53 protein-coding genes and 1 pseudogene (1 of these 54 only partly in view) are annotated in these 55,275 nt (G+C 74.1%); 23 read left to right on the top strand and 31 right to left on the bottom strand.

From position 1 onward, the window contains the following. The 3 genes in view from ACFHW0_RS26510 to ACFHW0_RS26500 are tightly spaced (each overlapping or abutting the next) and all read left to right on the top strand, a layout consistent with a single transcriptional unit that may run on beyond the window. Window positions 1–776, top strand: the 3' portion of a protein-coding gene (locus ACFHW0_RS26510; RefSeq protein ID WP_416611851.1) for a hypothetical protein. Its footprint begins 595 nt before the window's first position; 776 of the gene's 1,371 nt are visible here — the last part of the coding sequence; its start codon lies off the left edge, out of view; it ends in the stop codon at window positions 774–776. Further along, entirely contained in the window at window positions 769–3,441 is a 2,673-nt protein-coding gene (locus ACFHW0_RS26505; protein ID WP_416611850.1) for an FtsK/SpoIIIE domain-containing protein, read from the top strand. Before ACFHW0_RS26510 ends, ACFHW0_RS26505 begins: the two co-directional genes overlap by 8 nt. Beyond that, window positions 3,438–4,103, top strand: a complete 666-nt coding sequence (locus tag ACFHW0_RS26500) for a hypothetical protein (protein ID WP_416611848.1) — start codon at window positions 3,438–3,440, stop codon at window positions 4,101–4,103. The genes ACFHW0_RS26505 and ACFHW0_RS26500 overlap by 4 nt, the downstream gene beginning before the upstream one ends. Before the next feature lie 69 nt (window positions 4,104–4,172). Here the strand turns inward: ACFHW0_RS26500 and ACFHW0_RS26495 are convergent, their stop codons facing one another. Next, complete coding sequence (locus ACFHW0_RS26495) at window positions 4,173–5,441, bottom strand: cupin domain-containing protein (protein ID WP_416611847.1); 1,269 nt, start codon at window positions 5,439–5,441, stop codon at window positions 4,173–4,175. 9 nt (window positions 5,442–5,450) lie between these two features. Continuing rightward, window positions 5,451–5,738 (bottom strand): hypothetical protein, encoded by a 288-nt coding sequence (locus tag ACFHW0_RS26490; RefSeq protein ID WP_416611845.1) that lies wholly within the window; start codon window positions 5,736–5,738, stop codon window positions 5,451–5,453. 287 nt (window positions 5,739–6,025) lie between these two features. Between ACFHW0_RS26490 and ACFHW0_RS26485 the strand changes: the two genes are divergently transcribed. Together ACFHW0_RS26485 and ACFHW0_RS26480 are read left to right on the top strand one after the other, a co-directional pair. Further along, entirely contained in the window at window positions 6,026–6,778 is a 753-nt protein-coding gene (locus tag ACFHW0_RS26485) for a PIG-L deacetylase family protein (protein ID WP_416611843.1), read from the top strand. A 9-nt stretch (window positions 6,779–6,787) separates the two neighbouring features. Beyond that, window positions 6,788–7,594 (top strand): DUF72 domain-containing protein, encoded by an 807-nt coding sequence (locus tag ACFHW0_RS26480; RefSeq protein ID WP_416611841.1) that lies wholly within the window; start codon window positions 6,788–6,790, stop codon window positions 7,592–7,594. 57 nt (window positions 7,595–7,651) lie between these two features. Here ACFHW0_RS26480 and ACFHW0_RS26475 read toward each other — a convergent pair whose 3' ends face one another. The 9 genes from ACFHW0_RS26475 to ACFHW0_RS26435 form a co-directional block, all read right to left on the bottom strand. After that, entirely contained in the window at window positions 7,652–8,080 is a 429-nt protein-coding gene (locus ACFHW0_RS26475; RefSeq protein ID WP_416611839.1) for a DUF2267 domain-containing protein, read from the bottom strand. 301 nt (window positions 8,081–8,381) lie between these two features. After that, window positions 8,382–9,254 carry a DUF72 domain-containing protein gene (locus ACFHW0_RS26470; protein WP_416611837.1) on the bottom strand — a complete coding sequence of 291 codons (873 nt, stop codon included), beginning with the start codon at window positions 9,252–9,254 and terminating at the stop codon, window positions 8,382–8,384. Between the two features lie 48 nt (window positions 9,255–9,302). Next, on the bottom strand, window positions 9,303–9,701 hold the full coding sequence (locus tag ACFHW0_RS26465) for a TraR/DksA family transcriptional regulator (RefSeq protein ID WP_089000644.1): 399 nt from the start codon (window positions 9,699–9,701) through the stop codon (window positions 9,303–9,305). 160 nt (window positions 9,702–9,861) lie between these two features. Beyond that, window positions 9,862–10,500 carry a uridine kinase gene (locus ACFHW0_RS26460; RefSeq protein WP_416611835.1) on the bottom strand — a complete coding sequence of 213 codons (639 nt, stop codon included), beginning with the start codon at window positions 10,498–10,500 and terminating at the stop codon, window positions 9,862–9,864. Between the two features lie 265 nt (window positions 10,501–10,765). Beyond that, entirely contained in the window at window positions 10,766–11,368 is a 603-nt protein-coding gene (locus ACFHW0_RS26455; RefSeq protein WP_416611833.1) for a winged helix-turn-helix domain-containing protein, read from the bottom strand. 388 nt (window positions 11,369–11,756) lie between these two features. Continuing rightward, complete coding sequence (locus tag ACFHW0_RS26450) at window positions 11,757–12,311, bottom strand: winged helix-turn-helix domain-containing protein (protein WP_416611831.1); 555 nt, start codon at window positions 12,309–12,311, stop codon at window positions 11,757–11,759. Window positions 12,312–12,359: 48 nt separating this feature from the next. Beyond that, a complete protein-coding gene (locus ACFHW0_RS26445; RefSeq protein WP_416611829.1) occupies window positions 12,360–12,854 on the bottom strand; it encodes a rhodanese-like domain-containing protein in 495 nt (164 codons plus the stop codon). Between the two features lie 103 nt (window positions 12,855–12,957). Beyond that, the gene (locus tag ACFHW0_RS26440; protein ID WP_416611827.1) at window positions 12,958–13,413 is read right to left on the bottom strand and encodes a cysteine dioxygenase; all 456 of its coding nucleotides are present in this window, start codon (window positions 13,411–13,413) and stop codon (window positions 12,958–12,960) included. A gap of 89 nt (window positions 13,414–13,502) precedes the next feature. Next, window positions 13,503–13,919: a signal peptidase I gene (locus tag ACFHW0_RS26435; protein WP_416611825.1), complete on the bottom strand. Its 417-nt coding sequence runs from the start codon at window positions 13,917–13,919 to the stop codon at window positions 13,503–13,505. Between the two features lie 109 nt (window positions 13,920–14,028). Here ACFHW0_RS26435 and ACFHW0_RS26430 point away from each other — a divergent pair, with 109 nt between their 5' ends. Together ACFHW0_RS26430 and ACFHW0_RS26425 are read left to right on the top strand one after the other, a co-directional pair. Continuing rightward, a complete protein-coding gene (locus tag ACFHW0_RS26430) occupies window positions 14,029–14,382 on the top strand; it encodes an ankyrin repeat domain-containing protein (protein WP_416611890.1) in 354 nt (117 codons plus the stop codon). 45 nt (window positions 14,383–14,427) lie between these two features. Continuing rightward, complete coding sequence (locus tag ACFHW0_RS26425) at window positions 14,428–15,387, top strand: DUF3500 domain-containing protein (RefSeq protein ID WP_416611823.1); 960 nt, start codon at window positions 14,428–14,430, stop codon at window positions 15,385–15,387. 167 nt (window positions 15,388–15,554) lie between these two features. Here the strand turns inward: ACFHW0_RS26425 and ACFHW0_RS26420 are convergent, their stop codons facing one another. The 6 genes from ACFHW0_RS26420 to ACFHW0_RS26395 form a co-directional block, all read right to left on the bottom strand. After that, the gene (locus ACFHW0_RS26420; RefSeq protein ID WP_416611822.1) at window positions 15,555–16,058 is read right to left on the bottom strand and encodes a DUF2231 domain-containing protein; all 504 of its coding nucleotides are present in this window, start codon (window positions 16,056–16,058) and stop codon (window positions 15,555–15,557) included. 276 nt (window positions 16,059–16,334) lie between these two features. Further along, window positions 16,335–17,075, bottom strand: coding sequence for a GAF and ANTAR domain-containing protein (locus tag ACFHW0_RS26415; RefSeq protein ID WP_416611820.1), 741 nt, complete (start codon window positions 17,073–17,075; stop codon window positions 16,335–16,337). Window positions 17,076–17,260: 185 nt separating this feature from the next. Then, window positions 17,261–19,552: an accessory Sec system translocase SecA2 gene (secA2, locus tag ACFHW0_RS26410; protein WP_416611818.1), complete on the bottom strand. Its 2,292-nt coding sequence runs from the start codon at window positions 19,550–19,552 to the stop codon at window positions 17,261–17,263. 97 nt (window positions 19,553–19,649) lie between these two features. Beyond that, window positions 19,650–21,464, bottom strand: a complete 1,815-nt coding sequence (locus tag ACFHW0_RS26405) for an ABC transporter ATP-binding protein (protein WP_416611816.1) — start codon at window positions 21,462–21,464, stop codon at window positions 19,650–19,652. Between the two features lie 49 nt (window positions 21,465–21,513). Next, on the bottom strand, window positions 21,514–22,602 hold the full coding sequence (locus ACFHW0_RS26400; protein ID WP_416611815.1) for a zinc-dependent alcohol dehydrogenase: 1,089 nt from the start codon (window positions 22,600–22,602) through the stop codon (window positions 21,514–21,516). Beyond that, window positions 22,595–23,602, bottom strand: a complete 1,008-nt coding sequence (locus tag ACFHW0_RS26395) for a Gfo/Idh/MocA family protein (RefSeq protein ID WP_416611813.1) — start codon at window positions 23,600–23,602, stop codon at window positions 22,595–22,597. Before ACFHW0_RS26395 ends, ACFHW0_RS26400 begins: the two co-directional genes overlap by 8 nt. Before the next feature lie 209 nt (window positions 23,603–23,811). Here ACFHW0_RS26395 and ACFHW0_RS26390 point away from each other — a divergent pair, with 209 nt between their 5' ends. From ACFHW0_RS26390 to ctaD, 5 genes are all read left to right on the top strand, one after another. Further along, window positions 23,812–24,810 (top strand): glucosyl-3-phosphoglycerate synthase, encoded by a 999-nt coding sequence (locus ACFHW0_RS26390; RefSeq protein ID WP_416611888.1) that lies wholly within the window; start codon window positions 23,812–23,814, stop codon window positions 24,808–24,810. A gap of 73 nt (window positions 24,811–24,883) precedes the next feature. Continuing rightward, window positions 24,884–26,041, top strand: coding sequence for a glycosyltransferase (locus tag ACFHW0_RS26385; RefSeq protein ID WP_416611811.1), 1,158 nt, complete (start codon window positions 24,884–24,886; stop codon window positions 26,039–26,041). Window positions 26,042–26,241: 200 nt separating this feature from the next. Next, window positions 26,242–26,694, top strand: coding sequence for a DUF4383 domain-containing protein (locus ACFHW0_RS26380; protein ID WP_366642658.1), 453 nt, complete (start codon window positions 26,242–26,244; stop codon window positions 26,692–26,694). A 105-nt stretch (window positions 26,695–26,799) separates the two neighbouring features. Further along, window positions 26,800–27,528: an STAS domain-containing protein gene (locus ACFHW0_RS26375; RefSeq protein WP_416611809.1), complete on the top strand. Its 729-nt coding sequence runs from the start codon at window positions 26,800–26,802 to the stop codon at window positions 27,526–27,528. A gap of 105 nt (window positions 27,529–27,633) precedes the next feature. Further along, window positions 27,634–29,634, top strand: a complete 2,001-nt coding sequence (gene ctaD / locus ACFHW0_RS26370; protein ID WP_416611808.1) for a cytochrome c oxidase subunit I — start codon at window positions 27,634–27,636, stop codon at window positions 29,632–29,634. A gap of 58 nt (window positions 29,635–29,692) precedes the next feature. Here the strand turns inward: ctaD and ACFHW0_RS26365 are convergent, their stop codons facing one another. Next, complete coding sequence (locus tag ACFHW0_RS26365; protein ID WP_416611806.1) at window positions 29,693–30,832, bottom strand: SigB/SigF/SigG family RNA polymerase sigma factor; 1,140 nt, start codon at window positions 30,830–30,832, stop codon at window positions 29,693–29,695. A gap of 228 nt (window positions 30,833–31,060) precedes the next feature. Then, window positions 31,061–32,473 carry a hypothetical protein gene (locus ACFHW0_RS26360; RefSeq protein WP_416611886.1) on the bottom strand — a complete coding sequence of 471 codons (1,413 nt, stop codon included), beginning with the start codon at window positions 32,471–32,473 and terminating at the stop codon, window positions 31,061–31,063. A gap of 223 nt (window positions 32,474–32,696) precedes the next feature. On the opposite strand from ACFHW0_RS26360, the gene ACFHW0_RS26355 reads away from it, so the two are divergent. Continuing rightward, complete coding sequence (locus tag ACFHW0_RS26355) at window positions 32,697–32,927, top strand: CDGSH iron-sulfur domain-containing protein (RefSeq protein ID WP_416611805.1); 231 nt, start codon at window positions 32,697–32,699, stop codon at window positions 32,925–32,927. A 137-nt stretch (window positions 32,928–33,064) separates the two neighbouring features. Here the strand turns inward: ACFHW0_RS26355 and ACFHW0_RS26350 are convergent, their stop codons facing one another. The 3 genes from ACFHW0_RS26350 to ACFHW0_RS26340 form a co-directional block, all read right to left on the bottom strand. Then, window positions 33,065–34,093, bottom strand: a complete 1,029-nt coding sequence (locus ACFHW0_RS26350; protein ID WP_416611804.1) for an iron-containing redox enzyme family protein — start codon at window positions 34,091–34,093, stop codon at window positions 33,065–33,067. A gap of 110 nt (window positions 34,094–34,203) precedes the next feature. Then, window positions 34,204–35,964, bottom strand: a complete 1,761-nt coding sequence (locus tag ACFHW0_RS26345) for a thiamine pyrophosphate-binding protein (protein ID WP_416611802.1) — start codon at window positions 35,962–35,964, stop codon at window positions 34,204–34,206. Further along, window positions 35,957–37,081, bottom strand: a complete 1,125-nt coding sequence (locus ACFHW0_RS26340; protein WP_416611800.1) for a Vms1/Ankzf1 family peptidyl-tRNA hydrolase — start codon at window positions 37,079–37,081, stop codon at window positions 35,957–35,959. The genes ACFHW0_RS26345 and ACFHW0_RS26340 overlap by 8 nt, the downstream gene beginning before the upstream one ends. Before the next feature lie 142 nt (window positions 37,082–37,223). On the opposite strand from ACFHW0_RS26340, the gene ACFHW0_RS26335 reads away from it, so the two are divergent. Then, window positions 37,224–37,772 (top strand): hypothetical protein, encoded by a 549-nt coding sequence (locus ACFHW0_RS26335; protein ID WP_416611884.1) that lies wholly within the window; start codon window positions 37,224–37,226, stop codon window positions 37,770–37,772. 47 nt (window positions 37,773–37,819) lie between these two features. Next, window positions 37,820–38,680 (top strand): alpha/beta fold hydrolase, encoded by an 861-nt coding sequence (locus ACFHW0_RS26330; protein ID WP_416611798.1) that lies wholly within the window; start codon window positions 37,820–37,822, stop codon window positions 38,678–38,680. Window positions 38,681–38,724: 44 nt separating this feature from the next. Here ACFHW0_RS26330 and ACFHW0_RS26325 read toward each other — a convergent pair whose 3' ends face one another. Next, window positions 38,725–39,063 carry a DUF3817 domain-containing protein gene (locus ACFHW0_RS26325; RefSeq protein ID WP_416611796.1) on the bottom strand — a complete coding sequence of 113 codons (339 nt, stop codon included), beginning with the start codon at window positions 39,061–39,063 and terminating at the stop codon, window positions 38,725–38,727. 183 nt (window positions 39,064–39,246) lie between these two features. Between ACFHW0_RS26325 and ACFHW0_RS26320 the strand changes: the two genes are divergently transcribed. Then, window positions 39,247–40,725: a glutamate--cysteine ligase gene (locus ACFHW0_RS26320; RefSeq protein ID WP_416611882.1), complete on the top strand. Its 1,479-nt coding sequence runs from the start codon at window positions 39,247–39,249 to the stop codon at window positions 40,723–40,725. 63 nt (window positions 40,726–40,788) lie between these two features. Here ACFHW0_RS26320 and ACFHW0_RS26315 read toward each other — a convergent pair whose 3' ends face one another. Beyond that, entirely contained in the window at window positions 40,789–41,475 is a 687-nt protein-coding gene (locus ACFHW0_RS26315) for a GNAT family N-acetyltransferase (protein ID WP_416611794.1), read from the bottom strand. Window positions 41,476–41,821: 346 nt separating this feature from the next. Here ACFHW0_RS26315 and ACFHW0_RS26310 point away from each other — a divergent pair, with 346 nt between their 5' ends. Next, window positions 41,822–42,820, top strand: coding sequence for a hypothetical protein (locus tag ACFHW0_RS26310; RefSeq protein ID WP_416611792.1), 999 nt, complete (start codon window positions 41,822–41,824; stop codon window positions 42,818–42,820). Window positions 42,821–42,875: 55 nt separating this feature from the next. Here ACFHW0_RS26310 and ACFHW0_RS26305 read toward each other — a convergent pair whose 3' ends face one another. Both ACFHW0_RS26305 and ACFHW0_RS26300 read right to left on the bottom strand, forming a co-directional pair. Further along, the gene (locus ACFHW0_RS26305) at window positions 42,876–44,048 is read right to left on the bottom strand and encodes a zinc-dependent alcohol dehydrogenase (RefSeq protein WP_416611790.1); all 1,173 of its coding nucleotides are present in this window, start codon (window positions 44,046–44,048) and stop codon (window positions 42,876–42,878) included. A gap of 26 nt (window positions 44,049–44,074) precedes the next feature. Further along, a complete protein-coding gene (locus ACFHW0_RS26300; protein ID WP_416611788.1) occupies window positions 44,075–45,028 on the bottom strand; it encodes an SRPBCC family protein in 954 nt (317 codons plus the stop codon). 279 nt (window positions 45,029–45,307) lie between these two features. Here ACFHW0_RS26300 and ACFHW0_RS26295 point away from each other — a divergent pair, with 279 nt between their 5' ends. Continuing rightward, the gene (locus ACFHW0_RS26295) at window positions 45,308–46,153 is read left to right on the top strand and encodes a CHAP domain-containing protein (protein ID WP_416611786.1); all 846 of its coding nucleotides are present in this window, start codon (window positions 45,308–45,310) and stop codon (window positions 46,151–46,153) included. A 93-nt stretch (window positions 46,154–46,246) separates the two neighbouring features. Here the strand turns inward: ACFHW0_RS26295 and ACFHW0_RS26290 are convergent, their stop codons facing one another. Continuing rightward, window positions 46,247–47,260 (bottom strand): trypsin-like serine peptidase, encoded by a 1,014-nt coding sequence (locus tag ACFHW0_RS26290; RefSeq protein WP_416611880.1) that lies wholly within the window; start codon window positions 47,258–47,260, stop codon window positions 46,247–46,249. Between the two features lie 464 nt (window positions 47,261–47,724). Between ACFHW0_RS26290 and ACFHW0_RS26285 the strand changes: the two genes are divergently transcribed. Beyond that, window positions 47,725–48,777 (top strand): alpha/beta fold hydrolase, encoded by a 1,053-nt coding sequence (locus tag ACFHW0_RS26285; protein ID WP_416611784.1) that lies wholly within the window; start codon window positions 47,725–47,727, stop codon window positions 48,775–48,777. Continuing rightward, complete coding sequence (locus ACFHW0_RS26280) at window positions 48,774–49,391, top strand: TetR/AcrR family transcriptional regulator (RefSeq protein ID WP_416611782.1); 618 nt, start codon at window positions 48,774–48,776, stop codon at window positions 49,389–49,391. Before ACFHW0_RS26285 ends, ACFHW0_RS26280 begins: the two co-directional genes overlap by 4 nt. 97 nt (window positions 49,392–49,488) lie before the next feature. Here the strand turns inward: ACFHW0_RS26280 and ACFHW0_RS26275 are convergent, their stop codons facing one another. Continuing rightward, complete coding sequence (locus ACFHW0_RS26275; protein WP_416611780.1) at window positions 49,489–50,601, bottom strand: hypothetical protein; 1,113 nt, start codon at window positions 50,599–50,601, stop codon at window positions 49,489–49,491. Between the two features lie 30 nt (window positions 50,602–50,631). On the opposite strand from ACFHW0_RS26275, the gene ACFHW0_RS26270 reads away from it, so the two are divergent. Both ACFHW0_RS26270 and ACFHW0_RS26265 read left to right on the top strand, forming a co-directional pair. Next, on the top strand, window positions 50,632–52,218 hold the full coding sequence (locus tag ACFHW0_RS26270; protein ID WP_416611778.1) for a class I SAM-dependent methyltransferase: 1,587 nt from the start codon (window positions 50,632–50,634) through the stop codon (window positions 52,216–52,218). A gap of 159 nt (window positions 52,219–52,377) precedes the next feature. Further along, a complete protein-coding gene (locus ACFHW0_RS26265; protein ID WP_416611777.1) occupies window positions 52,378–52,860 on the top strand; it encodes a cation:proton antiporter regulatory subunit in 483 nt (160 codons plus the stop codon). Between the two features lie 57 nt (window positions 52,861–52,917). On the opposite strand, the gene ACFHW0_RS26260 is transcribed toward ACFHW0_RS26265, so the two are convergent. The 3 genes and pseudogenes from ACFHW0_RS26260 to ACFHW0_RS26250 all read right to left on the bottom strand — a co-directional run bounded on the left by ACFHW0_RS26260 (window position 52,918) and on the right by ACFHW0_RS26250 (window position 54,209). Then, entirely contained in the window at window positions 52,918–53,820 is a 903-nt protein-coding gene (locus ACFHW0_RS26260; protein WP_416611775.1) for an XRE family transcriptional regulator, read from the bottom strand. A 109-nt stretch (window positions 53,821–53,929) separates the two neighbouring features. Next, a pseudogene (locus ACFHW0_RS26255) lies at window positions 53,930–53,989 on the bottom strand (hypothetical protein); the annotation flags it as partial. A gap of 58 nt (window positions 53,990–54,047) precedes the next feature. Continuing rightward, window positions 54,048–54,209, bottom strand: a complete 162-nt coding sequence (locus ACFHW0_RS26250) for a hypothetical protein (RefSeq protein ID WP_416611773.1) — start codon at window positions 54,207–54,209, stop codon at window positions 54,048–54,050. Between the two features lie 246 nt (window positions 54,210–54,455). Between ACFHW0_RS26250 and ACFHW0_RS26245 the strand changes: the two genes are divergently transcribed. Next, on the top strand, window positions 54,456–55,169 hold the full coding sequence (locus ACFHW0_RS26245) for a hypothetical protein (protein WP_416611771.1): 714 nt from the start codon (window positions 54,456–54,458) through the stop codon (window positions 55,167–55,169). The last annotated feature ends 106 nt before the right edge of the window (window positions 55,170–55,275 follow it).

The raw sequence follows: 55,275 nt of genomic DNA, 5'->3' as shown, positions 1-55,275 counted from the left end.
GGGAGCTGCTCGGGCACCCGCCGCGCGCCGAGGACCTCAGACGGTTGCACCGCGAGCTGGACGGCCGGGTGCGGGACCTGCTGCCCGGCCTGCCCCCCGCGGTGCTGGACACGCTGCTGACCCGGATCTGCCGGATGCCCCCGCCGCGGCGCGGCGAGGCGGAGCAGCCGCACGCCGCCGACCCGGCCGTCACCGCGGGGGTGCTCACCGGGGTGTTGCTGGCCCGGCTCGGCCGGGACCTGCCCACCGACGACGAGCGGGCCCGGCAGGCCGACACGGACCGGGAGCGACGCGCCGCCGCCGAGCGGGACCGCCGGGCGGAGACCGCCCGCGACCGGGCCGACGACGCCGAGTGGCAGCGACGCGCCGCCGCCGCGAAGGGCCGGGTGGCCGCCGCGCGCGAGCGGGTCGCGGCGGCCCGGGACCGGGCGGAGGCGGCACACGACCAGTCGGCGGCGGCCCGGGAGCGGGCGACGACAGCCGGCCAGGCCGCTGCGAAGCCGGACCGGGCGTCACCGCCCGGCCAGCACGGCCCGACGGCCGACCGGGCGGCGACGCACGGCCGGCCCGGCGGCGCGACGGGCTCCGGCGAACCGACGGGCCCCGGCGGAGGGACCGGCTCCGGCGGCGCGACGGCGCGACGCGGTGGACCGGCCGCCGACGCGAGCGCCCCGGGACGGCCCGGGTCGGCTGGCCGCGTCTGGTCGAGCCCGCCCTCGGGCCGGCGGGCGTCGGACGGCAGCCCGGACCCGCGCGGGCGGGGCGTCGATGGCTGACCGGCGCAGCCAGCTGGTCACCCGGGTCCGGGGCATGCTGGGCGAGGCCCTCGGTGCCACCCGGACCCGGCTGTCCACCGCGCAGGCCGAGCTGACCACGGCCCGGGAGCGGCTGGCGAAGGTCCGGCGGGCCGCGGCGGTCGTGCCGGAGCGGGTGGGCGCGCAGCGCGACCGGCGGCTGGCCGAGATCGACGACCGGCACGCCGCACGGATCGCGGAGCTGGCCCGGCGCGCGGCGGACGCGGCGCAGCGGGAGGCCCCCGGGGCGGCCTCGGCGGACTGGACGCGGTGGCGACCGACCCCCACCCGGCGGGCCGAGCCGCCGGGCGCGCTGCGCATCGGCACGGTACGCATCCCCGGCGCCGAACCGGTGCCGGCGCTGGTGCCGCTGCTCGACGCCGGCCACGTCGAGCTGACCGGGGACGACCGGGAGGGCTGCGACGCGGTGGTGTCGGCGCTGCTGCTGCGCGGCGTCGGGCGCGCCGATCCCGGTGCCGTCCGACTGGTCGGCTACGACCCCGAGCACCTGGGCGGCGGCCTGGCCGGTTTCGCCCCCCTCGGCACCGCCGGGCTGCTCACCTTCGTCGGCCCGGGCGGGCTGGCCCGGCTGCTCGACGACCTGGTCGAGCAGATCCGCCGGATCAACGAGACGGTGCTGGCCGGGGAGTTCGTCTCGCTGCGCGAGCTGGCCGCCGCCACCGGTCGCCGGCCCGAGCCGTGGCGGGTGGCGGTGCTGCTGGGCGGGGACGAGCTGTCGCGGCACGAGCGCGGCCAGCTCGACCGGGTGGTCCGCACCGGGGCGGCCTGCGGCGTGCACCTGGTGGTGCGGGGCGTGTCGCTACCCGAGGATCCCACCGTGACCCGGGTGGGCGCGCACGCCGCCGGCGCCCGGATCGGCGGGCCGGACGGCCTGCCCGTACGCCTCGACCCGCCGCCCCCGCCGGTCCTGGTCACCGAGACCTGCCGGGAGGTGGCGGCGCGGGTCAACGCCGGCCCCGCCCCGACCCCGTTCACCGACCTGCTGCCGCCGGTGGAGCAGATGTGGCGGGAGGATTCCGCCACCGGGCTGACCGCCCCGATCGGCGAGGGCCCGCACGGCCGGCCGGTGCTGCTCACCCTGGGCGACTACCCGCCGCACGCGTTGATCGGCGGCCCGTCCGGCACCGGAAAGACCAACCTGATCTTCGCCTGGATCGGGGCGCTGGCCGCCCGCTACTCCCCCGCCGAGCTGGAGTTCTACCTGCTGGACTTCAAGGAGGGGGTGTCCTTCGCCCGGTTCGCCAAGGGCCGGCGGGACCCGAGCTGGCTGCCGCACATGCGGCTCGTCGGGATCAACGTCAACACCGACCGGGAGTTCGGCCTGGCGTTGCTGCGCTTCCTCGCCGAGGAGCTGCGCCGGCGGGCCGACGCCGCGAAGAAGCACGAGGTCACCAAGCTCGCCGAGCTGCGCGCGGTCGACCCCACGGGGCACTGGCCGCGGATCGTCGCGGTGGTCGACGAGTTCCAGATGCTGCTGGCCGGGCGGGACGTGGTCGCCCGGGAGGCCGCCGACCTGCTGGAGGACCTCGCCCGGCGCGGCCGGTCGCAGGGCATCCACCTGGTGCTCGCCTCGCAGGACGTACGCGGCATCGAGGCGCTGTGGGGCCGGCCGGCCCTGGTCGCGCAGTTCACGTTGCGCATCGCGCTGCCGAAGGCGCTGCGGATCCTCGCCGAGCGCAACGACGCCGCCCAGTCCCTGCCGCGCCACCACGCGGTGGTCAACGCGGAGTCGGGCATGGCGGAGGGCAACCAGGTGGCCCGGATCCCGTCGGCCAGCGACTGGGAGACGTGGAGCGAGTTGCAGCACCGGCTGTGGCGGATGCGCCCGCAGGACGCCGCGCCGGCCCGGCTCTTCGACGGCGACGCGATCCCCCGCCTCGCCGACGCGCCGGACTTCCGGGCGCTGACCGCGCCGGAGACGGGGCATCCGCGTACGCCGGTGGCGCTGCTCGGCGAGATCATCGACGTGCAGTCCCGCTCGGCGGCGTTGCGGCTGCCCCGGGCTCCCGGCCGCAACCTGGCGGTGCTCGGCACCCGGGTGGACGAGGCGTGCGCGGTGCTCGACGCGGCGGCCCGCTCCCTGGCCCGCCAGCACCGCCCCGGTACGGCGCGTTTCTCGATCGCCTGCCTCGACCCGGACGCCGACCCGGCGGCCCGGTCCCTCTACGAGGATCTCGCCGACGACGCCGCCTGGTACGACGAGGAGACGGTCGGCGAGCTGATGGCCGAGACCGCCGAGGGGCTCGGCACGCCGGGCACCCCGCACTACCTGCTGCTGTTCGCCGTCGACGCGGCGGCCGGGGCGTTGGCGGCGCGGATCGGCCGGCGCACCGGGCTGGAGGAGCTGCGCCGGATCCTGCACGACGGGCCGGAGCGGCGCACCCACGTGCTCGCCTGGTGGCGCGGCGTCGCCCGGATGCGGGCGGACCTGGGCGGGCCGGCGGCCCGCACGGACCAGATCGGCGCCTGGGTGGCGCTGGACGCCCACGGCGGCGAGCTGGGTTCGTCGCTGTATCCGGGCACCGGCGGCCCGGACTGGTATCCCCGCCCCTGGCGGGGGCTGTTCTTCGACCGGGCGGTGCACCGCACCGGCCAGGTGATCATCCCCTACGGGCCGGCGCGATGAACGAACCGGTGACCAGTGAGTCGTACGCGGCCCAGATCCGTCGGCTGGCCGAGCTGAGCGCGCGGGTGCGTGTCCAGCGGGCCGAGGCGCACACCTGGCACGCCCAGCAGTGCGCCGCGGCCGAGCGGGCCGTCGCCGAGGCGGAGGCCGAGCTGCGGCGCGCGGAACGGGATCTGGTCGACGCCCGGGAGGAGCAGGAACGGGTGGACGCCGAGGTCGCCGACCTGTGGCAGCTGCTGCGCGGCCGGCTCGGGGGCTCGGGTCGTCGGGCGGGCGGGCCACCCGCCCCGGTGCCCGGCGCGACGGGCGACCCGGCTCCGCTGCTGGCCGGCGTGCGGGACCTGCTCAACCGCACCCGCCAGCCGGGTGACCTACCGGGCTCGGTCAACCCGCTGCTGGCCTTGTGCGGGGTGGCGGGCGCGGTGCTCGCGTACGCCCTCGGCGGCGCGGCCCGGGCTGCCGGCGACCGGTACGGCGGCGAGCTGGCCGTCGGGCTGCCGGTGCTGGCCCTGGTGGTGACGCTGCTGGGCCCGCTGGTCGGTCTGGTGCCGGCGAAGGTCCTCGCCGACCGCCGGCACGCCGTGCTCGGCCCTCGGCCGATGACCGTCGTGCTCGTCGCCGGGCTGGTGACCACCGTCGCGCTGCTGGTCGCCGGCCGCTGAGCCCGCAGCCCCGCCGCCGAAGCGCGGCCCCGCCGCTGGAACCGTGCGCCGCCGAAGCGTGGTCCCCGCTCAGGCGGGGACCAGCACCGCCTCGCGCAGGAGGCGGCGGGCAAGGGTGAGCCGGTCGGCGTCGTCGTCCAGGTTCGGCAGGTCGCCGACCCGGAAGGACCCGGCGCCGAGCAGGGCGCGCACGGCCGGCGCGCACGACGCGGGCAGGGTGATCGTGCGGTCGAACAACACCAGCGCGACCTTGTCACCGCGCGGGGTGAGCCGCCAGCGCAGGCCGGGTCGCGGGGCGAGCCGGGTGTCGGCGTCCAGTGCCGCCAGCGCGGCGGCCTGGGCCAGGGGCCGGATGGGCGCGGGCCGGGCGGCGGGCCAGGCGCGCTGCCGCAGCCGGGCGGCGACGGCCGCCGGGTCGGCCCGCAGCAGCCAGTCCCGCAGCGCCTCCACCGTCTCGGTCAGCTCCGGCTCGATCGCGTCCGGGTCGGCGACGTCGGTGCCGAACGGCAGCGTGGCGCGCAGCCGCTGGTCCTCGGCGGCGAGGGCGAGCAGCTCCTCGACCATGGCGTAGCGGGTCAGCGCCCGGACGCCGACGGTCAGGTGCAGCGAGCTGGACTCCTGGGCCTGCGCGCTGTGCAGCCAGCCGCGGGGCAGGTAGAGCGCGTCACCGGGGGCGAGCACCACGTCCAGCGCGGCGGGCCCGTCGGCGGTGGCGGCGACCTCGTCGGCCCGGCCACCCCACGGCTGCTTCTCCAGCGGGTCCGGCAGCACCGGCGGGTGGATCCGCCAGTGCTTACGGCCGTCGACCTGGAGGACGAAGACGTCGTGGGTGTCGTAGTGGGTGGCGAACCCCTGGCTGCCGGCCGGGGTCAGGTAGGCGTTGACCTGCAACGGCTGCCCGACGGCGGTGCCGAGTTCGCGGGTGAAGTCGGTCAGGGCCGGCCAGGTGCGGTGCAGGCCCTGCAGGACGAGGGTGGCGCCGCCGGCGTACAGCTCCAGCACCCGCTCGTCGAGGACCTGGTCGGCGATCTCGGCGCCGGCGCCGCCGCCGCCGGTGAAGCGGGCCGCCGGCACGAGCTGGCCGTCCTTGGCGATCCGCAGGAACGGGGTACGCAGGCCGCGGCGGCTGAGCAGCTCGTCGGCGTCGGCGGGACTGAGCAGGTCGGTGAAACCGTCCCGGTTGGGCAGCTCGTCGGCGCGGGAGAGCAGCGGCGTGCGTCCCCAGTGGGCGGCGGCGAACTTCGCCGGCTCGACCGACACGCAGCGGGCGAGCGCGGCGGCGGCCTCGGACGGAACCGCCGGGCGGCGGTCGCCGCCCGGCGGGTCGATGTCAGTCATGGCGATCCGTCAGGCGCTGCCGTCGGCGCCACCGTCGTGCTGGCCCGGAGTGGCACCGCCGTCGGCGGGACCCTCCGCGCTGCCGTCGGCGCCACCGTCGTGCTGGCCCGGGGTCGCGCCGCCGTCGGCGGGACCCTCCGCGCCCTGGTCGGCGCCCTGGTCGGCACCGCGCTCGGCGCCGCGGTCGGCACCGCCGTCGGCGCCACCGTCCTGCTGGCCCGGGGTCGCGCCGCCGTCGGCCGGGCCCTCGGGGCCGCCACCGCTGGTGGTCTGCATGTCGTCGTCGTTGAGTGCCATCGGTGCTCCCTAGGGATGTGCCGCCCCGCCGTTACGCCGGGGTCCGTCGTGCAGCGGGTGGTACCCCACACGCGATCTTCTCTAACCACACCGTAGACGCCCGTTCCGGTTCACACCGGCGGTTCGCCGTGCCCGGTCGCGGCCGTCGGGAGGTACGGCGCGGCGCGCCGTGCAGGGCGAACGCCGGTGTCCGCGATCGTGCCGCCCGGTGGCGGCGCCGGGGTCGCGCCGCCCGGCGCGGCGGCGCCGACGGTGACAGGATGGTCCTGCCCGACCAGGAGGTGACGATGACCGAGCCGACCGGGCCGCGCCCGCTTGAACCGGTGACCGAGCAGTGGCAGCGCGCGCTGGCGATCGTGGCGCACCCCGACGACCTGGAGTTCGGCGCCGCCGCCGCGGTCGCCCGCTGGACGGCGCAGGGCAGACAGGTGGGCTACTGCCTCGTCACCAGCGGCGAGGCCGGCATCGACGCGATGCCCCCGCCGCGGGCGAGGGAGGTCCGGGAGCGGGAGCAGCGCGAGTCCGCGGCCCTCGTCGGGGTGGAGACCGTGGAGTTCCTCGGCCTTGCCGACGGCGTCCTGGAGTACGGCGTGCCGCTGCGTCGCGCCCTGGCCGGGGCGGTCCGCCGGCACCGGCCCGAGATCGTGATCACCAACAACTTCCGGGACACCTGGGACGGTGCGTACGCCCTCAACCAGGCCGACCACATCGCCACCGGCCGGGCGGTGCTGGATGCCGTCCGCGACGCCGGCAACCGGTGGGTGTTCCCGGAGCAGCTCGTCGACGGGGTCGAGCCGTGGGACGGGGTGCGCCAGGTCTGGGCCCACTCCTCGCCCCTCGCCGCGCACGGGGTGGACGTCACCGACACCTTCGCGCGGGGCGTGGCGTCGCTGAGGGCGCACGAGGCGTACCTGACCGGGCTGGGCGACGGCGGCTTCGATCCCGAGGAGTTCCTCGAAGGGCTCAGCCGCCCCGTCGGCGCCCGGCTGGGCGTCCGCCACGGCGCCGCCTTCGAGGTCTTCCACCTCGACCTTCAGTAGGGACGGCGGATGATCCTGCTCGGCACCTCGGGGTGGCAGTACCGCGACTGGCGGGGCCCCTTCTATCCGACCGGGCTACCGCAGCGGCTCTGGCTGGAGCACTTCGCCGCCCGGTTCGCCACGGTGGAGGTGAACAACGCCTTCTACCGGCTGCCCGAGCGCGACACCTTCGCCGCCTGGCGCACCCGCACCCCCGACGACTTCTGCGTAACGGTGAAGATGAGCCGCTACCTCACCCACGTCAAGCGCCTGCGCGACCCCGCCGAGCCGGTGGCCCGCTTCCTGGGCCGGGCCACCGCGCTCGGCGACCGGCTCGGCCCGGTGCTGGTGCAGCTGCCGCCGAACCTGCCCGCCGACCCGGCGGCGCTGGACGCGGCGCTGCGGCTCTTCCCCGCCGACGTGCGGGTCGCCGTCGAGCCGCGGCACCCGTCGTGGTGGACCGACGCCACCCGGGCGGTGCTGGAGCGGCGGCGGGCGGCGCTGGTCTGGGCCGACCGGCTCGGCCGGCCCGTTGCGCCCCGCTGGCGCACCGCCGACTTCGGCTACCTGCGCCTGCACGAGGGGCGGGCCAACCCCTGGCCCCGCTACGGCCGCACCTCGCTAGCCTCCTGGGTACGCCGGCTCGCCGACGTGTTCGGCGACGACGAGCCCGCGTACGTCTACTTCAACAACGACCCCGGCGGCGCCGCCATCGTCGACGCGACCGCCTTCGCCGCGCTCGCCCGCCGGGCCGGCCGGTCGGTCAGCCGCGTGCCCGGCACGCCGCAGGCCCCCGACGACCGGGGCGGGGCGGTGGCGCCGAGCGCACCGGCGTGAACGGCACGCGGTCCGCTCCACCAGGGGCGGAGCGGACCGTCGTGGACGAGCGGCGCGTCAGGGAATGATGCTGGCCATGTCCTTGGGCATGGTGGCCTTCACGTCCTCCCACTCGCCCTGGGTCACGTGCCGGCGCAGGGTGTCGAGCACCACCTGCACCACGCGCTCCGGGCCGCCCTCGACGTCGTACGGGAAGCCCTGCCGGACCTCCAGCAGGAAGTCGTTCCGGTTGAGCTTGATCGGCACGTCCGACGGCTTCCAGCCGTCGAAGTAGATCCCGCGCACGAGTACCGGCAGCTGCGCGGCGAACTCCACGCTCTCCTGCACCGGCATCCGGTCGCGCAGCAGGTGCAGCACCGTGCGCAGCGCGCAGTAGGACTGGTTGCGTTGCTCCTTGGGCCAGCCGTAGGCCTGCTCGATGTCCTTGAGGATCAGGTTGGTCTTGTCCATCGAGGACTCGAACGCGGAATGCAGCTGCTCAGCCATCTGTCCACCCCCGTACGTCGGTCTCCCACTGTCGGTCGTCGTCACGTCGCGGCGGCCCCACCGGGCCGCGCGGCTGCCGGGTCGGGCCGACCCGGGCGGGGCGCGGCGCCCACCGGGTGTCGGCGGACGACCCGACGACGTGCAGCACGGCGCCGCGTCGTCGACCCGGTACCACCCGAACCGTCATCTGCACCCACCTCCGTGGTGTCGCCTCCCGCGGCCACGGTCGACCGCACACACCGTCCATGCTGCGCGGCGACGGGGTGAGCGGCCCTCACCCCGACGGGGTGAGACGCCCGGCTCAGTCGGCGTCGAGCAGCCCGGCGAGGGTCGCGGCGTTGGTCTGCGCGTAGTCCCGGTAACAGTTGTTCATCAGGACGTGCGTCTCCTGGGCTGAATCGGCCAGCTCGCGCAGCTTCGGCGCCCAGTCGCGCAGCTCCCGGTCGGCGTAGCGGTAGCCGAACTTCTCGTGGATGTCCTTGCTGGTCCACTTGTCGCTGTGCCCGTGGAAGCGGACCACCGCGAGGTCCGCGGTGGCGGCCAGCACCGGGGGCACCGACGAGCGGTGCCCCTGCGGCATGTCCACGCAGACGTACGCCAGCCGGTGCTCGCGCAGGAAGGCGAGGGTCTCCCCGGCGTTGTCACCGTCGAACCAGGAGGCGTGCCGGAACTCGTAGACCGGGCGCAGCGGGGCGCACCGCTTCGCCACCTCCAGCAGGTACTGCTTGTTGTCTCGCTTGATGGTGAACCAGGGCGGGAACTGGAACAGCAGCGCGCCGAGCTTGCCCGCCTCCATCAGCGGATCCAGCGCGGCGAGGAAGCGCGTCCACACCTCCTCGTACGCCTGCGGCGGCAGGTCGTCCGGGTACAGGTTCTTCTTCCCCGTGTCCGGCCGGAGGTCCTTGTAGAGCGCGCCGACCCGGGTCGGGTGCCCGGTGAGCAGACTGAACGCCTTGACGTTGAAGGTGAAGCCGGCCGGGGTCCGCTCGGCCCACAGCCTCGCCGTCCGCTCGGCGGGCGGCGAGTAGTAGGTGGCGTCGACCTCGACCAGCGGGAACTGGCGGGCGTAGTACGCCAGCCGCTTCTCCGGGGTGTCGGCGGTCTGCGGGTACCAGCCGGAGTCCAGCAACGTCCGGTCGGTCCAGGAGGCGGTGCCGACCTTGATCTCACCCATCAGTCGACCTCGCCGCGTTCCGGACCGACCGGCAACCGCTGGCGGGGATCAGGCCGCCCGACGCTCCCGGTTCTGCTTGCACTGCACGCAGGTGGTGGCGGAGGGAAAGATCTCCAGCCGCTCGACGGGGATAGCCGAGGTGCAGCCCTCACAGAAGCCGTACGTGCCCTCCTCCAGCCGGGTGAGGGCGTGCTCGTACTGGGCGCGGCGGTCGAGGATGGTCCGCAGCAGGGACTGCGCGGTGTCCCGCTCCGCCGTCTTGGTGCCGCTGTCGGCCTGGTCGTCGCCGGCGGTGTCACCCACCTCCACCAGCCGCAGCACCTGGCTCTGGAGCACCGCCTGCTCGTACTCCGCGGACAGCTCGTCGTAGCGGGCCTGCAGGGAGCGCCGGATCTGGTCGATCTCCGCCTGGGATCGGCCCGTACCGATCGTGTCGTGGACGAGCATCGCTGCCTGCCTTTCTGGCCTGAAAATCCGCCGGGGCACCGGTACGTGCGCCCAGCCCCGTGGTGGTCTGCGCGCGGGCGGATCACCCGCGCTCTGTGAGCCGGGCGAATACCCCGGCGGGCCGACGCTCAAACCCACGATTCTTCGCCGCGTCCCGGCGTCAGGGCGACACCGGGGACTCCACCAGGGCCAGGTGCCGGGGATCGTCGGCGCGGACCACGACATCGGCGAACGAGGCCGGGGCGACCTCGTCGGCGTACCGGGCGAAGGCGGGCAACGTCCACCGCTGCGCCGGGTCGGTGCGCCGGGCCAGGGCCCCCGGGGAGAGCACCAGGTGGACCGTGACGTCGAAGGGCAGGCCCCCGCCGAGCAGCAGCGCCCCGCTGACCAGCAGGACGCCCCCGGGCGGCAGGTCGACGTACGCGGCGCGGCTGGCCCGGTCGGCGGTGGCGTCCCACAGCGAGGGCAGCACCCGCCCCGAGCCGCCGGGCCCGGCCGGGTCGAGCACCTCCCGGCGCAGCCCCGGCTCGTCGACCCAGCCCTCGTAGAACGCGTCGGGGTTGGTCCGACCGAACTCCAGGCGCACCGACGCGGGGCGGAGGAAGTCCGCGGCGCGTACGTGCAGGGCGGGCCGGCCGAGCGCGCGCAGCGGGTCGACCAGCGCGGCGGCGAGTTCGTCCGGGCCGGCCGCCGGCGCGCCGTCGACGGCCACCCGCAGCCGGCCGGGGGCGTCGGTGCCGGCGAGGCGCTCGGTCAGCTCGGCGACGAGCAGCTCCGGGGAGATGGGTCGAATCCGCATCCGACCATGGTGCCCCGCCGGCCGACCATGGTGCCCCGCCGGCCGACCATGGATGCCCCGCCGGCCGTCACGGACGGACCCGTCCCGCGCGGCTACGCCCGGCGGCTGGCCGAGCGCGAGGCGCGGCGGGCGGCGTCGGCCACGGCGGGCGGTGGTGACGCGGTGGACCGCCGTGCGGCCACGGCATGCGGTGGTGACGCGGTGGGCCGCCGTGCGGCGCGGCGGGCGGTGGGGCGCGGTGGGCGGTGGGGCGCGGTGGGCGGCGTCAGCCGTTGCGGTCGATGGTGACGCGGGCGTCGTCGGCGAGCCGGTAGCCGACGCCGTAGACGGTCGTGACCAGCGGAACGTCGACGCCGACCTTGCCGCGCAGCCGGCGGACGTGCACGTCCACGGTGCGCACGCCGGCGTGCTCGTAGCCCCAGACCGCGTTGAGCAGTTGCAACCGGGTGAAGACCCGGCGGGGGTGGGCGACGAGGTGCAGCAGCAGGTCGAACTCCAGCCGGGTCAGGGGCAACGGCTCGCCGTCGCGCAGCACCGACCGGGACGACGCGAGGATGTGCAGGTTCGGGATCATGGCGGCGACCGGGCGCGACGGCGCGCGGCCGGCGGGCACCGGGTCGGGGCGGCGTTCGACGGTGGCGGTGATGATGGTGCCCTCGCCGCGTTCCAGCATCTCCCGGGCGGCCTCCAGCAGCCGTCGGGCGGGCGGTGTCAGCGACTCCTCGGATGCCAACGGGATGTTCAGGGTCACCGTGAGCATCGGTGCGGCGGTGTTGGCGGGACGACGCTGGCCCCCCGGGGGTCGACCGGGAACAGCCGGCTGGGACGTATGCCATCCGGCGCGCGACGAGGCGGGGCTGACCGACATGGTCCTCCTTGGCTGGTCCGGGTATCTCCCCACGGCCCGGGACGCCGCTCCATCGATGCTTCCCGGCGCCCGGGCGAGGGTCAAGGGGCGGCTGCGTTGCATGAATGTGACAATTGACGAACGCATCGGAGCCGGATGCTCGCTCTGCGTACGAAGCCTGATGATTACAGCAGAGCCACCGGGTTGACCCGATAGGGGGGTGCCCGCCCGGTTCACGGTGGTCGGCGCGGGTGCGTCGGGAATGGATGAACGTGAATCGCGTCGGCCCGCCGGAGGGCCCCGGGGACGCGACCGGGGTGCCGCGCGGCGCACCGGGGACGAGACGGCGCGGCCCCGGACGCGGCGGCGCGGCGCGCCCGGGTCCGGGCACGCCGCGCCGGTGGCGCCGTCAGCGACTGGGCTGGATCTCGATGCGGGCCTCGTCGGCGAGGCGGTAGCCCACGCCGTAGACGGTGGTCACCACCGGCATGTCCGCGTCGAGCTTGGCGCGTAGCCGGCGGACGTGCACGTCGACGGTGCGCGCCACCGCGTGCTCGTAGCCCCACACCCGGCTCAGCAGCTGGAGCCGCGTGAACACCCGGCGGGGCTGCTCCGCCAGGAACAGCAGCAGGTCGTACTCGATGCGGGTCAGCGGGATCACGCGGGAGCCCTGGTGGACCACCCGCGAGCCGGTGGCGATCCGGATCGCGTGGGGGTCCACGGCGGCCGGCACCGGCCGGAGCGCCGCCGGCCGGTCCTCGGCGACGCCGGGCCCCAGCCGCCCCTCCCCCGACTCGGCGAGTTCGCCGATCAGCTCCAGCAGCCGGGCCAGGCGGGGGCTCACCGGCCCCGGGGCGAGGTCGAGGGTGATGGTGACGGTCGGGGCGGAACTCGGTCGGCCTGCTCCGACCCGCTCGGGGCGCGCGGTCGGGTGGTGTCGGGTGGGGATGGCGACGACGGACATGGAGCCTCCTGCGGTGGCGGTGCCGCCACGCCCGGTGGAGCGTGACGGTCAGGACGGCGCCCGGCCGGCGGTGACCGGGGGCGCGGGGATGGACGTGGGCCGCGGCGGGGTGGGCCCGAGCACGGGCAGACCGGCGAGCCGCCAGGCGACGAAGCCGCCGACGACGTCCGTGGCGTGGCGCAGCCCGAGATCCTGGAGGGCGGCGGCGGCCAGCGACGAGGTGTAGCCCTCCTGACAGATGACCAGCACCCGCAGGTCGTAGCCGACCGCCTGGGGCAGCCGGGCGGGGCAGCGGGGGTCGAACCGCCACTCCAGCACGTTGCGTTCGATCGCCAGCGATCCGGGCACGGTGCCGTGGGCGGCCCGCTGGGCGGCCGGGCGGATGTCGACCAGCAGGGCCCCGCCCCGGTGCGCCAGATGCGCGCGCTCCGGGTCCAGCCGGTCCAGCCGCGCCCGGGCGGCGGCCAGGATCTCGTCGATGCCCCGGGAGCCCGGCGGCGCCACCGGGGGCGGACACGCGTGCGGGTCGTCGGTCTGCGGCATGGTCGTTCCCTCCACTGGTTGGTTCACGTACGACGGCGGGCCGCCGGCGCGGGGCGGGCGGCGCGCAGGGATGGCGGGCGGCCCGGGCGGTTCCGCGTCGCGCTCACCAGGCGACTCCGGCCTCGGCGACCTCGGCGACGCGCAGCCGGCCGCCGGTGAGCCGGTAGCTGGTCATCCGGCGCAGCGCGGGCCGGTAGACGTGGACACTCACCGCCGGTTTGTCCGTCCGGTTGGACACCAGGTGCACGTGCCGCGGGCCGAAACGACGGCCGGAGCCGGCCGGCAGCCGGTGCGGGCGGAGCACGCCCCCGTCGACCGTCTCCTCGGTCAGGGCTCCGGAGACGACCTGGAACGCGCCGCCGCAGCCGCCGTGGTCGTGCAGGTCGGTGCCCTGGCCGGGCAGCCAGCTCAACGCCCACACCTCGTGGTCGGTCTCGTGGACGAGCTGGGCGTACCACCGGGCGACCGGGTCGAAGCGCAGCGGCACCGGCCAGCGGGCGGGGTCGGCGGCCCACCGTCGGGCGGTGGCGAGCAGGTCGGGTGGGCGTCGGTCGGGCATGGCGGTCCTCGCGGTTCGGCGGTACGTCGACCCAGCATAGACTGCAAACCCTATTGGTTTAGTAGGCAATCCCAGGAGCTGGGACGCGGTCAGCGGCGGACCGGCGGCTCCACCCGGTTGCCGGGCACGTCAGCGCGGACCGGCGGCTCCACCCGGTAGCCGGGCACCGAAGGCCAGCGCACCGTCAACACGACCGACTCACGCTCGGCGTACCAGGAGTGGTCCACGCCCCGCCCCCACACCACGTAGTCGCCGGGCTCGCCGAGCACCACCGTCCGGTCCGGCAACTCGACCCGGAACCGGCCGCTGACCAGCACCAGCAGGGCCGTCCGCCGCTCCCGCGTGGCCCATCGGGAGCGCGCCTCCCCCGCCGGATGGACCCCCCACTTCACCTCGACGTCGGCACTGTGCCGGGCGTCGCCCGGGGGCATGAAGTGGCCCAGCAGCCAGCCGGCGTTCGTCGCTCCGTCCACACCCGCGTTGCCCACGTACACCCTGTCGTCCATCGACCTCTCCCCCAGCACGCCGGCCGAGCAACGTACCAGGCGGACGTCCGACTAACCTGGACCGGTGAGTGAGGAACTCGACGCGGAGACGCTGGCGTTCGCGCACCGGATGTTCGACCTGGCCCGCGACGGGGCCACCGCCGAACTGGCCGACTACGTCGACGCGGGGCTGCCGGTCAACCTGACCAACGACAAGGGCGACACCCTGCTGATCCTGGCGGCGTACCACGCCCATGCCGAGACCGTCGGCGCGCTGCTCGCCCGGGGGGCCGACCACGCCCGGACCAACGACCGGGGCCAGACGGCGCTGGCCGCGGCCACCTTCCGCAGCAGCACCGAGGCCGTCCGGGCGCTGCTCGCCGCCGGGGCCGACCCGCACCACGGCAACCCGTCGGCGGTGGAGACCGCCACCTTCTTCGACCTGCCCGAGATGCTCGCGCTGCTGACCGCGCCGACCGGCTGACGCCGACGCCCGGCGGGGCCGGCCCGCGCCCGGTATACAGGGTCGGTGGAGGATCCGCTGCCCGAACAGATGCGCACCGCCGCCACGGCGCTGCTGGCCGCGCTGGACGAAGCCGCCCGCGCCCAGGCCACCCACCGGTTCGACGACGAGGCGGCCCGCCGCTGGCTCGAGTACCGGCCGAGACCCCGGCCCGGGGTCTGCCTGGCCGACCTCGACCGCGCCGGGCGCAAGGCCGCGCACCGGCTGCTGGCCACCGCGCTGAGCCCTCCGGCGTACGCCCAGGCGATGGCCATCGTCGCGCTGGAGGAGGTGCTGGACCGGGCGGAGGGATGGCGTCGGGGCCGGCACAGCGGCGACTACTGGGTGGCCGTTTTCGGCGACCCGGCCCGCGACGACGCCTGGGCGTGGCGCCTGGAGGGGCACCACCTCTCGGTGAGCATGACCGTGGTCGCCGACCAGGTCTCCCCCGCGCCCATCTTCCTCGGCGCCAACCCGGCCACCGTCCGGTACGCCGGCCGCCCGGTCTCCCGGCCGCTGGGCGTGGAGGAGGACCTGGCCCGCGCCCTGCTCGACGCGATGGGCCCGGCGGGCCGGGCGGCGGCGATCGTCGCCGACGAGGCGCCCGGAGACATCATCAGCGCCACCCGTCCCCGCGTGGACGGCCCGCTGGAGCCGCTCGGGGTGCCCGCCGACCGGCTCGGGCCCACCGGGCGGGCCCTGCTGGACCAGCTCGTGGCGCTCTACCTGGACCGGCTTCCCCCCGAGCTGGCGGTCCGGGAGGCGCGCCGGCTCGACTCCGGGCAGCTGCACTTCGCCTGGGCCGGCCCGACGGTGCCCGGCCGGCGCCACTACTACCGCGTGCAGGGCGACGACCTGCTCATCGAGTACGACAACACCACCGACGACGGCAACCACGCCCACACCGTCCTGCGCCGCCCGGCCAGCGACTTCGGCACCGACGTCCTAGCCGCCCACCACGCCGACTCCCACCACCCCACCCCCTGACCCACCCTGCCCCTCCCCCCGCCTGCCGGCGTCGATCATGCAGTTATGGTGCCCCACGAAAGGTGCAAACGGGCGTCTACTGCCCACCACAACTGCCTGATCGGCGCGGCTGGGGGTGGGCGGGTGGGGCGGGGAGCAGGGGCGGGGGAGCAGGGGCGGGGGTGGGGTTAGGGGCGGGGGTGGGCCAGGTCTACGGTGGCGTCGGAGGCGTCGGCGAAGGCGTCGAAGGTGGTGGGCTCGGCGCGGCGGCCCGCGTCGAAGCGGCGGACCAGCCGGGCGCCCAGCGAGACGCCGACCGCGCCGACGCCCAGGGCCACCAGCTCGGTGAGCAGCAGCACGACGGAGGCGCCCCGCTGCGGCGCGTCCGCGCGGACGAGGCAGGCGACCAGGAACAGCGCGGCCATCGCCACGTTCACCAGGTTGAAGGTGATCGCCGTACGCCGGGTCCGGTCGACCGGCACGTCCCACAGGTCGATCATGCCGGCCACGGCGGCCAGCGCGGCGGCGACCAGGGCGGCCACGGACGTCCAGTAGCCCACCTCACCGAGGAAGGCCGGCCCGCCGAGCACGTCGGTCAGGTCGAACACGGTCGCGCTCACGAAGAGCCCGAACGGGAACGTCACCAGCATCGGTTGGATCGGATGCCCCTGCACCCGCAGCCGGCTCTGCATGGTTCCTCCCCAGGTAGGCACGCGTCACCAGTCCAGGGTGCTACCCGGGCGCCGGCACACCGAAACGACACGCGGCCCGCCGGCCACAGAGGTCACGCAGGTCACCGAGGTCACGCCGGCCACGCAGACCACGCGGGCCACGCGCCGCCTCACGGTCTTCGCCGGCGTCTCCGGCTTTGGCAAGAGCGGTCACGGCAGCCACGATCGTTTCACGCCGGCCACAGAAGGTTCCACCGCCACCGGAGCCCGGACGGGCGGCGGACGGCCGGGGAAGATTCAGCTGTCCCGGGGGCGCGACACGGTGGCGACCAACCGGTCGGCCACCTCCCGCAGCGGGATGTCCAGTGACGAGGCCGCGCTGCGCAGCACGTCGAGCGCCTCCCCCGCCGCGCAGCCGCGCTGGGTCATGATCACGCCGATCGCCTGCCCGATCACCCCGTCGCCGAGCACCGAGGGGTCGAGTTCCCCGGCCTCGGCCGCCTTGCGGGCCCGGTCGCGGACCGCCGCGAGGAGCAGCCCGGCGTGCTCGGCCAGCAGCATCGCGGTGAGCTGGTGCCCCGGGGTGAGCAGGTCGGCGGCGCCGGCGTAGAGGTTGATCGCCCCGATCACCTGGTCGTCGACGTCGACCGGCGCGGAGATCACCCCGTGCACACCCAGCTCCCGCGCTCGCGGCGTCCAGGCCGGCCAGCGCTCCTCGCGGTCCAGCCGGTCGGAGAGGGTCATCTCCCGCCGCCGGATCGCGTCCATCGCCGGCGAGTCGGGGCCGTGCCGCAGGTCGTCCAGGCTCGCCAGGCGCGCGTCGGAGGCCGCCACCCCGGCCGGTTCGCCGGCGCGCAGCGCGGTGAAGCCGCACCAGCTCACGCCGACCACCGCCGCGCGGGCGGTACGCACCAGCGCGTCCAGCGCCTCGTCGAAGTCGTCGAGCGCGATCAGCGCGGCCGTCAGCTCGCGCAGCATGGCGGCGGTCTCCAGGACGCCGAGCCGCTCCACCGCCGGGTCCCACATCTCCAGGTTCACCGCTCCACTGCCCCCACCGTCCCGGCGCGTGCTCCCGCACGGCCGACCGGCGCCGTCACCTGTTCCATCGTCTGTTCTCCCCCGACTCCTCGGACCCGGCCTACTACCCTCGCAAACCGGGATCGAAACGGCGCAAAAGGGGGCCCCTTCCGGCACCCGGAGGCGCCGGGAAGGGGCCCCGAGCGTCAGCGCGACGCGGAGCTGAGCCGCCGCCCCACCGAGGCGATCAACCGGTCCAGCTCCGAGCCGAACGGGTTGTCGTGCACCAGGTAGGTCCAGGTCGCGCTCGGCCGCACCAGCTTCGCCTCGTCCGGCTCCCAGTCGTCGGTGAACTCGGTCTCCTCGAAGGTCTCGATCGTCCGCCGCTCGATCTCCGGAATCAGGTTGTTGAACGCCGGCACCGCCGCCCGGTGGAACTCGTCCAGCGGGTCGAGCCGGCCCAGGGCGCGCAGGTGCACGCCCTCGCGTACCTCGGAGAGCTCCGCGAGGTGCTCCGTCCAGAGCCGGTCGAGGTGGTAGAGGGCGATCGAGCGGGCGACCCGGGCGAGCAGGTCCTCGTCCATCTCGCCGGCCTTCTCGGGCACCCGGTCGAGCAGCATCAGCGCCGCCACGTCGCTGGTGAGCAGCCGTTCCCGACGCTCCGCGAGGGCCTTGCGCTGCTGCTCGATGACGACGCTGTAGCGCCAGGTGTTGCGGTGGATCTCGTGGTTGACGCCCTCGGCGACCCGCTGGGCGTGCTCGACGGCGTACTCGACCTGGTCGTCGGTGACCAGGCCGTCGGCGTTCATCCGGGGCGAGGCGGGGACGGCGTCGCCGGCGTGCCGGACGACCAGGTCGTCCTCCAGGCTGACGAAGAAGACCGAGCCGCCCGGGTCGCCCTGCCGCCCGGCCCGGCCGCGCAACTGGTCGTCGACGCGCCGGCTGTCGTGCCGGCCGCTGCCGATCACGTAGAGGCCGCCCAGCTCGGCGACCCGGTCGCGGTCGGCCTGGTCGCTGCCGCCGAGCCGGATGTCCACGCCCCGGCCGGCCATCTGGGTGGAGACGGTCACCGCGCCGTACGCGCCGGCCTCGGCGATGATCGTCGCCTCCTCGTCGTCGTTCTTCGCGTTGAGCACCACGCAGGACACCCCGGCGGCGTTCAGGCCGGCCGCCAGCCCCTCGGACTCCTTCACGTCCAGGGTGCCGACCAGCACCGGCCGCCCGCGCTCGTGGTGGCGCTTGATCTCGTCGACCAGCGCCTCCTCCTTCTCCGCGCGGGTGGCGTAGATGCGGTCCGGCTCGTCCTCGCGCACGCACGGGGTGTTCGGCGGGATCACCGCCACCTCGAGACCGAAGAACTCCCGCAGTTGGTCGCCGACCAGCACCGCGGTCGCCGTCATGCCGCACACCTTGGGGTAGAGCGCGATGTACGCCTGCACGGCGATGGTGCCGAGCACCTCGCCCTCGGCGGTGGCGTCCAGCCCCTCCTTGGCCTCCACGGCCGCCTGGAGTCCGTCGGGCCAGCGGCGGCGCTGGGCGACCCGGCCCCGCATCTCGTCGATGAGCTCGACCGAGCCGTCGCGGACGATGTAGTCGACGTCGCGGTGCAGCAGGGCGTGCGCGTGCAGCGCCACGTTCACCGCGGACAGCTGCGCGACGTGCTCCTCGTCGTACAGGTCGATGCCGAGCTTGGCCTCGACGGCGGCCAGACCGGCGGCGGTGAAGGCGACGCTGCGGCCGTCCTCGGCCACCGTGTAGTGCTTGCCCTTGCGCAGGCCCCGCACCTGCGCGGCGGCGGCGTGCACCGGGTCCTGCTCGCCGGCGACCGAGCCGGCGAGGACCATCGGCACCCGGGCCTCGTCGATGAGGATCGAGTCGGCCTCGTCGACGATCGCGGTGCGCAGCGGCGGCTGCACCCGGTCCTCCACGTCGGTGACGAGCTGGTCGCGCAGGTAGTCGAAGCCGGCCTCGCTGACCGAGACGTACGTGACGTCGCAGGCGTACGCGTCGCGCCGCTCCTGCGGGGTGGACGCCTCGTTGACCCAGCCGACGGTCAGGCCGAGCAGGGTGTAGACCGGCTCCATCCAGAGGGCGTCGCGCCGGGCCAGGTAGTCGTTGACGGTGAGCACGTGCACCGGGCCGTTGCCCAGCCGGACGTGCCCGTAGGCGGCGATCGTCGCGGTGAGCGTCTTGCCCTCACCGGTGGCCATCTCGGCGACCTTGCCCGAGAGCAGCGCCATCGCGCCCAGCAGCTGCACGTCGTACGGCCGCTGGTCGAGGCCGCGGCGGGCGGCCTCGCGGCCGATCGCGCAGATCTCCTCGTAGCCCGTGGCCTTGCCGGCGGCCTCGGTCAGCTCGGCGTCGTCGAGCGCCGACAGCTCGTCCTCGCGCGCCTCGACGGCCGGCAGCAGCTTCTCCAACGGCCCCAGGTCGACCGTCGTCCCCGGGCGCTGGAGGAACCGGCGGAACCTGGTCTTCAAGCGTTGCGACACACCCATGAGCGGCAACGGTACGCGACCGGAGCCCGCGTTGGCGGCCCGCCCGGCGCGCCGCCACGCGGGCGTCGTCGCCGGGCGGGTCGCGGGCGTGGAGCGCTCAGCTCACCAGGAGCTGGTGGGTGGCCAGCTCACGGTAGAGCGGGCTGGTCCCGGTCAGCTCGTCGTGGGTGCCCGTGGCCGCCACCCGACCGCCGTCGAGCACCACGATCTGGTCGGCGTCGACGACGGTGGAGAGGCGGTGCGCCACGATCAGCAGGGTGCGCCGGGCGGCCACCGCGTCGATGGCCCGGCGCAGCGCGGCCTCGTTGCGGGCGTCGAGGTTGCTGGTCGGCTCGTCGAGCAGCAGCACCGGCGGTCCGGCCAGCAGGGCGCGGGCGATCGCCAGCCGCTGCCGCTCGCCACCCGAGAGCAGCACCCCGCCCTCGCCCACCTGCACGTCCAGCCCCTCGGGGGCGCGCTCGGCCAGGTGGCCGAGGTTGACCTCGTCGAGCACCGCGCGCAGCCGGGCCTCGGTGGCCTCCGGCGCGCTGATCAGGAGGTTCTCCCGCAGCGTGCCGGCCAGCACGGGCGCGGACTGCTCGACGTAGCCGATCCGGGCGCGCAGCGCGTCGCGGGGCAGGTCCCGCACGTCGACCCCGTCGATGCGCAGCGCGCCCTCGGTGACCTCGTAGAAGCGCTCGACCAGCGCCAGCAGCGTCGACTTCCCGGCACCCGACGGGCCCACCAGGGCGGTGCGGGTGCCGGCCGGCACGGTGAAGCTCACCTCGCGCAGCACCGGCGGCCCGCCGGGATAGCCGAAGCCCACCCGGTCGAACTCGACGGACGCCGGGGCGCCGCCGGGCAGCGCCCGGGCCGGGGCGGTCTCTTGCCGGTCGGCCGCCCCCTCGACCGGCACGGCGAGCATCTCCTCGATCCGCTGGAGCGCCCCCAGCCCGGTCTGCAACTGGGTGTAGGCGTGCACGGCCTGCCCGAGCGGAAGGACCAGGAAGAACAGGAACATGATGAAGGCGACCAGGTCGCCGACGGTGATCGCGCCCGCCGCCACCCGCGCCCCGCCCACCCCGAGGACCAGCAGGAACGCCCCCTGGATGGTGACGCTGCTGGCCGGGCCGACGAACGCCTGCACCCGGGCCACCCGCAGGCCCGCCGCGTACGCCTGCGCGGCGCTGACGCCGATCGCGTCGGCCTCGCGCCGCTCCGCCCGGGCCGCGCGGATCGTCCGGGCGGCGGAGATGGCGCGCTCCACCGCCGAGGTCATCTCGCCGACGCGTTCCTGGGCGGCGCGGGCCAGGCCCCGCACCCGGTGGGCGAAGGCGACCGCGACGGCGATGCCGGCGGCCACCCCGAGCAGGGTCACCCCGAACAGCACCGGGTCGAGCAGGACCATCGCGCCCGCCGCGCCGAGCACCATCACGGCGCCGGTGACCACCTCGAACAGGCCGGAGGTGATCACGGCGCGCAACAGGGTGGTGTCCGAGCCGACGCGGGAGAGCAGGTCGCCGGTGCGGCGGCGGTCGTACTCGGCGATCGGCAGCCGCAACAGGTGGCCGGCCAGCCGCCGCCGGGTGCCCAGCACGACCCCCTCCGCGGTGCGTTGCAGCAGGTAGTCCCGCACTCCGCCGATCACCGCGGCCACCAGCACCAGGGCGACCAGCGCCACGACCAGCCCGGCCACGCCCCGGCTGCCGGAGAGCCCGTCCAGCACCGAGCGGGTGAGCAGCGGCTGTGCCAGTGACGCCGCCGCGCCGGCCAACGACAGCGCGCCCACCACGGCCAGGGTGCCGCGGTGGGCGCGCAGGTACGGCAGCAGGGCGGCGAGGCCGACCCGCCGGTCGTGCACGCCCCCGCCCGGACCGCCGGCGGCGGTCGGCACGGAGTCGTCGGCGGTCGTGACGGGAGCGGCGGCGGTCATGGCTGGAACGGTATCGGGCGGCGTCACCGGCCCGGGGCGACGCCCGGCCTCAGACGGTCAGCACCACCTGGAGCTCCTGGCGGCGCCGCTCGGCGAGATCGGTCAGCAGGGTCGGCGCCTCCTCGAACGGCACCACCGCCGAGACGAGGTGCTTGCGGATGACGTCCCCGTACGCGCGCAGCAGGTCGATCGTCTCGGCGGAGAGTCGCTCCCGGTCCCAGGTGGGGGCGAGCCCGCGCGGCACCCGGCCGATCTGCGCGCACCGCAGCGACAGTCCGTTGTGGTGGAACTCCTCGCCGAACCGGACCGCGTCCGCGCCGGCCTGGTAGAAGGCCAGGTCGACCACCGTGCCCTGGGGGCGCAGCAGGCGCAGCGCGAGCTGCAACGCCCACGCCTGCCCCCGGCACTGGAACACCACGTCGGCGCCCCGGTCGCCGGGGCCGTGCGCCCAGCGGGTCTTGAGCACCACCGCCGGGTCGTCGGCCTCCGGGTCGAGGGTCTCCAGGCCCAGCGCCTCGGCGACGGCCCGCCGCTGCGGGGTCGGGTCGAGCACCACCACCGAGGCGGCGCCGTGCCGCTTGGCGAACAGGGCGGTGAGCAGGGCCACCACCCCGCTGCCGACGACCGCGACCCGGCGGCCCCGCACCCCGTCGCCCAGCGACCGCACGTCGGTGCCGTGCAGGTCGGCGGCGGCGTGCAGCACCCCGTTGGCGCAGATCGGCCCCATGTGCGCGACGTAGACGCCGAGCAGCGGGTCGACGTCCTCGGGCAGCGGCACGAACCGCTCGGCGACCGGGTCGGCGACCCAGCCGGTGCGGTGGCCGTACGTCATCGCGCCGACGGTGCCCACGGCGACGGCCGGCGTACGGCTCTCCACCACCCGGCCGACCTGCATGTAGCCCAGCCGGGTCACCGGGTACGGGGTGCTGGCCGCGCCCGGCTGGAACAGCCCGAGGTCGGCGTTCCAGGTGACGTTGAGGTAGGGGTTGGTGCCCTTGACGTAGCTCAGTTCGGTGCCCGCCGAGACGCCGCTGAACAGCGTCTCGACCCGGAACGTGCCGTCGGTCAGCTCGGCGGCGTCCTGCTCGACCAGCTCCACCCGCCCCGGGCCGCTGACCACCACCACGCGGTCACGCATCGACGGTCACCCCCGTGGCGACCGGCGTGGCGGCGGGCGCGTCCAGCCGGACGGGCCGGCCGGTGCGGGCGGAGTCGGCGACCGCGAGGGCGAGCCGCTGGGTGCCGAGGGCCTCGGCGTACGGGACGCGGACGTCGTCGCCGACGCCCCGGACCGCGTCGACGAAGGCCCGGTCCACGGCCACCCGGGCGGCCTCGGGGTCGGCGTCGAAGCGGCGTTCGCCGTCGGCGTCGCGCACGACCAGCCCGTCCTCGCTGAGCGAGAGGGCCAGCCCGTCGGCGAGGATCTCCAGTCCGGCGCGGTGCTTCCAACCGAGCACGCAGGCGGCGGTGAGCGTGCCGACCGCGCCGTCGGCGAAGCGCAGCGTCGCGGTGGTCACCGAGTCGATGTCGGCGCCGTCGACGGGCGGTGGGGTGCCGTTGCCGTACGCGGTGACCTCGGTGGCCTCGCCGACCAGGCACCGGACCAGGTCCAGCACGTGGGCCGCCTGCTCGACCACCGGGCCGCCGGAGCGGTCCCGCCGCGACCACCAGGCCACCGGGGGCACCTTGTCCCACCACGCGCCGCTGACCATCCGCACCGGACGGTCGCCGAGCAGCTCCCGGGCCTGCTGCACCACCGGCAGGTACCGCCAGTGGTGCCCGACGCCGGTGAGCAGCCCCCGCCTGGCCACCAGGTCGGCGATCCGCTCGGCGGTCACCAGGTCCACGGCGACCGGCTTCTCCACGAACATCGGCACCCCGGCGGCGACGACCGCCTCCTCGGCCGGCCCGTGGGCGAACGGCGGCACGCAGACGTAGACCGCGTCCGGCCCGGCGGCCAGCAGCTCGTCGACGTCGCCGAAGGTGCGCGCCCCGTGCGCCTGCGCCAGTTCCGCCGCCGCCTCCGGCACCACGTCGGTCACCCCGAGCAGCTCCACGTCCGCGAAGCCGCCCAACACCCGGGCGTGGCGTTGCGCCACCCCGCCGGCCCCAACCAGTCCCACCCGGCACGTGCGCATGAAGAGCCCCTTCGCCACAGTTTCACGTTCGGCACTGCACTCCCCCCGCGTCGACGCAACCAAACGTTCACCAGGGCGGAACCCGGTCACGTCACTGTCGTGATCAAGCTGTTAGGCATGCTGCGGTTAGCGCGAGCGCGGTAGTGGGAAAAACAGGGAAGGTTTCTTTCCGCCACGATCTGGGGGTGCCTGTGCGGAACACGGAAACGATGGTGTCACCGGTGGTGGAGGCGTGGGCCACCTACCGCACCACGTCGGCGGGTGACTGGCCGGCGCAGCGCCTGATCCGCGCCAAGGGCGACAGCAGGGTCAGCGTGGTCCTGCCGGCCCGCAATGAGGAGGCGACGGTCGGCGCGATCGTGTCGACGATCCGCGAGCACCTGATGGAACGGGTGGCGCTGGTCGACGAGCTGATCGTGGTGGACTCCCGGTCCACCGACCGCACCGCCAAGGTGGCCCGCGCCGCCGGCGCGGAGGTGGTCAGCCAGGACGCGATGACCCGGGGCCTGCCCCGGCTGACGGGCAAGGGCGACGCGCTCTGGGCGGGGCTGGCCGCGGCCGAGGGTGACGTCGTGGCGTTCATCGACGCCGACCTGCGCGAGTTCCGCCCGCACTTCGTGACCGGGCTGATCGGTCCCCTGCTGACCGATCCCTCGGTGGACTTCGTGAAGGGCTTCTACCACCGCCCGCTGGTCGGGGCGTCGAGCGTGGAGGCCGACGGCGGCGGGCGGGTGACGGAGCTGATGGCCCGGCCGATGCTGAACCTGTTCTGGCCCGAACTGGCGGGCTTCGTGCAGCCCCTCGCCGGTGAGTACGCCGGCCGCCGGGAGGTACTGGAGCGGGTGCCGTTCGTCTCCGGCTACGGGGTCGAGACGGCGATGCTCATCGACCTGCTCGAACTGGTCGGGTTGGACGCGCTGGCCCAGGTGGACCTGGGCGAGCGCAAGCACCGCCACCAGGACACCGCCGCGCTGGGCCGGATGTCGGCCCAGATCATGCTCACCGCCTGGTCGCGGTTGCAGCGGCGCGGCTGGGCGGCGCCGGGCGCGATGCCCGCCGCCCTGCTGACCCAGTTCCGGCGCGGCGGCTCCGACGCCCTGCCGAACCTGGACCGGGAGATCGTCGTCAGCGACGTCTCCGTCGAGGAGCGGCCGCCCCTGGCCGAGCTGCGGCACCGGATCCCCCGCCGACGGGTCGCCGCGGCGTGAACACGCGACCCTGCGTGACCGTGAACGACCGGGCGCGGACGGCCCAGGCCCCCGCCGAGGGAAGGAACCCCGCATGAGCCTCACCGTCCTGATGAACGCCGGTCCGTGGCTGTCCGTGCCGCCGCCCGGCTACGGCGGCATCGAGAACGTGATCGCGACGCTGGTGCCGGAGCTGCGCCGCCTCGGCGTCCGGGTGGTGCTCGCGTCGGTCGACAGCAGCACCCTCCCGGTCGACGAGAAGTTCTCCGTCTTCCCCGACGGGCAGTTCCACGCCCTGCAACGGCCGTACAACCAGGTCTGCGGCATCTCCCAGGCGCACCTGAACGGGGTGGTGCGCGCGCTGCACTCGCGCGACGACATCGACCTGGTGCACGACCACGTGGAGGCGGTCGGCCTGGCGACGCTCGCCGCGATGGGCCCGGACGCCCCGCCGGCCCTGCACACGCTGCACTGGGACCTGGCCAAGCACCCGGCGCTCTACGGCAACGTCGACGGCGGCGACCGGGTCCGGGTCAACGGGGTCTCCGCCTCGCAGCTGGCCCGCGCGCCCCGGGCGTTGCGGGAGCACTCGGTGGGCCACGTGCACCTGTCCACCCCGCTCGCCGTCGACGCGGACCGCCGGCCCCGGGCGGACAAGGGCGACTACCTGATCATCCTGGGCCGGATCAACCCGGGCAAGGGCCAGGACGTGGGCGCGCGCCTCGCCCGGCGGGTGGGGGTGCCGCTGGTGCTCGCCGGTCCCGTCGGCCCGTACCACCGGCCGGAGGACCTGGCCGCCGCCGGGGACGAGGCCCGGCAGAACCCGGACGTCCGGTTCTTCTACGACGAGGTGGCGCCGCACGTCGACGGCGACCTGGTCCGCTGGGTGGGCACCGTGGCCGGGCAGGAACGCGACGACCTGCTGGCCGGCGCCCGGGCCTCGCTGTTCCCGCTGCGGTGGGAGGAGCCGGGCGGCACGGCGGTGGTCGAGTCGCTGGCCCTGGGCACGCCGGTGGTGGCCACCGCCCGGGGCTGCCTGCCCGAGCTGATCGAGCACGGCCGCACCGGCCTGCTCACCACCGACGAGGAGGAACTGGGCGACCTGCTGCTGGCCGCGAAGCTGCTGGATCCGGACGAGTGCCGGCGCGAGGCCGCCGTCCGCTTCACCCCCGCAGTGATGGCCGAGAAGTACGTGGGTCTCTACGAGCGGGTCCGTCAGCTCGCCGCCGCCGGACGCCTGCAACCGGCCTGACCGGCGACGCGCGTCCCGGGGCCGTCCCGCCGTCACGGTGGGCCGGCCCCGGTTCCGTGCCGGCCCCCGGTTCCGTGCCGGCGCCCGGATCGGGTGAATCGGGGCGAGCGGTCGGCGGCGGGGTTTGGCGGTGGGAGCAGCGGGAAGGCGCCATCCGCTCAGCGTTCCCGCACAGTGAGGAGACTGCGGTGACCGGTCCCATGGCGCGCTCCCGCGCCCGGCACAACCCGGCCGACGGCAGGGCGCCCGTCCGGCGGGCCGCCACCGCCGTGGCGGTGGTCTTCCTCCTGGTCGGCGTGCTCGGCTTCGTGCCGGGCATCACGAGCAACTTCGGCGACCTGCGCTTCGCCGGGCACGACTCCGAGGCCAGGTTGCTCGGCCTGTTCCAGGTCTCGGTGCTGCACAACATCGTCCACCTGCTCTTCGGGGTGGCGGGGCTGCTGCTGGCCCGCACCGTCACGGGCGCGCGGACGTACCTCGTCGGCGGCGGCGCGATCTACCTGGTGCTCTGGCTCTACGGCCTGGTGATCGACCACGACAGCGCGGCCAACTTCATCCCGGTCAACAACGCCGACAACTGGCTGCACCTGTTCCTCGGCCTCGGCATGATCGCGCTCGGCATCCTGACCACGCGGGACCGTACCCGTCGATGACGCACCGTGAACCGGCCGGGGCGGCGTCGCCCCGGCCGGTCCGTTTGACCCTCCGCGCGTCCGGGTAGTTCGCAGATCCCCGACGACGCGAAACGAGGACGCCCGATGCCGAGCCGGATCACCTGCGAGGTGCACGACGAGTCGCCGGTGACCGTCGTACGCCTTCGCGGCGACCTCGACCTCGGCACGACGCGCACGGTGCACGACGCGCTGGACGGCTGCCTCGCCAGCCAGCCCGACGCGCTCGTGGTCGACCTCACCGACGTCACCGTCCGTGACCGGCTCGCTCTCTCGGTCTTCGCCGCCATCGCCCGTCGGGCGGCCGGCTGGCCCGCGGTGCCCGTCGTGCTGTGCGCCCCGCCGGGCGAGGCGGCGACCTGGCTGGCCCAGTCGACGGCCTGCCGGGTGGTGCCCGTGCGCCGCGACTGCGACGAGGCGACCCGGCTGGCGAACGCGGCGGCGGCGCCCCGGCTGCGGGCCCGGCTCGAACCGGTGGCGGAGGCCTGCCGGCGGGCGCGGGAACTGGTCACCGACGCGTGCGCCCGCTGGAACCTGCCGGAGACCGTCGGGCCTGCGTCGCTGGTGCTCAGCGAGCTGGTCGGCAACGTCGTCCGGCACGCCGGCACACCGATGCAGTTGACGCTGACCCTGCGCCGGCCGTACCTGCACGTGGCGGTCGCCGACGGCAGCCGGACCGCGGTCCGGGCCGGCGCCGCCGACCTGCGGGCCGAGGGCGGCCGGGGGCTGATGCTCGTCCGCGAGACGGCCCAGCGGTGGGGCAGCGCCCCGGCCGGCGAAGGGAAGGTCGTCTGGGCCATACTGCCCGCGAATTGACCGAATTTACCACTCTCGCCTGAATAACCGCTGTCGCCTGGTTTCATGGGACGAGGGGCGGGTAGCCGCGCCGTCCTATCTGTCGTCTGGCGGGGTGAGAGTCACATGCCCAAGCGGGTAACCACGGAACCACGCGACCGAGGACCGGCGATCCTGGCGCCGGCACGCTTCGGCGGCTACCCCGGGCCGTTGCGCAAGGCGCTCCCCGGCGGCAAACTGACCCGGTTCCTGGCCACCACCGACCACAAGCAGATCGGCCTGCTCTACCTGCTGAGCTCGTTCGGCTTCTTCCTGGTGGCCGGGATCCAGGCGATGCTGATGCGGGCCGAACTGGCCCGGCCCGGCATGCAGATCCTCTCCGCAGAGCAGTACAACCAGCTCTTCACCTCGCACGGCGCGGTCATGCTGCTGCTGTTCGCCACCCCGGCGGCGTTCGGGTTCGCCAACTACATCGTGCCGATCCAGATCGGCGCCCCCGACGTGTCGTTCCCCCGGCTCAACGCCCTCGCGTACTGGCTCTACCTGTTCGGCGGCCTGATGGTGCTCGGCGGCTTCCTCACGCCGGGCGGCTCCGCCGACTTCGGATGGACCGCGTACTCGCCGCTGAGCAGCCAGGAGCACTCCCCCGGCGTCGGCGCCAACATGTGGGTGATCGGCCTGGTGGTCTCGGGACTGGGCACCATCCTCGGGGCGGTCAACCTGATCACCACGATCCTCACCCTGCGCGCGCCGGGCATGACCATGTTCCGGATGCCGATCTTCACCTGGAACATGCTCTTCACCAGCGTGCTGGTCATCCTGGTGTTCCCGCTGCTCGCCGCCGCGCTGCTGGCGCTCGCCGCGGACCGGCTGCTCAACGCCCACGTCTACGACCCGATGACCGCCGGCCCGATGCTCTACCAGCACCTCTTCTGGTTCTTCGGCCATCCCGAGGTCTACATCATCGCGCTGCCGTTCTTCGGCATCATCACCGAGATCATCCCGGTCTTCGCCCGCAAGCCGATCTTCGGCTACACCGGCCTGGTGCTGGCCACCATCGCGATCACCGTGCTGTCGATGACCGTGTGGGCGCACCACATGTTCGCCACCGGCCAGGTGCTGCTGCCGTTCTTCAGCATCCTGAGCTATCTGATCGCGGTGCCCACCGGGGTGAAGTTCTTCAACTGGATCGGCACCATGTGGAAGGGGCAGATCACCTTCGAGACGCCGATGCTCTTCGCGATCGGCTTCCTGGTCACCTTCCTCTTCGGCGGCCTCACCGGGGTGCTGCTGGCCAGCCCGCCGGCGGACTGGCACACCCACGACACGTACTTCGTCGTCGGGCACTTCCACTACGTGCTGTTCGGCACGGTGGTCTTCGCCCTCTTCGGCGGCTTCTACTTCTGGTGGCCGAAGATGACCGGGCGGCTGCTGGACGACCGCCTCGGCAAGGCCCACTTCTGGACCATGTTCCTCGGCTTCCACGGCACCTTCCTCGTCCAGCACTGGCTGGGCAACGAGGGCTTCCCCCGCCGGTACGCCGACTACCTGCCGAACGACGGGTTCACCGCCCTGAACACCTTCTCGAGCATCTCCGCCTTCGTGCTCGGCGCGTCCACGCTCTTCTTCATCTGGAACGCCTGGAAGTCCTGGCGCTACGGGGCGATGGTGAACGTCGACGACCCGTGGGGCTTCGGCAACTCGTTGGAGTGGGCCACCACCTGCCCGCCCCCGCTGCGCAACTTCGACCGGATGCCCCGCATCCGCTCGGAACGGCCCGCCTTCGACGCCAAGTACGGCCCGCTCGTCGCCGACCTCGGCCGGGACCTGCCCCAGCGCAGCACCAAGCCGCCGCAGGACTTCCGGGACGAGCTGCACCGCGAGAAGCACGTGCCCGAGGCGCCGGCCGCCGAGGGGGCGCACGGCGCGCGGGAGGCCGCCGCGTACCAGCCGGCCCCGCAGTCCGGGGCCCGGCCGGTGGACGTCCCCGAGCCGGACGAGATCCGCCGGCCCAGCTTCGAGCAGACCGACGAGCCGGAGGAGACCCGCCTCGGCGCCGACCGGGAGCCGCAGGCCAACGACCGCTGGCGGCACCCGCGCGGGCCCGGCGACACCCCCGAGCGCTGAGCGGGCGTACGCGCGGAAAGGGCCGGCACCCACGGGTGCCGGCCCTTGCGCGACGTGCTCAGCCCTCGCGGGCCGCCGCCAGACCCGCCGCCGTGAGCGAGCGGCGCACGGCCGGCTGGACGCGGGTCAGTCGCAGCGGGACCCCCGTGCGGGCGGCGGCCTCGCGGCCCGCCATCAACGCGGCGATGCCGCCGGCGTCGAAGCCCCCGGCGCCCACCAGGTCGACCACCACCTCGGCGGGCTGCCCGGTCACCGCCTCCAGCATCGCCCGGCGGAGCTGGTCCGCGCCGTCCCGGTCGACCTCCCCGCCGACCTCCACGACCACCCGGTCGCCGTTGTGCCGCACCGAGATCCTGGTCTTCGCCGGCTCGGACTCGGCGGCCCCGTTCTGCCACGGCGGCGGGGCGTCGGCGAGCATCGCCTGGCGCAGCCAGGTCAGCGCCCGCGACAGCAGCCGGGAGACGTGCATCTGGGAGATGCCGAAGCGGGCGGCGATCTCCGCCTGGGTCTGGTTGCCGTAGAAGCGCATGGCCAGGATGCGCCGCTCCCGCCAGGGCAGCCGGTGCAGCAGCCCGCTGACCGTCACCCGGTCGTCGACGGATTCCAGCGCGTTGTCGGACTCGCCGACCAGGTCGCCGAACTCGGCCGAGCTCTCCCCACCGACGGGGGCGTTCAGCGAGGCCGGGCTGTAGCCGGCGGCCGACTCCAGCGCGGCGAGGATCTCCTCCTGCGGCGTCTCCAGCCGCTCCGCCAGCTCGGCCACCGTCGGGGCCCGGGACAGCTCGCTGGTCAGCGCGGAGGTCGCCTGCCCGACCTCCAGGATCAGGTCGCGCAGCCGGCGCGGCACGTGCACGCCCCAGGTGCGGTCGCGGAAGTGCCGCTTGATCTCGCCGACGATGGTGATGGCCGCGTACGCGGTGAAGGAGCCGCGCTCCGGGTCGTACCGGTCGACGGCGTTGACCAGGCCCAGCCGGGCGACCTGCTCCAGGTCCTCCAGCGGCTCGCCCCGTCCCCGGTAGCGGCGGGCCAGCCGGCCCGCGAACGGCAGGGCGAACCGGACGAGGTCGTCACGCGCTTCCTGGCGTCGTTCGGGCGGTAGGCCCTCGATGCGGGCCGCGTACGCCAGTGCGGCCGCGTCGAGGTCCTCCAGGCCCCGTTCGGTCGGAGGTGGTGTGGTCGTGGTGGTCTGTCCGAACATCCGCGCCTCCCTCAGGAAGGTCCCCCGCCCGGATTCAGGAAACCGGTCGTGCGCGCGCGTGGTCGCACCACGCCCGGGCCGGAAAATGGGTCACATGACTGGGATGTCAGCGGGCGACGGCGCCACGCCGGACGGCGTGATCAGGCCGTCGCAGCCAGCGGTGTTCCCGCTCCGTAGGTACTCAATCACGGGACCCGGGGTTCGCGAGGATGTTTCGACAGGGCCGACTCAACAGACGAGTAACCCCTGGTGGCCGCCGCCGTCGCGCAGCGCCGCGAGGGCCTCGGGGACGGTCATCGGCGGCGGCGTCGGCAGGTCGTACGGCTGCGCCCGCAACACCTCCGTCGCCCGGCGGGTGGGCACCGAGGTGATCGGGTAGCCGCGCGCCGAGGTGCGGTCCAGCGCCCGCCGCCGGCGCCCGAAGCCGGCGACGGCCAGCCACTGCGGCAGCCCGGCCAGCGCCGGCGACCGCAGGCCGGGCGGCTCGGGCAGCACGTCCACCGAGCTGAACGGCTCGCTGCCGGCGAGCCACCACTCCACCCCCTCCACGCTGCGCCGGGTGGCGTTCTCGCACCAGTACGGCACCATCCCGGCGCGCACCACCTGCCACGGGTCGAGCAGCCGGCCGCACTCCACCACCAGCCGGTCACCGGTCTTGCCGGCCGCGCGCAGCCAACGCCGGTACAGGTCGGCGGTCGCGGCGCTGAGCGCCTCCGGCCGCGGCACGAGGACCCGGTGCAGCGGGTGGCCGTGCCCGGCGGTCCACTCCCCGACGCCGGCCTCGAAACCGGACTCCACGCCGTGTTCCGCCGGCTCGGGCGGCGAGGCGACCTCGGGCGGCTCCCAGTGCGCGCCGTCCCCGCCGGCCGAACGGAGCACCTGGCGCAGGGCGTGGCTGTCCGGGTGGAAGTCGACCGGGTCGAGGCCGCTGCCCGGGCAGCCGACCTGGAAGCTGTGTCCCGGGGCGGAGTCGAACACCGGCCAGGTGCGGGCGTCGCACAGCAGCAGCACCGGGGCGCCGGGCTCCAGCCGGTCGGCCAGGAACCGCGCGTACGCGGCCGGCAGGGACCGCCAGCGGGCCGCCAGCGACACCGTGGCGCCGGCCAGCGCGCCCCGGCTGGCGGGGCAGTGCACCTGCCGCACGTGCAGGTCGGCGTTGCCGCCGAGGAGCCGGGCCGTGAGCGCGGCGCCGTGGTCCAGGGCGGCCTGCGGGCGGTCGACGGCGCCCTGCGCCCAGTGCACGGTCATCTCGAACCCGGCCGGCAGCCAGGGCACGCCGAGCGCCATCGCCAGGTGCGCGAGCGCGCCGTGCGGGGAGCCGATCAGGGCGCCCGGGTAGCGGCGGCGCGGGTACTGGTCGGCGAACCAGCGGGCGACCCGGCCCGCGTCGACCTCGGCGGTCTGGCCGGGGGTGAGCGCCACCCGGCCGGCCGCCCGGATCAGCGCCGCCCGGCGCACCGGCTCGGGCGCGCCGACGAACCGCGACAGCGGTCCCGGGTGTCCCGGGTGCCCGAGGTCGGCGCAGTCGGTGCCGCGCAGCGCCCGCGCGGTGGCGGCCACCAGGACCCGCGCGGCACTGCCGGCGGCCACGACCCGGTCGCCCGCCAGCCCGGCACCCTCGGCCGTGAGCCCCTTGCGCACCTTGTGCCCCGGCTCCACCTTGCCTCGTTCGCTCACCACGCGGCCCGGCTTCCCGTCCCGATGGGGTTCAAACGGGGCATCCCCCACCGGGCGGGAGCAATCAGAAGATCCCGGGCGGGCCGCCGCCGAGCCGCCGAACCGGGCGACGGCGCCGTTCGACCGCCGCGGCGGCACGCCGGTGAGTAGGGGTTTCAGTGCCGGAGCAAGGGGCACTTCAGCGCCCATGCGCACCGACGACGACACTCCCGCGGCGGTTACCATCACCCCCTACCAGGACGGGCCGCTGCTGGTCCGGGGCGACTTCGCCCTGGTCACCCCCGACGGGGAGACGATCGACGCGAGGCGGGGCACGGTGGCCCTGTGCCGCTGCGGGAAGTCGGCGCTCAAGCCGTTCTGCGACGGCACCCACAAGGCCGTCAACTTCCGCGCCGGCACCACCCGCGAAACCCCCTGACCCCGCCCGCCCCCTCCCCTGCGCGTCGATCATGCAGTTGTGGTGGGCGGAAAGCGGCGTTCCGCGGCCTTTGCGGGGCACCACAACTGCATGATCGACGGCCCCGCCCCGGGGCGGGGTGGGGTGGGGTGGGGGGGTCAGGCTACGGCGGCGGGGCGGTCGGCGGGGCGGGGGCGGTCGCGCAGGTCGATCCGGATCGGTGCGGCGGTGGCGCGCAGGGAGGTGCGGCCGGCGGTCCAGGCGTCCAGCAGGTGCGCGGCGAAGAGCCGGTCCACCGCCAGCGCGGCGGCGGCGCCGAAGAGCACGTCCGGGGCGAGCCCCGGCTCCACCCGGACCAGTCCCCCGCACAGGTCGTGCGCGGCGATCTGCTCGTGCACCGCGTCGGCCTCGACGTGCTCGTCGTAGAAGCGGGTGGCGGGCCCGTCGAGGCCGAGGCGGCGCAGCCCGTTGCCGTACCGGCGGTTCGGCAGCGAGGAGGTCATCTCGTACGCGGCGAGGTGCCCCAGCAGCGCCCCGCGCAGCCGCCGGTGCAACCCGAACAGCGACATGAGGTTGTTGGTGGCCAGGGTGACCGCCGGCACGGCGTCCAGGTGGGCGGCGTAGCCGGTGTCCAGGCCCAGCTCGTCCAGGGTGACCCGGAACAGCTCGGCGTGCATCCGGTCCAGCCGCCCGTTGCCGTACTCGTCCATCTGGATCTCCACCAGGGCGGCCTTCGCCGGGCCGCCGAGGCGCGGCAGGGCCCAGCTGTGCGGGTCGGCCTCGCGCAGGTGGTAGATCGAGCGGTGGGTGACGAACTCCCGGAACTGGGCCAGCGACGCCCGGCGTTGCAGGTAGCCGGCGAGCGAGGGCCCGTCATCGGCGGCGACCACGTCGGCCAGGGCCGCCGGCACCCCGCCGGGCAGCGCCGCCGGCAGGGGTCCCACCAGCGCGCGCACCGCCGCCTCGAAGTGGCGTTCGGCGTACGCGCGCAGCGCGAGCAGGGACGGCTGCCACTCCCAGCCCTCGTCGACGCCCCGCCAGCCGCGGTAGTGCAGCTCGTAGCAGCAGAAGAGGGTGAGCTGGAGGTCCTCGTCGGTGAGCGGGTCGGCCGGGTCGAGCCCGGCGCCGAGCCCCGCCGGAAGGTCGTGCGGCGTGCGCCGCAGCGCGTCCAGCAGCGCCGCCGACACCGGTCCACGGGGTTGCGGCAGGGGCGCGGGACCGTACCGGCGATCCGGGGACTCGGACAAGGTGACCTCCAACGTCGTGCTGCCGTCCTCAGTGCCCGTCGGGTGGGCCGTTAAACGAGGTCGTCGACCTCCACGGCCACCCCGGCGGCGAGCATCCGGTCGCGTACCCGTCGGGCGGCGTCGCCCTCGGCGAACACCTCGCGCAGGTCCGCGAACGCGGGCTCGGGCGGCGCCAGCCGCACCGCCGGGTCGACCACCGCCTCCAGTACGCAGGGCCGGTCGGCGGCCAGCGCCTCGTCCCAGGCCGCCCCCACCAGTTCCGACCGGTCGACCCGCACCCCGTGCAGGCCGAGCAGGCGCGCCCAGCCGGCGTACGGCACGTCGGGCCGGCGGAGCGTCGGGTCGGTGGGCGTACGGCCGCCGCCCATGCCGGAGTGGTCCCGGTTGTTGAGCACCAGCACCACCAGGCGGGGATCGCGCCACTCCCGCCAGTGGTGCGCCACGGTGACCAGTTCGGCCAGCCCGTTGAGCTGCATCGCGCCGTCGCCGAGCAGGGCGATCACCGGCTGGTCCGGGGCGGCGAGCTTGGCCGCCACGGCGTACGGCAGGGCGCAGCCCATGGAGCCGAGCGTGCCGCAGAGCTGCGCGGTGACACCCGGGGGCAGTTCCAGGTGCCGGGCGTACCAGTACATGACCGATCCGACGTCCACCGCCACCGCCCCGCGGCGCGGGATCCGGGTGGAGAGTTCGTGCAGCACGAGCTGCGGGTTCACCGGCTCGGCGGGGGCGGCGGCCCGGTCCGCCCGCTCGGCCCGCCACCGGTCGACCGAGCCCTCGACGGTCTCCCGCCACCGGGCGTTCGGCCGGTCGGGTACGCGGGCCAGCAACGCCCGCAGCGTCTCCTGGGCGTCGCCCACGAGCGGCACGTCCACCGGGTAGCGGGTGCCGATCCGGCGCCCGTCGATGTCGATCTGCACCGTCCGGGCCTGCCCCGGCATCGGGAAGTAGTCCGTCCACGGGTCGTTCGTGCCGACCAGCAGCAGCGTGTCGCAGCCGCCCATCAGCTCGGCGGCAGCCGGGGTGCCGACCTCGCCGAGCACGCCCGCGTGGAAGGGCAGCCGCTCGTCGAGCACCGGCTTGCCCAGCAGCGAGGCCGCCACCCCGGCGCCGAGCCGGTCGGCGAGGGCCACGATCTCTGCGGCCGCGCCCCGGCCGCCCTGGCCGACCAGGATCGCGGTCCGCTGGCCGGTGGCGAGCAGTTGGGCGGCCGCGTCCAGGTCGGCGTCGTGCGGCAGGACCCGCGCCAGCGGCTCCCCCGGCGTCGCCGAGAGCACCCCGGCGGCGTGCGACTGCAGGTCGGGCACGGTGGCCTCCTGCAACTGGCGCGGCAGCACCACGCAGACCGGGCTGCGGGTGGCGGCGGCGGTGCGGAACGCCTGGTCGAGCAGGGCCGGCACCCCGTCGGGGACGCGGCCGTAGCGGACGAACTGGTTGCACGCGTCGGCGAACAACCGGCTCAGCCCGATCTCCTGGTGGGCGGCGCCGAGCGGACCCGAGACGTCCTCGCCGACGATCGCCACCACCGGCTTGCTGTCCAGCTTGGCGTCGTAGAGGCCGTTGAGCAGCTGGACGGCGCTCGGCCCCTGGGTGGCCAGGCAGACCCCGATCCCGCCGGTGAACTTGGCGTGCCCGGTGGCCATGTAGGAGGCGGTCTCCTCGTGCCGGGCCGGCACGAACGCCGGGTCCCCGCCCGAGGCGTCCAACGCCTCGACCACCGGGGCGATGGCCTCCCCGGGGTAGCCGAAGACCCGCGGCACCCGCCAGGCGCGCAGTCGCTCGACCACCAGGTCGGCCACCGTACGCTCAGCCATCGCCACGCCCCGGCGTGCCGGCGTCGACGTACCGCAGCACCGCGCCGACGCCGTCGGTCAGCTCCGGCGCCTCGTCCGGACCCAGCACGGTCAGCTCGGCGTCGGTGCCGACCAGCGCGCGCACGAGGGCGGCGTCGGCACGGACCTTCTCCGGGTCGCGTACGGACATGGCGGCGAGCTGCCCCGGGTCGGTGGCGATCTCGGTCGGGTCCGGCCCGATCCAGAGTTCCCCGGTGGCGGACGGGTCGTCGACGAGGAGCATCGTCTCGACCTGGTTGCGTTGCAGGGCGGACACCACGGCGTCCAGCCCGGCGCCGACGTCCTCCTGCATGCCGAACCGGTCCAGCACGGCGGAGATCCGCTGGTCGGCCACCTCGGCGATGGTCTGCACGGTGAGGTCGTCGAGCAGGCTCTGGTCGGCGCCGCCGCCCCGGGAGCCGGCGTCGGTGCGCACCATCAGGTCCTGCCAGCGTTCCGGCATCTGGGCGGCGATCACGCCGGTGGCGCGCACGTCACCGGCGACCACCACCACCTCCGCGCCGACCTTCTCGGCCAGCTCCACCGTGGCCGCGGTGACGTCGCCCGCGTTGTGGTGCCAGGCCTCCATCGCGGCCCGCTGGTGGTGCGACTGCGACCAGCCGCCGGGCTGCACGCGACGCAGCTGGAAGTCCTCCCGGCCGGTCACGTGGGCGCGGCGCGGCACGCCGCCGGCGCTGATCGCCACGGCGTCGGCGCCGGTGCGGTCGGCCAGCACCCGTACCCAGGCCACCTGCTCGCCGCGCTGCGCCAGCATGGGCATCACGTGCGGCAACGAGGTGTACGCGGCCAGATCCCGCAGCGGCGGGGCGGAGAGGTACTCCGACAGCACCACCCGGCCCCGGGCCCCGAAGACCGCCAGGCCGTAGTCGCCCGGCATCGGGTCGTGCCCCCGCACGACGCGTTCGACGGCGTCGATGGTGTCCACGTCGGCGCGCTGCTGCTGAAGTTGTTGACGCAGGGCCCGCCAGCGCAGATCGAGCGCCGGGTGGGCGTCCTCGGTGTTGGCGGACGCGTCCAGGTACACCGAGACCCACGGTCCCGGCCGGTCGTAGAGCGGGCGCAGGAAGGACAGCTGCATGCTCGACCCCTTTCCAGCTCGGCCCCCCGCTTACCCGCGCCGCTGCGGTTGTCACCTGGCCGCCGCGAGCGCGTGACCGCATTTCATTCATGTCGTTCAACCCGGACGGCCGATACCATGAGTGAACGCAACCGGACTCTGGGTGGTGGAAATGGACAGCGACCTGCACATCCGGCGGATCGTCCACCCGACGGACCGGATCGTGACAGGGCGGATCGTGCGGCTGATGGACGGCTACCCGCGCGAGGTGCGCATCGGCCAGCCGGTGCTGGTGGCGGTGCTCGCGGCGGCCGGGGTGGCGGGGCTGCTGACGGCGCTGGTCCGTTCCCTGTTCTCCGCCGGCTCCGGCACCGCGCGTCGACGGTTCAAGGACCTGAAGAAGGGCCCGGAATACCTGGTCACCCCGGTGCGGCTGCGCGACACGGCGGGGCGGCTCTGCGAGGTCGAGCTGCACGGGCACCTGCCGCAGAGCGCCCTGCACCCCGCCGACCACGTGCAGCTCACGCTGCGCCGGCAGGGCGACCCGGACCTGCCGCCGAAGATCGAGCGGATCGTGAACCTGACGACGGGCCAGCTGCTCACCCCGCGTACCGCCACCCTGTGGTCGCACCTCGGGCCGCCGCTGCTGCTCCAGGCGGTGCTGGGCGCGCTGCTGGTCGCCGCCGTGGTGGCCTGGTCCGCGCTGACCTGACGGCCGGCGCGGTTTCCGGCGGCGCGCCGACGGGCACCGTGGCGAGCATGTTCGAGGGATTCACGCTGGAGCGCATCGACGTCGGCGAGGTCCGGCTGCGGGTGCGACACGGCGGTTCGGGCCCACCCGTGGTGCTGCTGCACGGGCATCCGCGCACCCACGCGACCTGGCACCGGGTCGCGCCGCTGCTGGCCCGTGAACACACGGTCATCTGCCCGGACCTGCGCGGCTACGGCGGCTCGTCGAAGCCGCCGAGCGACCCGGGGCACACCGCGTACGCCAAGCGGGCGATGGCCCGCGACGTGGTCGGCCTGCTCGACGCGCTCGGACACGACCGCGCGGCGGTGGTCGGGCACGACCGGGGCTGCTACGTGGCGATGCGCACGGCGCTGGACCACCCGCAGCGCGTCAGCCGGCTGGGCGTGCTCGACGGGGTGCCGATCGGCGAGGCCCTGGCGCGCGCCGACGCGAGGTTCGCGGCCCGCTGGTGGCACTGGCTCTTCCTCGGCCAGTCGGACAAGCCGGCGGAGCGGGTGATCACCGCCGACCCGGACGCCTGGTACGGCGGGTCGCCGGCGGCCATGGGCGAGGAGGCGTACGCCGACTACCGCCGGGCCATCCACGATCCGGCGACGGTGCACGCGATGTGCGAGGACTACCGGGCCGGGCTCGGCCCGGACCGGGCGGCCGACGACGCCGACCGGGCCGCCGGGCGGCGGATCGCCTGCCCGGTGCTGTTCTGCTGGTCGGAGCGCGACGACATGGTCGAGCTGTACGGCGACCCGGCGGCCATCTGGCGGGACTGGGCCGACGACGTGCGGGTGGCCTCGATCGACTCGGGCCACCACATGGCCGAGGAGGCCCCGGAGCAGCTCGCCGCCGCGCTGGCCGGCTTCCTCGCGGGCTGACCGCGCCGCTGCCGGCCGGTCCCCCGAGCCTGGGGGCGGCCGGGTCAGCCGACGGGGGTCAGCGGCCGGTCCGGCTCGCCCGCGGCGCGCAGCATCCCCCGCCGGGCGGCCCAGCGCTCGAAGATCAGGGTGGCGAACGGCGGCACGGCGCAGGCCAGGGCCACGAGGGTGGGCCAGAGCCGCCACCGGTGCAGCCGGGCCACCGCGAGGACCAGCAGGCCGTACGCGACGAAGAGCGCGCCGTGGATCGGGCCGAAGATCTTCACGCCGATCTCGTTGCCCGGGGGGCCGTACTTGACGGCCATGCCGATCAGCAGGGCCAGCCAGGAGCAGGCCTCGGCGATCGCCGCCGCCACGAAGAGCCTGGTGATCTTCTCGCGCATCGTCACTCCCCCACCGGTTGCCGCACATGCTAGCCACCCCGCCGGCCCGGACGGACGCACGACCGGCGGAGGCGACGGGGATCACGCGGGCCCGAGGTGGGTACGTACAAGAAGCTTCGGGTCTTCCCCGGCCCGCCCCGCACGTGCGAGGTTAGGGGAACCAACGGTGACAGGGCGGTGACCATGGGCGAGGACGTCGGCGTACGGACCTTCAGTCGCGAGGACCGGGCCCGCTATCGCGAGAAGGTGCGGCGGTGCCTGGACGTCTTCGCCGAGATGCTCCGGGAGTCCCGGTTCGACGTCGAGCGGCCGATGACCGGGCTGGAGATCGAGCTGAACCTGGTCGACGACGACTCGATGCCGACCATGCGCAACGCCGACGTGCTGGCCGCCGTCGCCGACCCGAGCTTCCAGACGGAGCTGGGCCAGTTCAACGTCGAGATCAACGTGGCGCCGCGCCGGCTGGCCGGCACCGGCACCCGTGAGTTCGAGGAGACCGTACGGGCCAGCCTCAACGCCGCCGAGGCCAGGGCGCGCGACGTCGGTGCGCACATGGTGATGATCGGCATCCTGCCGACGCTGCGGCCGGAGCACCTGACCGCCGAGACGCTGTCGGCCAACCCGCGCTACGCGCTGCTCAACGAGCAGATCTTCGCCGCCCGCGGCGAGGACCTGCGGATCGCGATCAACGGCGTGGAACGGCTCGCGGTCACCGCCGACACGATCACCCCGGAGGCGGCCTGCACGAGCACCCAGTTCCACCTCCAGGTCAGCCCGGCCCAGTTCGCCGACTACTGGAACGCCGCGCAGGTGATCGCCGGCATCCAGGTGGCCCTGGGGGCGAACTCGCCGCTGCTCTTCGGCCGGGAGTTGTGGCGGGAGACCCGTATCCCGCTGTTCCAGCAGGCGACCGACACCCGGCCGGAGGAGATCAAGGCCCAGGGCGTACGCCCCCGGGTGTGGTTCGGCGAACGCTGGATCACCACGGTGTTCGACCTGTTCGAGGAGAACGTGCGCTACTTCCCGGCGCTGCTGCCCGTCTGCGACGCGGAGGACCCGGCCGAGGCTCTGGCCCGGGGAGACGTGCCGAAGCTCGCCGAGCTGCGGCTGCACAACGGCACCGTCTACCGCTGGAACCGCCCCGTGTACGACGTGCTGAAGGGCCGCCCGCACCTGCGGGTGGAGAACCGGGTGCTGCCGGCCGGGCCGACGGTGCTCGACACCGTGGCCAACGGCGCCTTCTACTTCGGTCTCGTCCGGGCGCTCGCCGAGGCCGACCGGCCGCTGTGGTCGCAGATGTCGTTCAGCGCGGCCGAGGAGAACTTCAACGCCTGCGCCCGGCACGGCATCGACGCCCAGGTCTTCTGGCCCGGCCTCGGTTACCTCCCGGTCACCGAGCTGGTGCTGCGCCGGCTGCTGCCGCTGGCCCACCACGGGCTGGACCGGTGGGGCCTGGACCCGGGCGAGCGGGACCGGCTGCTCGGCGTCATCGAGCAACGGTGCCTGACCGGGCGCAACGGGGCTAGCTGGCAGGTGGAGACCCTGCACCGGTTGGAGTCCGCCGACCATCTCGACCGGCCGGAGGCGCTGCGTGAGGTGGTGCGGCACTACGTGACGCTGATGCACAGCAACCGGCCGGTCCACGAGTGGCCCATCCCCTGACCGGGGCCGCCACGCGCCGCCGTCCACCGGTCGGCTCCGCCCGTCGCCCGGCTCGGCCGGGCGTCAGGCCGGGCCCGGGTCCTCCCTGAGGTACGCCCCCGACACGTCCGACCGCACCGTCCAGCCGAGCGCGCGGTACAGGGCGCGTCCGTCGTCGGTGGCGACGAGAATCCCGGTGCGCATCCCGAGCCTCGCCGCGTGGTCGCAGAGCGCGCGCATGACGACGCTGCCCAGCCCGCGCCGCCGATGGGCGGGCTCCGTCTCGACCTGGTCGACGATGCCGAACTCCCCGGCGCCCGCCAGGAGCCCGGAGGCCGCCCGGTGCCCGGCCGCGTCCAGGACCGTCGCGACGACGACCCCGCCCTCGACGACGACCCGCGTCGCGTACGGGGCGGGCGGCTCGACCGCGCCCGGGGTGAGCGGCGCACTCATGAGGTGTCCGGCGTCGTCCAGCGTCCAGGCGTCGGGCAGGGCGGCGCGGAGGCCGGCGCGGTCCCCGCTGACCTTGATCCAGGTGCCCGGCTCCGTCAGCTCCCGGCCGAGCCGCCCGAGCGAGCAGGCGTCGTAGGTGTGCAGCACGTGACGTACGCGGTGACCGGGCAGGCCCACGTCGACCCGGAAGCCGCCGGGAACGGCGACGGGGGCGGGGGTGCCCCGGCAGACGGCCCAGCCTCGCACCCAGGCCGTCATCAGCTCGGACACCGTGTGCGGCGCGCCGTCCACGGCGGTCCGGGTGCGCGCGTCCGGCATGCGTGGTCCTTTCGAGAAGCCGTCGTTCCGCCCAGCTTATTGCAACTTCTTGGCAACAGGTGCGGTGTGGTCGCCGCTGACCACCCGGCGGTCGGGGCGGGCAGTCGGCTGGCTTCAGGAGTTGGCCGGCACCCGGAGCGGGCAGAACGGCCGGGGAGATCGCGCACGATGGAAGAACCGGGTCGAGGGCAGCCGCCCCATGATGAAACGCGGACATCGACCCGCGCCATCGACTGCCTGGCAGCGCACGCGGGCGCCCACGTCGATCGATGGCGTCGAGACCGGTCGCGGGCGTCGGCGCCCGCGCGCCCTCCCCGACGGCCCCTCCCCAACCTGAGGAGCGCATGTGACGCAGACCCAGAGGTCCCCCCGGCGACCCGACGCGCCCGTCCGGCTCGGCCCCGACACCGCGCGGGTCGGGACGTCCGCGTTCGTCAACGGGCACTTTCCCCGGCGGCGAGGGCTGATCATCCTCCTCAGCGTCCTCGGCGGGTTCCTGCTGACCGTCATCTGGTCGGCGGAGTTCGTGGACCGGACCATCGGTGACAACGTCGCCAACACGCTGCTCGGCCACGACGCCAAGGAGACGCCCATCCAGGGCATCGCGGCCGGCGTCATGTTCGCCTTCGTCTCCGGCATCGCGGGCACGTTCACCGCCTGCAACATCGCCGCGTTCGGCGCCCTCGCCCCGCTGACCGGCACCACGGGCGGCAGGTTCAGCCGGATCGTCGCGCCGCTGAAGCCACTGGGCTGGATGTCGGTGGGCATGGTCGCGGTGTCGGCCGCCTACGGCGCGGTCGTCGGCCTGGTCGGCACGTCGATGCCGCAGTTCTCCACCGCGCCCAACGCCCCCGGCGGACTGTCCCCGAGGAGCATCCAGTCCATGGTGGTCTTCGGTGCGATCGGGCTCATCATGATCTATCTCGGTCTGGCCGCGCTGGGCGTCGTGCCGGACCCGTTCGCCCGGATCGCCCGACGGTTCCCCAACGCCCCGATGGTCTTCATGGGCGCGTTGATCGCCGGCTTCCTGATCGGCCGGCCCTTCGCGTTGTTCCGGCAGATGTTCCGGGACGCCGCCGAGAGCGGCAACCCGCTCTACGGCGCGGCGGCGTTCACGCTGCAGTCCCTCGGCAACATCGTCATCATGGCGGTGCTGTTCCTGCTGCTGGCCTGGCTCGCCGGTTCCCGCCTGCAACGCTGGTTCAGCGCCCGGCCGAGCCGCCTGGCGGTCCTGACCGCGGTCGCGTTCATCGTCGCCGGCGCCTTCACCTTCCTCTACTGGGACGTGCGGCTGCTCGCCCGCCGCGAGATCATCCCCTGGTACCCGACGGCCCCCTGGGCCTGAGCCGGCCCGGACGGGGTACGGGGACGGCGCTGTCCCGCCGTCCCCGGGGCCCGGCTCAGACCTTGAGGACGACCTTGGTGCACTCGTCCTGCTTCTTCTGGAAGATCTTGTAGCCCTTGGCCGCGTCCTTGAGCCGCATCCGGTGGCTGATGATGAAGCTCGGGTCGATGTCGCCGCGCTGGATGCGGTTGAGCAACGGACGGGTGTAGCGCTGGACGTGACACTGACCGGTACGCATGATCAACGATCGGTTCATGAACGCGCCCATCGGGAACTTGTCGACGAAGCCCCCGTACGCGCCGATCACCGAGACGACACCGCCGCTGCGGCAGGCGAGGATGGCCTGGCGCAGCGCGAACGGCCGTTCCGTCTCGACCCGGGCTGCCTGCTTGGCCCGGTCGTACGCGTAGACGGCGGTGTTGCCGTGGTGTCCCTCCAGGCCGACGGCGTCGATGCAGGCGTCGGGCCCCCGGCCGGCGGTCATCGCGTTCAGCGCGTCGAGCACGTCGGTGTCGTCGTAGTTGATGGTCTCCGCGCCGGTGTGCTCCTCGGCGAGCCGCAGCCGGTACGGGTACCGGTCGATGACGATCACCCGTTCCGCGCCGAGCATCCGGGCGCTGGCGGCGGCGAGCAGCCCCACCGGGCCGGCTCCCCAGACGGCGATCACGTCGCCCGGCTTGATGTCGCACATCTCCGCGCCCATGAAGCCGGTCGGCAGCACGTCGGCGAGCATCACGGCCTGGTCGTCGGGCACCTCGTCGGGAACCTTGATCGGGCCCACGTCGGCGAACGGCACCCGGGCGTACTCGGCCTGGCCGCCGGCGTAGCCGCCGAGCAGGTGGGAGTAGCCGAAGATGCCGGCCGGCGAGTGCCCCATGATCTTCTCGGCCACCCCGGCGTTGGGGTTGGAGTTCTCGCAGACCGAGAAGAGCCCGCGCTGGCAGGAGGAGCAGTGCCCGCAGGCGATCGGGAACGGCACCACCACCCGGTCGCCGGGGCGCAGGTTGCGTACCTGCGGGCCGACCTCCACCACCTCGCCCATGAACTCGTGGCCGAGGATGTCGCCCTTGCGCATGGCGGGGATGTAGCCGTGGTAGAGGTGCAGGTCGGAACCGCAGATGGCGGTCGTGGTGATCCGCACGATCGCGTCGCGCGCGTTCATGATGGTCGGGTCGGGCACGTTGACGACCTTGACGCTGTCCTTGCCCATCCAGGCGGTGGCCTTCATCGTTCGTCCTCTCTGGTGACGGGCGGTCAGCGGCGGGCGACGGGCAGCGGCTGGGCGGGGCGTTGCATGACCTGCTGGCGTACGGAGATGCCGTCCGGGCTGCCCTCGGAGCGGACCACCTCGCCGGTCTCCACCACCTGCTTGAACCGGCGCAGGTCGTCGCGCACCTGCTGCTCGGGTTCCTCGCCGAAGAGCTTCGCCACGGCCCGGCCCAGCGCGCCGGCCGGCGGGGCGTAGCGCAGCCGCACCCGGACCTCGGTCCCGCGGTCGCCGGGCGCGGGCACGAACCGGACCCGACCCGCGTTGGGCACGCGGGTGCCGGGCAGCGACCGCCAGGCGAGCGACCGGTTCGGCTGGTCGTCGACGATCTCCGCATCCCACTCGACCCGGCGGCCGGCCGGGCCGCGCGCGGTCCAGTGCGACCGGCGCAGGTCGTCGGCGCGTACGGACTCCAGGTGGGACATGAACCGAGGCAGGTTCTCCAGGTCCCGCCAGAACCGGTACGCCTCGGCCGGAGACCGGTTGACGGTGACCGCGACCTCCATGTCGATGACCCGCCGGCGCGCGGCCCGGGCCCGTCCGGCGCGCACGGCGGCGGCCAGGTCGACGGCGGCGATGCCGGCGACGGCGGCGGTGGTGAGGCCGACCCGCCGACGCCGCTCGCCGCACCGGTCCGCCCAGGCCCGCCCGAGCACGGTGAGGTCCAGCGCGTCGCCGGCCACCCGGGTCCACGCCCAGCCGGCCGGCCGGCGGCCGCCGAGCAAACCCGCCGCGTGGACCAGCTCGCGGGCGCCCACGGCCATGATCACCCCGCCCGCGGCGCGTGAGTCGTCCACGCCGGTCAGCCGGGCCACCGCGCGCGGGGCGAGCAGGCTGCCGGCCCCGAGGGCGAGGCTGACCGCGCCCAGCAGCCGGGGCAGCCCCGCGCCCTGGCCGCGTCGTCCCCGCTGATCCAGCATCATCGGATCGGTCTCGTCCACGTCGCACCACCGTCAGATCGTCCTGACCCGCCCCCGGGTGGGTCCGGCGGCGGGATGCCGCCACGCCTGACGCTATGCCCGAGAATCGCCTAACGAACCCCGAATCGGCACACAACCCGCCTCCGTCGTCGCGGGCTCCGCGCCTGCCGGTCCGGCCGCGCCGACGAGCGCCGGATGGGGGCGCGGGCGGTGCTCGCCGCCCGCGATTGAGGGGTATGGCGGTTGATCGATGGCTTGTAGCGTGAGTGCCTCCTCACCCACCCCAGGAGGGAAGTGATCATGCCCACGGTCACCGTTCGCGTCCTCGGTGCCCTCAGTGCGAGCGTGCTGAGCGCGACTCTCGGCGTCCTGGCGGTCGCCGCGCCCGCCCAGGCCGCGTCCCGCGACGGAGCCTGCAACAGCGGCGAGTTCTGCTACTACTACAACAGCGACCACGCGGGCTCGGTCTCCGATCACGCGGGCTCGCTCGCCGACTACGGCTCGACCCAGCCGGGCTGCTACGAGTTCAAGGGCGCCGGCGGCGGCAAGGGCCAGTGCATCAAGAACAACGCCGCCTCGGCGTGGAACCGCACCGGCAAGACGGTGCGCGTCTACTACAACACCGGCTACAACGGCTCCCACGCGTACCAGGACTTCGCGCCCGGGGCGAAGAAGAACCTCAGCTCCACGCTGAAGAACAACAACGCCTCCCACCAGCTGATCTCCGCCGGGTCCAGCTACCCGGCCAGGGACGACTACCCCTACAAGGGTCAGACCTCCGGCATCGATCCCTGGAACTTCTACAAGGGACAGTGCACCAGCTTCGCGGCTTGGGCGGTGCGCAGCCGGGTCGGCGTCGCCTTCCACAACCAGTACAAGGGCCAGGCGCGCTGGGGCAACGCCAAGGAGTGGGTCGCCGCCGCCGGACGCGCCGGCGTGCCGGTGTACAACAGCCCGAAGGCCGGTGACGTCGCGGTCCGCCTGGGCGGCACCTACGGTCACGTCGCGTTCGTGACCCGGGTGAACGCGAACGGCACGTTCGAGATCGACGAGTACAACTACGTATCCGCCGACAGGTACAGCCACCGGACGGTGTCGGTGGGGACCGCCAACAACCAGTTCTCCAAGTTCATCCGCTTCAAGTGACCCTCCGCCCCGAACGGGATACCTCCCGCCGTTGACGGAGCACCACCACGCGCAGAGCCCCGGCCGCTGGCCGGGGCTCTGCCGTCACGTGCCTTACGCCGGGGAGAGACCCTCCGCGAAGTCGTAGAGGCTCTTGATGTCGTCGTCGAAGTACGGGCCGTCGAACTGCCCGTTGCCCGGGTTGTCGCCGTGACTCACGACGCTGTTGATGAACCCGAGGCCGTTCTGGTCGTTGTACTCCTGCAACCACGGTCCGCCGCTGGAACCGTAGGTCATGTTGCACCACATCCGGATCTGCTGGCCACCGGCGTGCCAGGTGCCGCTCTGGCAGAAGTACTGGCTCTCGCCCCCACCGAGGTTGGACGGGTAGCCGAGGGCGGTCATCAGGGAGATGTTGTAGCCCCAGTTCCAGCGCATGCCGTGGCCGCCGACGGTCTCCACGACCTTCAGGCCCCAGTTACCGCCGTTGTGCATGATGGCGATGGCCATGTCCTCGTCGTAGCTGCTGCTGTTGATCCACGCGGTGCGGGCCGCGAGCTGGTACGCCACGAACGTGCCGAACGGCCGCGCGCCGTCGCGGTACCGCGGCACGAACTGCCAGTTGCTGTACCACTGCCCGCCGGCGCCCTGGTGCACGCAGTGCCCGGCGGTCATGACCAGTCGCGCCTTGCCGCTGGCGACCGCGCTCGCGGAGCAGGAGGCGCCGCCGCCGTTGGGGGTGGTGAAGTAGACCTTGCCGACGACCGCCGACTCGTTGAGCTGGATGCCGACGTCGGCGCCGCTGGCGACGCTCGGTCGCACCGGCGCGACCGAGCCCGCCGGCCCGTCCGGCTTCGGCGCCCGGGTCGTCGACTCGGTGGCCTTCGGCGACTTCGCGAGGTCGAGGTCGACGGCGTTCGCCATCCGCTCCGGCGTCCAGAACCTGGTGACCTCCTGGGCGATCTTCTCGTTGGTGATCGCACGGCCGTCACTGGTGCGGGCGACGGTGGTGGTGTTGCCGTTCTTCTCGACCGGGGTCGGCTTCGCCTGGGCCACCGCCGGAGCGGTCAGCACCAGCGCGAGCGCCAGGCTGGCCGATGCCGACCAGCGTAGGGTTGATCTCAACAGTTGCCCCCTTTTCCGGGTACTCCTTTGTGGACCAGTGAAACGTAGCGATCGAATTACTTTGATCGCAACGTAATGGAATGACAGGTAATTGACACTGGCTCCTTGGCGACCGATAAGGACCACGACCGGCGGCAAACAAAGCGTGCCCACCCCGAACAGAAGCCCCGAAATTGACCTCGCAAATCCCATCGCTGCAAATTCATTCTCCCAAGCTGAAGGCGCTCGCAGCTATCGACAGCCGGAAATTGCGGCCACGGGAGACCGCCAGCCGGGGCGAGGGAGTTCAGCCGCGCCGCACAGCCAGCGTCGATGGTCGATTCGGCCAGCCGTACGGCAGCCGACCCCGCCGAGCACTGACATCGAGCCGACTCGACATTCACTAACCATGTGGTTAGTGTTCATACCAGGCGGTCAGTCGCCGATCGCCGCCGTCGATCCGACGCACCGGTCAAAGGAGCAGCACGATGACCGACACGAGCAGCGCCGACCCCGAACCGCCGGTCACGCCGAACGACGTCGGGCAGTCCGCCGCCGGCCCGCGACGACTCCGGTGGTGGCGCCACCCTCGAAGATGGCTCAGGGTGGCCGTGATCGCCGTGCTGCTGGTCCTCGTCGGCTGGTGGGCGCTGCGTGACACCGCCCCCGTCGGATACTTCACCTCGGCGGAGGGTCGGGACCGGTTCGCCGCCGCGTACGATCGGGCGATGGCCGAGTTGCCGCCGCCCTCCGCCTCGCTGGACGTGCGGACCACGTACGGCGTGGTACGGCTCTACCGGTTCGACGGCGCCAACCCCGGGCTGGCCCCGCTCGTGCTCGTTCCGGGCCGGGCCTCGGCATCGCCGCTCTGGGCCGACAACCTCGACGAGCTGCTACGGCTGCGTTCCGTGTACACCATGGATCTGCTCGGCGAGCCGGGCATGAGCGTGCAGGCCCGCCCGATCGAGGACCACGCGGACCAGGCGGCGTGGTTCCACCAGGTGCTCCAGCAGTTGCCGGAGCCGCGGGTGCACCTCGTGGGATACTCCATCGGCGGTTGGACCGCGGCGAACGTGGCGATCCGCCAGCCCGGGAAGATCGCCGGTGTGGTGCTCATCGATCCGGCGGTGACGTTCGCCGACCTGCCGTTCGAGACGATCGTGCGATCGATCCCGGCATTTGTGCGATGGGCGCCGAAATCGTGGCGCGACAGCTTCAACAGCTGGACGGCCGGTGGTGCGCCGGTCGAGGACGAGCCGGTCGCCGACATGATCGAGTCGGGCATGCGGCACTACTCGCTCGATCTGCCCGCCCCCACCCGGTTCACCGACGAACAGCTGCGCGGCCTCGACCTGCCAGCGCTGGTGATCCTCGCCGAGGCGTCCGTCATGCACGACGCCCGGCAGGCCCGGCGCACGGCCGAGGCGACGCTCCCCCGGGCCACCGTCCGCTTCTACGAGGGCGCCACCCACGCCGTCAACGGCGAGCAGCCCGAGCGGATCGCCGCGGACGTGGGGACGTTCCTGGCGGCGGCGCCGTGACCACCGGCCGCCAGGCCGGGGCGCGACCGCTCACCTTCACCGAGCAGGCCCGCCGCGCCCAACTGGTCGAGGTGACCATCCGGCTGATCGCCGCGCACGGGTACGCGGGCTGCTCGCTGCAACGCATCGCCGAGGCGGCCGGCATCACCAAGGCGGCGGTCATCTACCACTACGCCAACAAGCGGGCGGTGATCCGCGCCGCCTACGACACGGTCATCACCGGGCTGACCGAGCACGTCGGGGCGCTGATCGCGCAGGCGGCGACGCCGGCCGGCCAGGTGGACGCCTACGTGCGCGGGCTCATCGGGTACCTGGGCGCGCATCCCGATCACGTGCGGGTCATCGTCGAGTCGCTCGACGACGACCACGACACCGGCATCGCCGACCGGCCGGGCTCGCCGGAACGATGGCGTCCCCTGGCCGATCTGGTGGAAGCCGCCAAGGCGGCCGGGGCATACCGGGCGACGCTCGACGCGCGCACCACGGCGATCGTGCTGGGCGGTGCGATCGACGCGGTGGTCGCGGAGTTCCTCGCCGACCGCTCCTACGACCTGCGAGCCGCGGCGGACGCCGTCGTCGACATGCTGCACCGCACGGCACTGCGGCAGGCGTGACCGCAGCGCCTGGAGACGAGCCGGCACCGTCGGCGCTGGCCCTGCGATCTTCGGCGAGCCGGACGCGAGCTGCCGGCGGGCGGGGCCTCGGGCGGTGTCAGCCCCGCGGCAGCCTGCCCAGGGCCGCGCTGGTCAGCTCGATCGCGGGTACGCAGTTCGACTCCTCGGGCGCCTCGGTGTAGACGCTCACGCTCAACTGTTCGACCTCCCTGACGGATGTGGGACGGTCCAATGGCGGGTGGACGAGCTGGACCTCGCAGCTCGGCAGTTTGAGCGCGCCGCCGACCCACGGATCGGCGATCGCCGTACGCCCGTCGATGGTGATCGCGCGGTCGGTACGTTCGTCGATCTTCGGCTGCGTCGTCCGCCGGAACGACACGAGCACGCTCGGGCCGCGTTCCGTGCCGGTGTTCCACTCGCAGCCCTGCCCGTTGAAGGCGGGGTGGACCTGACGGGCGTCGATGCCGGTCATCCGCCGGATCTCGGTGTGGTCGAACAGGCGGCAGGCGTCCTGCTCCCCGAGCGAATCCGCAGGCAGGTCGGCCGGCTGCAACCCGCCGCGCACCAGTTGGGGCAGCATCCCGTCGATCGCGGCGTTCGCGATGTCACAGAGAAGGTCGGGACGCCGCGCCAGCCCCGCGGTGACGGTGATGGTGGCGTGGTCGGAGACGACGATGTAGCGGCTGCACCCGTTCGAGTCGCCCGGGGCGTCGTAGACGGTGACGCCGTTCCGGTCGACCGGTGTCAGCGACGCCCCCTCGTGCGGTCTGAAGGCGAACTCACTGCTCACCGAGGCGGTGCCGCCGTCGGCCAGGCTGATGGCCCCCTGGCAGGTGGTGAACTGCGAACCCGGCTCGATCGAGACCCGGCCGAACCCCGACAGGGCCGGTGGACTCAGCAGCCCGCACGGGTCCGAGATCGACAGCTGCTCGGGGGTGACCGTTATACCGCTGCTGCGCGGGACCCCGGCGGAAGGAATCATCTGCGTGGGCGGTGTCGACAACGAGGGCGGATCCCCCGCACAGCTGGACCCGGACAACATCGTCGCGAGGACCAACAGCGGTACCGTTGCGCGGAAGCCGTGACGGACCATGCGTGGAACGTAGCGTTCGGTTCGGACTTTGTCGCGTAGCGTGCGACGCGCCGAGGTCGATGCCCCGCCGGGATCCCGACTCTCAGCATGTCGATTGCCCCCACCCCTGCCGCGCACCGCCCACCCGGCATCGGCTAGGAACGTGACATGCCCCGCTACCTGCTCTTTCCCGGCCGCCATCACCTGCTGACCCGCTTCCAGGCCGCGTACCTCCGCCAGCTCGCGGGGCAGGGCGACGCCCCGCTCGCCGGCGGTGACACTTTTTTCGCCGACGGTGACGGCGCGCCCGGGGGCGAGGATGCCGGCGGGGCGACGGTGGTCTGGGCGGTCACCTCGGCCAACCACGAGAACACCCGGCGCAACCCGGTCCCGTACCACCGACGGGAGGCGGCGATCGAGCGGTTCAGCGTGCTCGCCGGGCTCCGGTCCGTGGTGGTACCGGTCTTCGACACCGTACCGACGGACAGGTTCGCCGAGGTGACCCTCAAGACCGTCGCGGCGTCCACCGGGTTGGAGCTGACCCCGGCGGACACGGTGGTCGCCTGCTCCACGCCGGAGGTCGCCGCGATGTACGAGCGGCTCGGTTTCCGGATCGCCGGGGTGGAGGCCGACGTCGCGCCGACGCCGGTCCGGCCGTGGGACGTCCTGCTGCGGCTGGCGGACGACGACCCGTCGTGGCGGGACCTCGCCCACCCGGCAACCGTCGACGTGTACCGCCGCTACCGGCTCGACGAGCTGGTCCGTTCGGTGGTGAACGACCCGGTGGTCGGCGACGAGGGCGGACTGACCGCCACCCGCGACTACCGGACGTACGCCGAGGCGTTCAGCGACGGCGCGCAGCGCAAGTGGGACGCGGTGCGCGAGCACGTGCGGCCGGGGCGGATCGTCGACGTCGGCTGCGGCGCGGGGGCCGTGCTGGAACTGGCCGACCGGGAGCCGGCCCTGCGGGAGAGCGACCTGATCGGCGTCGAGGTGGCCCGGCACCTGTTCGAGGAGTGCGTCCACAAGAAGGCGCAGGGCGTGTTCACCAACCCGAACGTCTTCTTCTACCGGCGCAACGTGCTCGGCGGGGCGGTGTTCGCGCCGCGCTCGGTGGACACCACGATGACCTTCGCGCTGACCCACGAGATCTGGTCGTACGGCGAGCGGATGGCCTCGCTGCGCCGGTTCGTGCAGGCCCTCTACGACCACACCGTGCCCGGCGGGGTGTGGATCAACAGTGACGTGTGCGGGCCGGACGGCCAGGACCGGACGGTGCACCTGCGGCTGACCACGACGGACGGCGTCAACCCGCCCGCGCCGCGTACCGATCTGGCGGCCGGGCCGCCCGGTGAGGTGGCGGCGTACGTCGGGGCACTGTCGACCCGGGCCCGGCTGGACCAGTTCGCCGTCGACTACCGGTTCCCGTTCGCGTACCGCCCGGTGGACGGGGCGGACGACGTGGTCGAGCTGACCCTCGGTGCCGCCATGGACTTCCTCACCCGCAAGGACTACACCGACAACTGGCTGTCGGAGACCCAGGAGCAGTTCTGCGGCCTGGAGTACGCCGACTGGAAATCGTTGCTCACCGACGTCGGCTTCGAGATCGACGCCGCCAGCGGAACGTCCCGCAACGACTGGATCGTCACCAACCGTCTCGCCCCGGTGGCCGCCCTCAGCACCCCGGCCGGCGAGCCGCTGGACTGGCCGGTCACCCACGTGCGCCTGGTCGCCCGCCGCCCGGTCAACACCTGACGCCCCAACGCACGGCCGGTGCCGTCACCAGAGCTGTGCCGCGCACAGCCACCACGCCCGGCAGGCCCTCCACCGAGCCATCCTCAGGATCCCGGCCGGAGTACTAGTCTGGGCGGCAAGGTGTTCGACCGCGGCGCGTCATCCTCGGAAGGTGGGAACGTGGACCTGGAGAGGACCCGGCTGTTCGGCGTGGGAGAGTCGTACGGCTTCACCACCGCGGCGGGTCAGCGAGGCGCCGTGATCGTGCACTTCGACGGCCGACGCGACGTCGTGCTCTACGACCCCGCCGACCCCGAACGGGTCAGGCACACGTTGACGCTGGAGGGCACGGAGCCGCGGACGATCGCCGAACTGCTCGGGCTGCCCTTGGTCATGGACCACCTGACGGAGCTGACGCCGCCGTTGGAAGGCGTCGAGACCGTACGCCTGCCGGTTCCCGCCCGGTCGCCGTATGTCGGGCGCCGGCTCGGTGAGACGCGGGCGCGGACCCGCACCGGCGCGTCGATCGTCGCGGTGATCCGCGACGACCGCGTGATCCCGTCGCCCGACCCCGAATTCGTCTTCCAGTCCGGTGACTCGCTGGTGGTCGTCGGCGACGGTGCCAGCCTCGTCAAGCTCCGCGAGGTGTTCACCGACGGCTGAGCCGCCAACGGTGCCGGGATCATGCTGGTCGTCCGCCGAACGGAGGTGCCGGCCCGGTCAGCGGGTCAGGCCGACCAGCGTCGCCAGGCGCGCCACGCCGGCCGGCGCCGGGTGGGCCCGGGCGACCTCGGCGACGACCGTACGCGCCAGCGGCCGGCACCGGACCTCGGCGGGCGCGACGCCGTCCGCGTCGACCAGGACACGCGCCGCACCGCTCAGGTCGCCGACCTGGAGGTACGCCCGCGCGGCGTCCACCAGGTAGGCGGCCCGGTACTCGGCCGGCAGCCGCCGCCATGCCTGCCCCCGTACCGCCTGCTCGTGCCGGCGCACCGCCTCCCCGGCGTCCCCCCGCTCGAGTGCCGCCACCACCCGGGCCGCCTCGACGGCGCCCGGCCCGAAGCCGGTGCGGTGCGGGTCGTCCCCGGCGACCCGCACCGCCACCTCGACGGCCCGCTCGATCAGCTCTTCGGCCCGGTGGGCGTCGCCGCAGCCGGCGGCGGCCAGCGCGGCCTGGATCAGCAGGGTCCCGTGCACCGCCTCCGACGCGGGCGCGACGCGGCGCGCGGCGGCCAGCGTCGCCACCAGCGCCAGCCGGTCGCGGCCCAGGGCGCGCAGCGCCTGGCCGACCGACACGGTCGCCGCCCCCGCCAGCGCCGCGTCGCCGCCGGCCACGGCCACCGCCCGGTCGGCGGCCAGCCACCCGGTGTTGGCCTCGCCGAGCTTCACGAGCACCGACGACGTGATCCGGTACGCCTGCACCAGCAACCCCGGCTCCTGCGCCCGCACGCCCTGCGCGGCGTGCAGCAGCCTCGGCAGTAGCCGCACCACCTGGGCGTAGTGCGCGTGCTGGTAGGTCAGCCAGGCGTGCGCGACGTGCCGGCCCGTCTCCGCCACGGACGCCGTCGCCCGGTGGTCGTGGTAGCGGGCGAGGGCGGCCCGGATGCCGTCGACCCCGTCCACCGGGCCGGCCCCGATCGGCGGCGGGGCGGTGCTCGCCGAGCAGCACCAGCGGGTCGACCCGCAGCACGCGGGCGATCTCCTGGATGACCGGGTAGCGGTCCAGCGGACGTACGCCTCGCTCGGTCTTGTCCACCCAGCTCTTCGACCTGCCGAGCCGGTCGGCGAACATCTGCTGCGTCATCCGCCGCCGCGCCCGCCAGCGGGCGACGCGGCGACCGATCGGCTCCTCAGCGCTGGTCACGCCGCCACCGCCGGCCCGGCACCGCCCGGGTGGTCTCCTCGACCGGTACGCGCTCCGCCTCGGCCTGTTCCAGGAGGCGTTGCTTGGCGGCCTCCCGCTCGGCGGCCTCGGCCTGCTCACCACGACTTGCCGAGCCTTCGCCCTGCATCCGTATCTCCCCTCGATCGAGAGCGCGGCGGTAGACGGAAGCACTTGTGTCGCCGCGCTCGCGGGCTCCTGAGGCCAGCGAAGTCGACAGTCGAGCGGCGGACCAGATGGCGAGCGATGTGCCTGGTTGCGTCGCCCCCGGTGCGGGGTTGCGCCGGGTTGCGCCGGGTTGCGCGGGTCTCACGGTGCCGCAGCAGCCCATACGCTCATCACTGCTGGTAGCCACTCGATAGCTGGAGGCACATTCATGGCGCGGCCGGTCACGAATGCGGCGTTCGAGGCTCTGCTACGCGCCGCCGGCTACGGCAACGCCCACGCCGCCTTCGCGCGTCAGCTCAACTACGCGGGTCGCGTCCACGGCACCTGGCGCTACGACGCCGCCAGCGTGTACTGGTGGCTCCGAGGGCGTGGCCCGGCCGAGCACGTCCAGGCCGCCATGACCGAGACGATCGCCCGCAAGCTCGGGCGTCCCGTTGCCGCATTAGAACTCGGCTTCACGACCACAGATGTCACCACGAACGCCAACTACCCTCATTCTCGCGATCACGCTGTCGACACGGCCGAGCAACTCTGGGGGATGCTCGCCAAGCATCTTTGCCCGCAAGCCAACGGAGCGTTCCAGAACGACGTAGCCCTGCAGGCTGCCCTCGCGTGGCGGTACGACCTCCCGGACGAGACGGTGACGAACAGCGGCCGGCACCCGGTCACGACTGCTGACATCGACTCCCTGTATGCCCTCGCCGACCACTTCACCGAGCTCGATCGACGCCACGGGGGCGGCTCGCGGCGGACTCGGGCGATCATGATCGATCTACTTACGCGCCAGGTCTCCCCTATGCTGCGTGGCACCTACACGGACGCCACCGGACGCAATCTCATGCGCGCGGTCGCAACGCTCTCCGGCCAGCTCGCCTTCATGTCCTACGACGCAGGCAACCCCCCGCCGCCCAACGGCTTCTGACGGTCGCCCTACGGCTCGCCAAGGCCGCCGACGACCTGTCAATCCCCTGGAATCGTGGAGGACTCGGTTATGCGGCCTGGTTCTCCAGGACGTGTGTAGTTGATCG

The sequence above is a fragment of the Micromonospora sp. LOL_025 genome (assembly GCF_048060285.1).
In the GTDB taxonomy this organism is placed as follows: domain Bacteria; phylum Actinomycetota; class Actinomycetes; order Mycobacteriales; family Micromonosporaceae; genus Micromonospora.
Note: the sequence above shows the minus strand (reverse complement) of the source record. Positions and strands in the feature narration are given on the sequence as shown.

Coding starts and splice junctions, on each gene's coding strand:
- ACFHW0_RS26505 (WP_416611850.1), top strand. CDS start 769: ATGGCTGACCGGCGCAGCCAGCTGGTCACCCGGGTCCGGGGCATGCTG.
- ACFHW0_RS26500 (WP_416611848.1), top strand. CDS start 3,438: ATGAACGAACCGGTGACCAGTGAGTCGTACGCGGCCCAGATCCGTCGG.
- ACFHW0_RS26495 (WP_416611847.1), bottom strand. CDS start 5,441: ATGACTGACATCGACCCGCCGGGCGGCGACCGCCGCCCGGCGGTTCCG.
- ACFHW0_RS26490 (WP_416611845.1), bottom strand. CDS start 5,738: ATGGCACTCAACGACGACGACATGCAGACCACCAGCGGTGGCGGCCCC.
- ACFHW0_RS26485 (WP_416611843.1), top strand. CDS start 6,026: ATGACCGAGCCGACCGGGCCGCGCCCGCTTGAACCGGTGACCGAGCAG.
- ACFHW0_RS26480 (WP_416611841.1), top strand. CDS start 6,788: ATGATCCTGCTCGGCACCTCGGGGTGGCAGTACCGCGACTGGCGGGGC.
- ACFHW0_RS26475 (WP_416611839.1), bottom strand. CDS start 8,080: ATGGCTGAGCAGCTGCATTCCGCGTTCGAGTCCTCGATGGACAAGACC.
- ACFHW0_RS26470 (WP_416611837.1), bottom strand. CDS start 9,254: ATGGGTGAGATCAAGGTCGGCACCGCCTCCTGGACCGACCGGACGTTG.
- ACFHW0_RS26465 (WP_089000644.1), bottom strand. CDS start 9,701: ATGCTCGTCCACGACACGATCGGTACGGGCCGATCCCAGGCGGAGATC.
- ACFHW0_RS26460 (WP_416611835.1), bottom strand. CDS start 10,500: ATGCGGATTCGACCCATCTCCCCGGAGCTGCTCGTCGCCGAGCTGACC.
- ACFHW0_RS26455 (WP_416611833.1), bottom strand. CDS start 11,368: ATGTCGGTCAGCCCCGCCTCGTCGCGCGCCGGATGGCATACGTCCCAG.
- ACFHW0_RS26450 (WP_416611831.1), bottom strand. CDS start 12,311: ATGTCCGTCGTCGCCATCCCCACCCGACACCACCCGACCGCGCGCCCC.
- ACFHW0_RS26445 (WP_416611829.1), bottom strand. CDS start 12,854: ATGCCGCAGACCGACGACCCGCACGCGTGTCCGCCCCCGGTGGCGCCG.
- ACFHW0_RS26440 (WP_416611827.1), bottom strand. CDS start 13,413: ATGCCCGACCGACGCCCACCCGACCTGCTCGCCACCGCCCGACGGTGG.
- ACFHW0_RS26435 (WP_416611825.1), bottom strand. CDS start 13,919: ATGGACGACAGGGTGTACGTGGGCAACGCGGGTGTGGACGGAGCGACG.
- ACFHW0_RS26430 (WP_416611890.1), top strand. CDS start 14,029: ATGTTCGACCTGGCCCGCGACGGGGCCACCGCCGAACTGGCCGACTAC.
- ACFHW0_RS26420 (WP_416611822.1), bottom strand. CDS start 16,058: ATGCAGAGCCGGCTGCGGGTGCAGGGGCATCCGATCCAACCGATGCTG.
- secA2 (WP_416611818.1), bottom strand. CDS start 19,552: ATGGGTGTGTCGCAACGCTTGAAGACCAGGTTCCGCCGGTTCCTCCAG.
- ACFHW0_RS26405 (WP_416611816.1), bottom strand. CDS start 21,464: ATGACCGCCGCCGCTCCCGTCACGACCGCCGACGACTCCGTGCCGACC.
- ACFHW0_RS26400 (WP_416611815.1), bottom strand. CDS start 22,602: ATGCGTGACCGCGTGGTGGTGGTCAGCGGCCCGGGGCGGGTGGAGCTG.
- ACFHW0_RS26395 (WP_416611813.1), bottom strand. CDS start 23,602: ATGCGCACGTGCCGGGTGGGACTGGTTGGGGCCGGCGGGGTGGCGCAA.
- ACFHW0_RS26390 (WP_416611888.1), top strand. CDS start 23,812: ATGGTGTCACCGGTGGTGGAGGCGTGGGCCACCTACCGCACCACGTCG.
- ACFHW0_RS26385 (WP_416611811.1), top strand. CDS start 24,884: ATGAGCCTCACCGTCCTGATGAACGCCGGTCCGTGGCTGTCCGTGCCG.
- ACFHW0_RS26380 (WP_366642658.1), top strand. CDS start 26,242: ATGGCGCGCTCCCGCGCCCGGCACAACCCGGCCGACGGCAGGGCGCCC.
- ACFHW0_RS26375 (WP_416611809.1), top strand. CDS start 26,800: ATGCCGAGCCGGATCACCTGCGAGGTGCACGACGAGTCGCCGGTGACC.
- ctaD (WP_416611808.1), top strand. CDS start 27,634: ATGCCCAAGCGGGTAACCACGGAACCACGCGACCGAGGACCGGCGATC.
- ACFHW0_RS26365 (WP_416611806.1), bottom strand. CDS start 30,832: ATGTTCGGACAGACCACCACGACCACACCACCTCCGACCGAACGGGGC.
- ACFHW0_RS26355 (WP_416611805.1), top strand. CDS start 32,697: ATGCGCACCGACGACGACACTCCCGCGGCGGTTACCATCACCCCCTAC.
- ACFHW0_RS26345 (WP_416611802.1), bottom strand. CDS start 35,964: ATGGCTGAGCGTACGGTGGCCGACCTGGTGGTCGAGCGACTGCGCGCC.
- ACFHW0_RS26340 (WP_416611800.1), bottom strand. CDS start 37,081: ATGCAGCTGTCCTTCCTGCGCCCGCTCTACGACCGGCCGGGACCGTGG.
- ACFHW0_RS26330 (WP_416611798.1), top strand. CDS start 37,820: ATGTTCGAGGGATTCACGCTGGAGCGCATCGACGTCGGCGAGGTCCGG.
- ACFHW0_RS26325 (WP_416611796.1), bottom strand. CDS start 39,063: ATGCGCGAGAAGATCACCAGGCTCTTCGTGGCGGCGGCGATCGCCGAG.
- ACFHW0_RS26320 (WP_416611882.1), top strand. CDS start 39,247: ATGGGCGAGGACGTCGGCGTACGGACCTTCAGTCGCGAGGACCGGGCC.
- ACFHW0_RS26315 (WP_416611794.1), bottom strand. CDS start 41,475: ATGCCGGACGCGCGCACCCGGACCGCCGTGGACGGCGCGCCGCACACG.
- ACFHW0_RS26305 (WP_416611790.1), bottom strand. CDS start 44,048: ATGAAGGCCACCGCCTGGATGGGCAAGGACAGCGTCAAGGTCGTCAAC.
- ACFHW0_RS26295 (WP_416611786.1), top strand. CDS start 45,308: ATGCCCACGGTCACCGTTCGCGTCCTCGGTGCCCTCAGTGCGAGCGTG.
- ACFHW0_RS26285 (WP_416611784.1), top strand. CDS start 47,725: ATGACCGACACGAGCAGCGCCGACCCCGAACCGCCGGTCACGCCGAAC.
- ACFHW0_RS26270 (WP_416611778.1), top strand. CDS start 50,632: ATGCCCCGCTACCTGCTCTTTCCCGGCCGCCATCACCTGCTGACCCGC.
- ACFHW0_RS26250 (WP_416611773.1), bottom strand. CDS start 54,209: ATGCAGGGCGAAGGCTCGGCAAGTCGTGGTGAGCAGGCCGAGGCCGCC.
- ACFHW0_RS26245 (WP_416611771.1), top strand. CDS start 54,456: ATGGCGCGGCCGGTCACGAATGCGGCGTTCGAGGCTCTGCTACGCGCC.